47 protein-coding genes and 1 tRNA gene are annotated in these 54,299 nt (G+C 72.2%); 16 read left to right on the top strand and 32 right to left on the bottom strand.

Translation table 11 applies throughout. The features are described from left to right. Positions 1-224: 224 nt before the first annotated feature. Positions 225-1,853, bottom strand: coding sequence for a phosphoglucomutase (alpha-D-glucose-1,6-bisphosphate-dependent) (gene pgm / locus PZ894_RS06860; protein WP_275743749.1), 1,629 nt, complete (start codon positions 1,851-1,853; stop codon positions 225-227). A 136-nt stretch (positions 1,854-1,989) separates the two neighbouring features. Between pgm and PZ894_RS06855 the strand changes: the two genes are divergently transcribed. Further along, on the top strand, positions 1,990-2,676 hold the full coding sequence (locus tag PZ894_RS06855; protein ID WP_275743748.1) for a VC0807 family protein: 687 nt from the start codon (positions 1,990-1,992) through the stop codon (positions 2,674-2,676). A gap of 170 nt (positions 2,677-2,846) precedes the next feature. Here PZ894_RS06855 and PZ894_RS06850 read toward each other — a convergent pair whose 3' ends face one another. The 4 genes from PZ894_RS06850 to PZ894_RS06835 all read right to left on the bottom strand — a co-directional run bounded on the left by PZ894_RS06850 (position 2,847) and on the right by PZ894_RS06835 (position 5,970). Next, complete coding sequence (locus PZ894_RS06850) at positions 2,847-3,494, bottom strand: hypothetical protein (protein WP_275743747.1); 648 nt, start codon at positions 3,492-3,494, stop codon at positions 2,847-2,849. 82 nt (positions 3,495-3,576) lie between these two features. Further along, on the bottom strand, positions 3,577-4,515 hold the full coding sequence (locus PZ894_RS06845) for an oxidoreductase (protein ID WP_275743746.1): 939 nt from the start codon (positions 4,513-4,515) through the stop codon (positions 3,577-3,579). After that, positions 4,512-5,327 (bottom strand): maleylpyruvate isomerase family mycothiol-dependent enzyme, encoded by an 816-nt coding sequence (locus PZ894_RS06840; protein ID WP_275743745.1) that lies wholly within the window; start codon positions 5,325-5,327, stop codon positions 4,512-4,514. The genes PZ894_RS06845 and PZ894_RS06840 overlap by 4 nt, the downstream gene beginning before the upstream one ends. A 34-nt stretch (positions 5,328-5,361) precedes the next feature. Then, positions 5,362-5,970, bottom strand: a complete 609-nt coding sequence (locus PZ894_RS06835; protein WP_275743744.1) for a LysE/ArgO family amino acid transporter — start codon at positions 5,968-5,970, stop codon at positions 5,362-5,364. Positions 5,971-6,039: 69 nt separating this feature from the next. Between PZ894_RS06835 and PZ894_RS06830 the strand changes: the two genes are divergently transcribed. Then, positions 6,040-6,906 carry a LysR family transcriptional regulator ArgP gene (locus tag PZ894_RS06830; RefSeq protein WP_275743743.1) on the top strand — a complete coding sequence of 289 codons (867 nt, stop codon included), beginning with the start codon at positions 6,040-6,042 and terminating at the stop codon, positions 6,904-6,906. Here PZ894_RS06830 and PZ894_RS06825 read toward each other — a convergent pair. Continuing rightward, positions 6,857-7,810 (bottom strand): DMT family transporter, encoded by a 954-nt coding sequence (locus PZ894_RS06825; protein ID WP_275743742.1) that lies wholly within the window; start codon positions 7,808-7,810, stop codon positions 6,857-6,859. The genes PZ894_RS06830 and PZ894_RS06825 overlap by 50 nt on opposite strands. Between PZ894_RS06825 and PZ894_RS06820 the strand changes: the two genes are divergently transcribed. Then, positions 7,809-9,179: a PLP-dependent aminotransferase family protein gene (locus tag PZ894_RS06820; RefSeq protein WP_275743741.1), complete on the top strand. Its 1,371-nt coding sequence runs from the start codon at positions 7,809-7,811 to the stop codon at positions 9,177-9,179. The two genes, PZ894_RS06825 and PZ894_RS06820, sit on opposite strands and share 2 nt — an antisense overlap. Positions 9,180-9,252: 73 nt before the next feature. Here PZ894_RS06820 and PZ894_RS06815 read toward each other — a convergent pair whose 3' ends face one another. Further along, positions 9,253-11,124, bottom strand: a complete 1,872-nt coding sequence (locus PZ894_RS06815; protein ID WP_275743740.1) for an acyl-CoA dehydrogenase — start codon at positions 11,122-11,124, stop codon at positions 9,253-9,255. 198 nt (positions 11,125-11,322) lie between these two features. Here PZ894_RS06815 and PZ894_RS06810 point away from each other — a divergent pair, with 198 nt between their 5' ends. Continuing rightward, positions 11,323-11,781, top strand: a complete 459-nt coding sequence (locus PZ894_RS06810) for an Rrf2 family transcriptional regulator (protein ID WP_275743739.1) — start codon at positions 11,323-11,325, stop codon at positions 11,779-11,781. A gap of 32 nt (positions 11,782-11,813) precedes the next feature. After that, the gene (locus PZ894_RS06805; RefSeq protein WP_275743738.1) at positions 11,814-12,266 is read left to right on the top strand and encodes a nuclear transport factor 2 family protein; all 453 of its coding nucleotides are present in this window, start codon (positions 11,814-11,816) and stop codon (positions 12,264-12,266) included. Positions 12,267-12,366: 100 nt separating this feature from the next. Here PZ894_RS06805 and PZ894_RS06800 read toward each other — a convergent pair whose 3' ends face one another. The 5 genes from PZ894_RS06800 to PZ894_RS06780 all read right to left on the bottom strand — a co-directional run bounded on the left by PZ894_RS06800 (position 12,367) and on the right by PZ894_RS06780 (position 16,404). Beyond that, positions 12,367-12,999, bottom strand: coding sequence for a DUF2461 domain-containing protein (locus PZ894_RS06800; protein WP_275743737.1), 633 nt, complete (start codon positions 12,997-12,999; stop codon positions 12,367-12,369). 9 nt (positions 13,000-13,008) lie between these two features. After that, positions 13,009-14,058: a hypothetical protein gene (locus PZ894_RS06795; protein ID WP_275743736.1), complete on the bottom strand. Its 1,050-nt coding sequence runs from the start codon at positions 14,056-14,058 to the stop codon at positions 13,009-13,011. Next, complete coding sequence (locus PZ894_RS06790; protein ID WP_275743735.1) at positions 14,058-15,266, bottom strand: C39 family peptidase; 1,209 nt, start codon at positions 15,264-15,266, stop codon at positions 14,058-14,060. Before PZ894_RS06790 ends, PZ894_RS06795 begins: the two co-directional genes overlap by 1 nt. Positions 15,267-15,528: 262 nt before the next feature. Further along, positions 15,529-15,604 (bottom strand) — tRNA-Gly (locus PZ894_RS06785). 26 nt (positions 15,605-15,630) lie between these two features. Next, entirely contained in the window at positions 15,631-16,404 is a 774-nt protein-coding gene (locus PZ894_RS06780; protein ID WP_275743734.1) for an SGNH/GDSL hydrolase family protein, read from the bottom strand. A gap of 49 nt (positions 16,405-16,453) precedes the next feature. Between PZ894_RS06780 and dcd the strand changes: the two genes are divergently transcribed. Both dcd and PZ894_RS06770 read left to right on the top strand, forming a co-directional pair. Next, positions 16,454-17,029, top strand: coding sequence for a dCTP deaminase (gene dcd / locus PZ894_RS06775; RefSeq protein WP_275743733.1), 576 nt, complete (start codon positions 16,454-16,456; stop codon positions 17,027-17,029). A 30-nt stretch (positions 17,030-17,059) separates the two neighbouring features. Next, a complete protein-coding gene (locus tag PZ894_RS06770; protein ID WP_275743732.1) occupies positions 17,060-18,013 on the top strand; it encodes a siderophore-interacting protein in 954 nt (317 codons plus the stop codon). A gap of 3 nt (positions 18,014-18,016) precedes the next feature. Here PZ894_RS06770 and PZ894_RS06765 read toward each other — a convergent pair whose 3' ends face one another. The 3 genes from PZ894_RS06765 to PZ894_RS06755 form a co-directional block, all read right to left on the bottom strand. Further along, entirely contained in the window at positions 18,017-18,172 is a 156-nt protein-coding gene (locus tag PZ894_RS06765) for a hypothetical protein (protein WP_275743731.1), read from the bottom strand. 53 nt (positions 18,173-18,225) lie between these two features. Then, entirely contained in the window at positions 18,226-19,050 is an 825-nt protein-coding gene (locus PZ894_RS06760; RefSeq protein WP_275743730.1) for a DUF4097 family beta strand repeat-containing protein, read from the bottom strand. A 179-nt stretch (positions 19,051-19,229) separates the two neighbouring features. After that, a complete protein-coding gene (locus PZ894_RS06755) occupies positions 19,230-19,769 on the bottom strand; it encodes a pilus assembly protein HicB (RefSeq protein ID WP_275743729.1) in 540 nt (179 codons plus the stop codon). Between the two features lie 241 nt (positions 19,770-20,010). On the opposite strand from PZ894_RS06755, the gene PZ894_RS06750 reads away from it, so the two are divergent. Together PZ894_RS06750 and PZ894_RS06745 are read left to right on the top strand one after the other, a co-directional pair. After that, a complete protein-coding gene (locus PZ894_RS06750) occupies positions 20,011-21,741 on the top strand; it encodes a sodium:solute symporter family protein (RefSeq protein WP_275743750.1) in 1,731 nt (576 codons plus the stop codon). A gap of 10 nt (positions 21,742-21,751) precedes the next feature. Beyond that, complete coding sequence (locus PZ894_RS06745; RefSeq protein WP_275743728.1) at positions 21,752-22,036, top strand: hypothetical protein; 285 nt, start codon at positions 21,752-21,754, stop codon at positions 22,034-22,036. Here the strand turns inward: PZ894_RS06745 and PZ894_RS06740 are convergent. From PZ894_RS06740 to PZ894_RS06705, 8 genes are all read right to left on the bottom strand, one after another. Continuing rightward, a complete protein-coding gene (locus PZ894_RS06740; protein WP_275743727.1) occupies positions 22,021-22,977 on the bottom strand; it encodes a hypothetical protein in 957 nt (318 codons plus the stop codon). The two genes, PZ894_RS06745 and PZ894_RS06740, sit on opposite strands and share 16 nt — an antisense overlap. A gap of 65 nt (positions 22,978-23,042) precedes the next feature. Further along, entirely contained in the window at positions 23,043-26,120 is a 3,078-nt protein-coding gene (locus tag PZ894_RS06735; protein ID WP_275743726.1) for a (Fe-S)-binding protein, read from the bottom strand. A 133-nt stretch (positions 26,121-26,253) separates the two neighbouring features. Next, on the bottom strand, positions 26,254-28,668 hold the full coding sequence (locus PZ894_RS06730; RefSeq protein ID WP_275743725.1) for a hypothetical protein: 2,415 nt from the start codon (positions 28,666-28,668) through the stop codon (positions 26,254-26,256). 141 nt (positions 28,669-28,809) lie between these two features. Beyond that, complete coding sequence (locus tag PZ894_RS06725) at positions 28,810-31,092, bottom strand: GH116 family glycosyl-hydrolase (protein WP_275743724.1); 2,283 nt, start codon at positions 31,090-31,092, stop codon at positions 28,810-28,812. Beyond that, positions 31,089-32,189: a glycoside hydrolase family 172 protein gene (locus tag PZ894_RS06720; RefSeq protein ID WP_275743723.1), complete on the bottom strand. Its 1,101-nt coding sequence runs from the start codon at positions 32,187-32,189 to the stop codon at positions 31,089-31,091. The genes PZ894_RS06725 and PZ894_RS06720 overlap by 4 nt, the downstream gene beginning before the upstream one ends. Before the next feature lie 28 nt (positions 32,190-32,217). Then, the gene (locus PZ894_RS06715) at positions 32,218-33,855 is read right to left on the bottom strand and encodes a hypothetical protein (RefSeq protein WP_275743722.1); all 1,638 of its coding nucleotides are present in this window, start codon (positions 33,853-33,855) and stop codon (positions 32,218-32,220) included. After that, positions 33,852-35,333, bottom strand: a complete 1,482-nt coding sequence (locus PZ894_RS06710; protein ID WP_275743721.1) for an FGGY-family carbohydrate kinase — start codon at positions 35,331-35,333, stop codon at positions 33,852-33,854. Before PZ894_RS06710 ends, PZ894_RS06715 begins: the two co-directional genes overlap by 4 nt. A gap of 100 nt (positions 35,334-35,433) precedes the next feature. Further along, on the bottom strand, positions 35,434-36,435 hold the full coding sequence (locus tag PZ894_RS06705) for a LacI family DNA-binding transcriptional regulator (RefSeq protein ID WP_275743720.1): 1,002 nt from the start codon (positions 36,433-36,435) through the stop codon (positions 35,434-35,436). 417 nt (positions 36,436-36,852) lie between these two features. On the opposite strand from PZ894_RS06705, the gene PZ894_RS06700 reads away from it, so the two are divergent. From PZ894_RS06700 to PZ894_RS06685, 4 genes are all read left to right on the top strand, one after another. Next, positions 36,853-37,878 carry a DUF4185 domain-containing protein gene (locus PZ894_RS06700; protein ID WP_275743719.1) on the top strand — a complete coding sequence of 342 codons (1,026 nt, stop codon included), beginning with the start codon at positions 36,853-36,855 and terminating at the stop codon, positions 37,876-37,878. A 50-nt stretch (positions 37,879-37,928) separates the two neighbouring features. Continuing rightward, positions 37,929-39,266 carry an extracellular solute-binding protein gene (locus tag PZ894_RS06695; protein WP_275743718.1) on the top strand — a complete coding sequence of 446 codons (1,338 nt, stop codon included), beginning with the start codon at positions 37,929-37,931 and terminating at the stop codon, positions 39,264-39,266. 75 nt (positions 39,267-39,341) lie between these two features. Next, positions 39,342-40,322 carry a sugar ABC transporter permease gene (locus PZ894_RS06690; protein WP_275743717.1) on the top strand — a complete coding sequence of 327 codons (981 nt, stop codon included), beginning with the start codon at positions 39,342-39,344 and terminating at the stop codon, positions 40,320-40,322. Beyond that, positions 40,319-41,188 carry a carbohydrate ABC transporter permease gene (locus PZ894_RS06685; RefSeq protein WP_275743716.1) on the top strand — a complete coding sequence of 290 codons (870 nt, stop codon included), beginning with the start codon at positions 40,319-40,321 and terminating at the stop codon, positions 41,186-41,188. Before PZ894_RS06690 ends, PZ894_RS06685 begins: the two co-directional genes overlap by 4 nt. On the opposite strand, the gene PZ894_RS06680 is transcribed toward PZ894_RS06685, so the two are convergent. The 4 genes from PZ894_RS06680 to PZ894_RS06665 form a co-directional block, all read right to left on the bottom strand. Next, positions 41,181-41,948, bottom strand: a complete 768-nt coding sequence (locus PZ894_RS06680) for an IclR family transcriptional regulator (protein ID WP_275743715.1) — start codon at positions 41,946-41,948, stop codon at positions 41,181-41,183. The genes PZ894_RS06685 and PZ894_RS06680 overlap by 8 nt on opposite strands. A gap of 36 nt (positions 41,949-41,984) precedes the next feature. Next, positions 41,985-42,353 carry a hypothetical protein gene (locus tag PZ894_RS06675; RefSeq protein ID WP_275743714.1) on the bottom strand — a complete coding sequence of 123 codons (369 nt, stop codon included), beginning with the start codon at positions 42,351-42,353 and terminating at the stop codon, positions 41,985-41,987. Positions 42,354-42,446: 93 nt separating this feature from the next. After that, positions 42,447-43,670, bottom strand: a complete 1,224-nt coding sequence (locus PZ894_RS06670; protein WP_275743713.1) for an MFS transporter — start codon at positions 43,668-43,670, stop codon at positions 42,447-42,449. Positions 43,671-43,729: 59 nt separating this feature from the next. Next, a complete protein-coding gene (locus PZ894_RS06665) occupies positions 43,730-45,076 on the bottom strand; it encodes a choice-of-anchor P family protein (RefSeq protein WP_275743712.1) in 1,347 nt (448 codons plus the stop codon). Positions 45,077-45,296: 220 nt separating this feature from the next. Between PZ894_RS06665 and hutH the strand changes: the two genes are divergently transcribed. From hutH to hutU, 3 genes are all read left to right on the top strand, one after another. Continuing rightward, positions 45,297-46,871: a histidine ammonia-lyase gene (gene hutH, locus PZ894_RS06660; RefSeq protein ID WP_275743711.1), complete on the top strand. Its 1,575-nt coding sequence runs from the start codon at positions 45,297-45,299 to the stop codon at positions 46,869-46,871. Positions 46,872-46,978: 107 nt separating this feature from the next. After that, positions 46,979-48,586: a methyl-accepting chemotaxis protein gene (locus PZ894_RS06655; RefSeq protein ID WP_275743710.1), complete on the top strand. Its 1,608-nt coding sequence runs from the start codon at positions 46,979-46,981 to the stop codon at positions 48,584-48,586. A gap of 123 nt (positions 48,587-48,709) precedes the next feature. Continuing rightward, a complete protein-coding gene (hutU, locus tag PZ894_RS06650) occupies positions 48,710-50,395 on the top strand; it encodes a urocanate hydratase (protein ID WP_275743709.1) in 1,686 nt (561 codons plus the stop codon). On the opposite strand, the gene PZ894_RS06645 is transcribed toward hutU, so the two are convergent. The 5 genes from PZ894_RS06645 to PZ894_RS06625 all read right to left on the bottom strand — a co-directional run bounded on the left by PZ894_RS06645 (position 50,376) and on the right by PZ894_RS06625 (position 54,123). Continuing rightward, positions 50,376-51,482 (bottom strand): matrixin family metalloprotease, encoded by a 1,107-nt coding sequence (locus tag PZ894_RS06645; protein WP_275743708.1) that lies wholly within the window; start codon positions 51,480-51,482, stop codon positions 50,376-50,378. The genes hutU and PZ894_RS06645 overlap by 20 nt on opposite strands. A gap of 43 nt (positions 51,483-51,525) precedes the next feature. Further along, the gene (locus tag PZ894_RS06640) at positions 51,526-51,669 is read right to left on the bottom strand and encodes a hypothetical protein (protein WP_275743706.1); all 144 of its coding nucleotides are present in this window, start codon (positions 51,667-51,669) and stop codon (positions 51,526-51,528) included. 86 nt (positions 51,670-51,755) lie between these two features. Further along, a complete protein-coding gene (gene dtd, locus PZ894_RS06635; protein WP_275743704.1) occupies positions 51,756-52,193 on the bottom strand; it encodes a D-aminoacyl-tRNA deacylase in 438 nt (145 codons plus the stop codon). Next, positions 52,190-53,059 carry a CoA ester lyase gene (locus PZ894_RS06630; RefSeq protein ID WP_275743702.1) on the bottom strand — a complete coding sequence of 290 codons (870 nt, stop codon included), beginning with the start codon at positions 53,057-53,059 and terminating at the stop codon, positions 52,190-52,192. Before PZ894_RS06630 ends, dtd begins: the two co-directional genes overlap by 4 nt. Then, a complete protein-coding gene (locus PZ894_RS06625; protein WP_275743700.1) occupies positions 53,056-54,123 on the bottom strand; it encodes a CoA ester lyase in 1,068 nt (355 codons plus the stop codon). Before PZ894_RS06625 ends, PZ894_RS06630 begins: the two co-directional genes overlap by 4 nt. Between the last annotated feature and the right edge of the window lie 176 nt (positions 54,124-54,299).

Below are 54,299 nucleotides of genomic sequence, written 5' to 3'. Positions count from 1 at the left end.
ATTCGAACTACGACACGACCTACCTGCCCACCGGGAAGGTCCAGTTCCACCGCAGAACGTGACAGGCAGCGGCCGCCACATCGACCACTGAGCAGGAGAGTCCCTGGCGGGAGTGTGGCCTCTCGCTGCGCAGGTCCCGGCCGGGAGGACCGCTCGCGCCTGCGGGCCAACTCTCACCGCTGGTGGACCTCGCTCTGCGAGGACTTCGCGCCTCGACCGCTCACTCACCCCAGCGCCGCGCCCACGACCTCTCGCGCCTGCTCCTGCACCTCGGCGAGGTGGTCCGGGCCGCGGAACGACTCGGCGTAGATCTTGTAGACGTCCTCGGTGCCCGAGGGGCGGGCGGCGAACCACGCCGACTCGGTGGTCACCTTCAGGCCGCCGATCTTCGCGCCGTTGCCGGGCGCCTCGGTGAGCTTCGCGGTGATCTCCTCGCCGGCCAGCTCGGTCGCGGTGACGTCGTCGGGCGAGAGGGCGGCCAGGGCCGCCTTCTGCTCGCGGGAGGCGGGCGCGTCGATGCGGGCGTACGCCGGCTCGCCGTGCTGCTCGACGAGAGCGGCGTAGTGGTCGGAGGGCGACCGACCGGTGGTCGCGAGGATCTCGGAGGCGAGCAGGGCGAGGATGATGCCGTCCTTGTCGGTGGTCCAGACCGACCCGTCGCGGCGCAGGAACGACGCGCCGGCGGACTCCTCGCCGCCGAAGCCGAACGAGCCGTCGATCAGTCCGGGCACGAACCACTTGAAGCCGACCGGCACCTCGACGAGCTCCCGCCCGATCGATCGTGCGACGAGGTCGATCATCGAGGACGACACCAGCGTCTTGCCGATCCGGGCGGCGTCCGGCCAGTCCGGGCGCGCACCACCGAAGAGGTAGCCGATCGCCACGGCGAGGTAGTGGTTCGGGTTCATCAGCCCGGCGTCCGGGGTGACGATGCCGTGCCGGTCGGAGTCGGCGTCGTTGCCGGTCGCGAGGTCGAAGCGGTCCCGCTGCGCGATGAGCGAGGCCATGGCGGACGGCGACGAGCAGTCCATCCGGATCTTGCCGTCCCAGTCGAGCGTCATGAACCGCCAGGTCGGGTCGACGAGCGGGTTCACCACGGTCAGGTCGAGGCGGTGCCGCTCGGCGATCTCGCCCCAGTAGGCGACCGACGCGCCGCCCAGCGGGTCCGCGCCGATCCGGACGCCGGCCGTCCGGATCGCGTCGAGGTCGACGACGCTCGGCAGGTCGTCGACGTACGTCCCCAGGAAGTCGTACGCCGTGGCCGCGGCCCGCGCCCGGGCGAACGGCACCCGCCGCACCTCGGCCAGCCCGCCCCGGATCAGCTGGTTCGCCCGGTCGGCGATCGCCGACGTCGCATCGGAGTCCGCCGGCCCGCCGTGGGGTGGGTTGTACTTGAAGCCGCCGTCGGACGGCGGGTTGTGCGACGGGGTCACGACGATGCCGTCGGCCGTCCCGCCGCCGCGGTTGGCGCGGAGGATCGCGTGCGAGACCGCCGGGGTGGGGGTGTAGCCGTCGCGGTCGTCGACCAGCACGGTGACGTCGTTCGCCGCGAGCACCTCGAGCGCTGACGCCCAGGCCGGCTCCGAGAGCCCGTGGGTGTCCCGGCCGAGGAAGAGCGGCCCGTCGTACCCCTGCGACCTCCGGTGGTCCACGATCGCCTGGGTCGTCGCGAGGATGTGTGTCTCGTTGAAGGCCGTCCGCAGCGACGAGCCCCGGTGGCCGCTCGTGCCGAAGGCGACCTGCTGCGCGGGGTCGTCGGGATCGGGGACGCCCGTGTAGTACGCCGTCACCAGGTGGGCGACGTCGACGAGGTCGGAGGGCTCCGCGGGCTGGCCGGCTCGGGCGTCGTACATGCAGGCCATCATGCCGTGCCGAGACCCACCTCACTCCGGTCTGGAGGTGTGGGCCGGGCGGCCGGGGGACACCTCTCAGGTCATCGGGCACCTTCGCCGATGAATCCCCTGTCAACGTCGCCAGCCCAGGGCCGCCATGTCTCTTCTTGCCGCAGCACCCGCTCCGATCCCGCCGATCGCGGCGTCGATCCACCTGCCCGCGCCGCCCCGGCTCGGGGCCGTCGCCCGGCGCGCCGGGCTCAACCTGACGATCGGGTGCGTGGTGCCGGCGACGGTGTTCTACGCCGTCTTCCACGTGGCCGGCGTCTGGACCGCGATCGTCGCCACCCTCGGCTGGTCCTACGGCACGCTCGCGTGGCGGGCCCTGAGCGGACGGCGTACGCCGGGCCTGCTCGTGCTGACCACGGCGGTGCTGACCGGACGCACGGCCCTCGCCCTGCTCACCGACAGCGCGTTCCTCTACTTCCTGCAGCCGATCATCGTCGACGCCGTGATCGGCTCGGTCTTCCTGCTCTCGCTGCGCACCGGTCGGCCGCTGGTCGCCAGGCTCGCCGGCGACTTCTACCCCGTCGACGACGAACTCGCCGCGCGGCCGCGGATCCGGGCCCTCTTCCGCGGGCTCACGCTGCTGTGGGCGGCCCTGTGGCTGACCAAGGGCACCTTCGGCATCTGGCTGCTGCTCACCCAGCCGCTGGACGTGTTCATCCCGGTGAAGGCGGTGGTCGTCCTCGCCGTCAACGCCGGCGCCATGGTCACGACCATCGCGGCCGCGGCGTACGTCGGGCGGCGCGAGGGCCTGGTCCCGGCGCGGACGCGGCAGTAGCCGCCTCGAGGGGCTTCCCCGTCCCTGGAGGCAGCTACCGCGTGCCGGCCCCGCGTGTGTGACCCGATACAACGAGAGTTGCGTGCGGCACCCGGGGCCGACGCCCGCCCCGCACCTCCTGTGCCCGGACGACCGTCGACGGTGATGCTAGCGACTGCCGGCGCGCGGGATCAGCGCGACTCGCCGGGGTCGTCCTGTCGCCGCTGATCGTCCTGCCGGCGTCGGCGCCGGATCTCGGCGCGGGCGAGCACGTAGGCGAGCACCACGGGCCACACGTAGTGCGCCACGTCGAGCACCCGCTCGACCCATCCGGGCGGCGACCAGTCCGGCAGGTCGGGGAGATCGGGCAGGGGGAGCGAGGGCAGGTCGGGCCGCGGCAGCGAGGGCAGGTCGGGGGTCGGGATCGAGGGCAGCGGCAGCGAGAACGCGACCCGCGCGAGCAGCACGGTCAGCAGGATCGGGACGACGACCTTGGCGACCCCGCCGGCGGCCTGGACCAGGGCATACCGCTCCGGATGGTCCCGTACGGCCTGCTCGTGCCGGGCCGCCTTCGAGTCCGGCTCGGGCGTCAGGTCGATGCCGTCGTCGAGCGGCCCGTCGCCGCAGAGCAGCGTCGCGCGCCGCGGCGCGCCGAGCGTGGTGAACCGGACGAGGAGCCGCCCCGCGGGCGCCTCGAGCCGGATCTTCTCGTCGGCCGACCTCTTCTCGGCCGCGAGCTCGTCGTCGACGTACCAGCGGACCCGGCGGCGGAAGCCCTCCTCGGCCTCCACGCGGTGGGTGCGACCGTCGACGGTCGACGTCCAGGTCTGCGTGCTCACCGGTCCACGTTCGCCCACGGGCGGCGTCGCCCACATCGGTCGCGGGTCCACACCCGCATGACTTTGGTCGGAGCCGGGGCCGTCAGGGGTAGGTGATGCCGACGGTCTGCTCGCTGAGCTGCCAGAGCCGGCGCTGGGTGGTCTCGTCGTACGAGAGCCGGTTGCTGCTCGTGACCCGCGGGCGGCCGCCCCACTCCATGAAGCCGTCCGGTCCGACGTACGACGCGCCGGGCAGGTCGGCCGTCGCCGCCATCAGCGTCGGCCAGGCACCGCGCGCGGCGGTGTTGGGCGAGACCACCTTGATCGCGCCGTCGAGCACCGAGGCGATGCCGCCCGTCGAGCGGCCGTACTGACCGTTCGCGGCCAGGTGGGTCGACGCGAAGCCGGGGTGCGCCGCCAGCGCCTTGACCGGCAGCTCCGCGCGCCGCAGCCGCCGCTCGAGCTCGTAGGTGAAGAGGAGGTTGGAGAGCTTCGACTGGCCGTAGGCCGGCCAGCGCCGGTAGCGGCCGTGCGACGTGCGCGGGTCGTCGAGCGGCGCGGAGCGCGCGACGCGGTGCATCTGCGACGACACCGTCACGACCCGCGCGTGCTCCGACGCGATGAGCTGGGGCAGCAGCAGCCCGGTCAGCAGGAAGGGGCCGAAGTGGTTGGTCGCCATCTGCAGCTCGAGGCCGTCGGGGGTGCGGGAGTACGGCGTGCCCATCACGCCCGCGTTGTTGACCAGCACGTCGATCGGGCCCAGGCCGGCGACGGCCGCGGCCGCACGGCGCACCGAGGACAGGTCGGCCAGGTCGAGCTCGACCTGCTCCAGCGCCGCCCCGGGCGCCTCGTCGAGGATCGCCTGTCGGGTCTCCGCGACCCGGGCCGGGTTGCGGCCGGTGAGCACGACCCGCGCGCCGCGGCGGGCCAGCTCGAGGGACGTGAAGTGTCCGAGGCCGCCGACCGTCGTGCCGGTGACCAGGACCGTGCGATCGGTCAGCTCGGGGAGGTCGGCAGTGGTCCAGCGGTCGGCGCGGCTCACGGCGTGGTGGCCATCGCGTCGAGGATGCGCCGCGCGAGCTCCTCGTCGCCGACGACCTCCACCGTCCCGGGGTCGGGCAGGCAGCGCCCACCGGCCAGCCGGATGAAGGCCTCGCGCTCCATGCGCAGCAGGACGGCCGGCTCGGCGGGTAGGTCGGGCAGCCGCTCGCCCCGGCCCGACTCGTCGACCCCGAAGGCGAACGGCGAGCTGCCGTCGAGCTCGAGCACGACCGTCGTGCCCGCGGGCGCGCCGACGCGCTTCGCGACGACGTACCCGAGTGCCTCGGCGAGGTAGTCGGCCGTGTGCCGCGCGGCCGCCGAGTCCATGCCGCCCGGTCGGTCGACCGCGCGGCGGATGTCCTGCTCGTGCATCCAGACGTCGAGCGGGCGGTTGCGCAGGAGCGTCCGCCAGTCCCACGGCACCCCGCCGAAGATGGGCTCCGGCTTGGCAGCCGGGTCGGTCGGCGGGTCGGCCAGCAGCGCGGTGTGGCGAGCGGTCGCGGCCGAGCGGATCTCGTTGATGATCGCGTCGGGGCTCGCCTCGCGGCGGTTGACCACGCCGATCTCGGTGTAGAGCCCCATCATGCCGGTGACGTGCGGCGGCTCGCCGACGTCGGCGGACTCCTCGGGCTGCCCGGCGAGCCTGCTCTCGAGGTGGGCGATGTGCGACGCGACCGCCTTCACGTCCCAGCCGGGGAGGTCGGTGGGCGTCGCCCAGTCCGACTCGTCGAGCTCCTCCAGCAGCTCGGTGAAGTCGTTGATCGCCTGCCACCACACCTCGACGTACTCGCTCAGGAGCTGCTGGTCCGACATGCCCTGCACCCTAGTGGTCGTGCCCGACTCCGCCTCAGCCGATCGCGAGCGAGACGGCGATCGCCAGCATCGTGACCCCGATCAGCACGTCGAGGACCTGCCACGCGCGTGGCCGCGACAGCAGCCCGCTCGCCCGACGGGCGCCGAAGCCGAGCCCGCAGAACCACAGGGTGCTCCCGGCGCAAGCGCCGACCGCGAACCACCAGCGCCCGACCGAGCCCTCGTGGTTGGCGATCGAGCCGAGCAGCAGCACGGTGTCGAGGTAGACGTGCGGGTTGAGCCAGGTGAGCGCGAGCGCCCTGAGCGCCGCGCCCCGTCGCGACGTGCCGGCGCCGCCGTTGCCGTTCGCGTGCAGCGACTCGGACCCGCGCGCCCGCAGCAGCGAGCTCACGCCGTACCAGGTCAGGAAGGCGACGCCGAGCCATCGGATCAGGTCGATCGCCCATGGCGCTCGCTCGACGATCGTGCCGATGCCCGCGACGCCGGCGGTGATCAGCACCACGTCCGAGAGGGTGCAGATCGCGACGACCGGGCCGACGTGCTCGCGTGCGAGTCCCTGGCGCAGCACGAAGGCGTTCTGCGCGCCGATCGCCACGATGAGCGACAGGCCGGTCACCAGTCCGGCGAAGAGGGAGTCGAGCACGCGGCCACGCTAGGACGCGGTCACGATGAAGGCCAGCGAATGATTTTCAACAACCATTAGCATGGCTTCATGGACCTCGCGCCGTCCCAGCTCGCTGCCCTCGTCGCGATCGCCGACCACGGCACGTTCGAGGCCGCTGCCCGGGCGCTGCACGTGACGCCGTCCGCGATCAGCCAGCGCATCCGTGCCCTCGAGTCGCAGGTCGGCCGCGTGGTCGTGCAGCGCACCACGCCGTGCCGACCGACCGCCGAGGGCGAGGTGCTGCTCCGGCTGGCCCGGCAGACGCACCTCCTCCACGACGAGGTCCGTGACGCGCTCGCGCACGGGCACGCCTCCGTCGTCGACGTGCCGGTCGCCGTGAACGCCGACTCGCTCGCCACCTGGTTTCGCGGGACCCTCGCCGAGGTCGCCGGCTGGGGCGACGTCGCGCTGCGGTTGCACGTCGAGGACCAGGCGTTCTCCGCCGACCTGCTGCGCAGCGGCGGCGTCCTGGCCGCGGTCACCTCCGAGCCGGTCGCGGTGCAGGGCTGCTCGGTCGAGCACCTCGGGCGGCTGCGCTACGTGCCCGCGGCGACCCCCGAGGTCGCCGACCGATGGCGGCGCGGCCGCGGCCCCGACTGGGCGGCGATGCCGATGGTGGTGTTCAACGAGAAGGACGGCCTGCAGCACGACCTCCTCGCCGCGCGCGGGATCGCCGAGCCGCCCGTGGTCCATCGCGTGCCGACGTCGGCCGACTTCCTCGAGGCCGTGCGCCTCGGCCTCGGCTGGGGGATGATCCCGGTCCCCCAGCTGGACGACCGGCTGGTGCCGCTCGGCAGCCGCCTGCACGTCGACGTGCCCCTGCACTGGCAGCGCTGGCGTCTGGACTCGCCGGTGCTCGACCGGCTCACGGACGCCGTACGTCGCGCCGCCGGCGCCTCCCTGCGTCGAGCCTGACCCGCACGGCCGTGCCCGCACACGCGATCACGGCCGTGCCGCCCACGACGGTGGTCCAGGTGACCTGCTCGCCGAGAAGCAGGGCCGCCCAGCCGATCGTCAGCACCGGCTGCACCAGCTGCACCTGGCTCACCTGCGTCATCGGGCCGATCGCGAGCCCGTGGTACCAGGCGAAGAAGCCGAGGTACATGCTCACGACGGCGAGGTAGGCGAAGGCCGCCCACTCCCCCGCCCCGGCGTCCGGCGGCTGGTGGGCGGCGGCGACGGCGGTGCCCACCGCCATCGCCGGAGCCGCCAGCACGAGCGCCCACGACACCGTCTGCCACGGCCCCAGCTCGCGGGAGAGCAACCCGCCCTCGGCGTACCCGATGGCCGCGGCGAGCACCGCGCCGAAGAGCAGCAGGTCCGACCGGTGCAGGCCGCCGAGGCCGCCGCCCTGGAGCGCGGCGAAGACGACGGCGGCGACCGCGCCGCAGGCGGCGAGCACCCAGAACGCCGTCGGCGGCCGCTCGTGCCCGCGCAGCACGGCCATGACTGCCGTGGCCGCGGGCAGCAGCGCGATCACCACGGCGCCGTGCGTGGCCGACGCCGTGGTCAGCGCGAACGACGTCAGCACCGGGAAGCCGACCACCACGCCGGCGCCGACCACGGCCAGCCGCACCCACTGCCGGCCGCGCGGCCGGCCCTGGCGGGTCGCCGCGAGGGCGACGCCCGCGAGCGCGGCGGCGACCACCGCCCTGCCGCACCCGACGAAGAGCGGGTGCATCCCGTTGTCGACGGCGATGCGCGTGAAGGGCACCGTGAACGAGAAGGCCAGGACGCCGAGCAGGCCCCATCCGGGACCGCTCCGGGACGTCGGTAGCGGCGCCAGCCGGGGAAGAGTAGCGCTATCGTGCTGCTTCATGAACGACGATAGCAGTTCGCGGATCGTTGCGAGCCTGCACGCCTGGATCGCCGAGGCGCCGCCCGGGGCGCGGCTGCCCTCGACCCGCGCGCTCGTCGCCGAGCACGGCGTCAGCCCCGTCACCGTCCAGAAGGCGCTGCGCGCGCTCGCCACCCGGGGAGCCGTCGAGACCCGGCCCGGGGTGGGGACGTTCGTCCGCGAGATGAGCGCCCTGCGCCCGCACGACCACGGGTGGCAGACCGCGGCGCTGGGCGCCCAGCCGCGGCGCGGCCTGCGCCGCTCCGTCGCGCTGCGCACCGCCCCGAGCGACGCCGTCGCGCTGCACTCCGGCTACCCGGACCGCGAGCTGCTCCCGCACCGGCTGGTCCGCTCCGCCTACGCCAGGGCGGCGCGCCGCGACGCCGCGGTCACCCGCCCGCCGTCGGCGGGCCTGCCCGAGCTGCAGGCGTGGTTCGCGGCCGAGGTGGGCGCGGCCGCCAACGACGTGGTCGTCGTCCCGGGCAGCCAGAGCGGCCTCGCCACCGCGTTCCGGTCACTGGTCGGCGCGGGACGGCCGCTGGTGGTCGAGTCGCCGACCTACTGGGGTGCCATCCTCGCCGCCGCCCAGGTCGGGGTCGAGGTGGTGCCGGTGCCCAGCGGTCGCCACGGCCCGGACCCGGACGAGCTCGCCCGTGCCTTCGCACGCACCGGTGCGCGTGCGTTCTACGCCCAGCCCAGCTTCGCGAACCCGACCGGCGCCCGGTGGTCGCCGGACGTCGCGGAGCGGGTGCTCGACCTGGTCCGCGACCACGGCGCGTTCCTGATCGAGGACGACTGGGCGCACGACTTCGGGATCGACGCCGAGCCGGTCCCGCTCGCGGCACGGGACGGCAGCGGGCACGTCGTCCACCTGCGGTCGCTCACCAAGAGCGTGTCGCCGTCGGTGCGGGTCGCCGGCGTCGTCGTTCGCGGGCCCGCCCGCGAGCGGATCCTGGCCGACGTCGAGGCCGAGTCGATGTACGTCAGCGGACTGCTCCAGGCCGTCGCCCTCGACGTGGTGACACAGCCGTCGTGGCGCACGCACCTGCGGGCCCTGCGCCGCCAGCTCGGCGCCCGCCGCGACCTGCTCGCCGCCGCCGTGCGTGAGCACGTGCCGCAGGCGACCTTCGAGCTGCCCGCGGGCGGGCTCAACCTCTGGCTGCGGCTGCCCGACGGCACCGACGTACGCCGACTCGCGGGCGACTGCGAGGCCGAGGGCGTCGTGATCGCGCCCGGCGACGAGTGGTTCCCGGCCGAGCCCGCCGGCTGCTTCGTGCGCCTCAACTTCTCCGGCCCCGACCCCGGCTCGTTCGAGCGCGGCACCCAGGTCATCGGAGAGTCGCTGAGATGACGCCGACCCGCCCGAAATGAGCGAGCTCGCGAGCTCACCGTCCAACTACGTCGGGCGGGTCGGCGTCGGTCGCTCAGAAGGCGGACTCGTCGAGGTCCATGATCGAGAGGTCGGTCGACTCGACCAGGACTCGCTCGGCGGAGATCTTCGGCAGCACGTTCTGGGCGAAGAACTGCGCTGCGGCGACCTTGCCCTCGTAGAACGCCATGTCCTTGCCAGGGTCGCCACCGAGCTTCGCCAGCGCGACCTCGGCCTGGCGCAGCAGCAGCCACGAGCAGACGACGTCGCCGAGGACCATCAGCAGGCGGCTGGTGTTGAGGCCGACCTTGTAGATGTTGCGGACCTCGTCCTGGGCGGACATCAGGTCGTTGATCAGGTGGCCGACGATCCCCTGCGCGTCGTCGAGGGCCGTGGCCAGCAGCTCGCGCTCGAGCTTGAGGCGACCGTTGCCGGCCTCGCTGTCGACGAACTGCTTGATCTCGCCGGCCAGGTGACCGAGCGCGGCGCCCTGGTCCTTGACGATCTTGCGGAAGAAGAAGTCCTGACCCTGGATCGCGGTGGTGCCCTCGTAGAGCGTGTCGATCTTGGCGTCGCGGACGTACTGCTCGATCGGGTACTCCTGCAGGAAGCCGGAGCCGCCGAATGTCTGCAGCGACTCGGTGCCCAGCAGCACCCACGAGCGCTCCGAGCCGTAGCCCTTCACGATCGGCAGCAGCAGGTCGTTGACCTTCTCGGCCAGCTCGTCGCGCTCACCGCCCTCGGTCTTCACGCGGTGCTCGGCGAGCATCACCCGGTCCTGCCAGGTGGCGGTGTAGAGCACGAGCGCACGCATCGCCTCGGCGTACGACTTCTGCGTCATCAGCGAGCGGCGCACGTCGGGGTGGTGCGTGATCGTCACGCGCGGTGCGGTCTTGTCGGAGGACTGCGTGAGGTCGGCGCCCTGGACCCGCTCACTGGCGAACTCGAGCGCGTTGAGGTAGCCGGTCGAGAGCGTGGCGATGGCCTTGGTGCCGACCATCATGCGGGCGTTCTCGATCACCTGGAACATCTGCGCGATGCCGTTGTGCACCTCGCCGAGCAGGTAGCCGACCGCCGGCTCGCCGCCGCCGACGCCCGGGTCGCCGAAGGTCAGCTCGCAGGTGTTGGACACCTTGATGCCCATCTTGTGCTCGACGTTGGTGACGTAGGCGCCGTTGCGCTCGCCGAGCTCGCCGGTCTCCACGTCGAAGTGGTACTTCGGCACGATGAAGAGGGAGAGGCCCTTGGTGCCGGGGCCGCCCGCGCCCTCGACGCCGACCGGCCGGGCCAGCACCATGTGGATGATCTGGTCGGAGAGGTCGCCCTCGGCGGAGGTGATGAACCGCTTGACGCCCTCGATGTTCCAGGTGCCGTCGTCGTTCGGGGTCGCCCTGGTGCGGCCGGCGCCGACGTCGGAGCCGGCGTCGGGCTCGGTGAGCACCATCGTGGTGTTCCACCCCTTGTCGACGACCAGCTGGGCGATCCTGCGGTCGCGCTCGTTGCCGTTGCGCCACAGCACGCCCGCGAACATCGGGCCCGCGCCGTACATCCAGATGGCGGGGTTGGCGCCGAGCACCAGCTCGCCCATCGCCCAGCAGACGCTGGACGGCGCGGGCGTGCCGCCGAGCTCGGCGAACGTCGTGAGGCGCCAGTACTCGGCGTCCATCCAGGCCTGGTAGCTCTTCTTGAACGACTCGGGCAGGGGAGCGGTGTGGGTCTGCGGGTCGAAGACCGGTGGGTTGCGGTCGGCGTCCACGAACGACTCGGCGAGGTCCTCGCGGGCGAGCCGGTCGACCTCCGCGAGGATCGCGCGGGCGGTCTCGGTGTCGACCTCGGCGAACGGACCGGTGCCCAGCACCTGGTCGCGTCCGAGGACCTCGAACAGGTTGAACTCGATGTCGCGGATGTTGCTCTTGTAGTGGCTCACAGCCCCACCTTCAGCCTGGGATCTCCGAGAAAGCCTCGGACGGTACTCGTCGGTAACATCCATCCTACGTACCCGTCAGTAACCCGGCAACACCCCCTCCCGAACCTCGGTCCGACCGCGCCGGTGCGGGGCCGGTGGCCGCCCGGCGTACCGTCCAAGGTCGAGTGAACAAGTCGACACATCTGACACACTTGACCCATGCGAGTTTCCGCCAAGTCCGACTACGCCCTGCGCGCGCTGATCGAGATGGCCTCGCGTGTGGACGGGCGGGCCGTGAGCGCGGAGGAGCTCGGTCGGCGCCAGGAGATCCCGCACGGCTTCCTCCAGGCGATCCTCGCCGACCTGCGCCGGGCCGGCGTCGTGATGTCGCAGCGCGGCCAGTCGGGGGGGTGGCGCATGGGGCGGCCGGCGGCCGAGGTCTCGGTCGCCGACGTGATCCGTGCCGTCGACGGGCCGCTGGTGTCGGTCTACGGCCTGCGCCCCGAGGCGGTCACCTACAACGAGACCGCCGACGTCCTGCAGCACGTGTGGATCGCGGCGCGCGACTCGCTCCGCGACGTCTTCGAGCAGGTGTCGATCCAGCAGCTCGCCGACCGGCAGCTGCCCGACGCGGTCACCGCGCGCACCGCCCGCGAAGAGGCGTGGCAGCCACACTAGAACACGTTTCAATTCGGGCCTAGGATGCCGTCATGATCTCCTCCGACGCCATCACCTGGAACGCGCCGAACGACGACCACCCGGCGCGCGCCGCCTCGCAGCGCTCCTACTCCGCCGTGGCGAGGGGCGACCTCGCCGAGTGGCTCACGGTGTACGCCGAGGACGCGGTCATCGAGGACCCCGTCGGGCCGTCGATGTTCGACCCGGACGGCGCGGGCCATCGCGGGCACGAGGGCATCTCGGCGTTCTGGCAGAAGGCGATCGCGCCGATCGCGACGTTCGAGTTCGAGATCAACGACTCCTTCGCCAACCCGGGGAGCAACACCTGCGCCAACATCGGCCGGATCAGGACGTCGTTCCCCGACGGCAGTCACACGACCACCGACCTGATCATGGTCTACGTCGTGCACGACGACGGCCGGGTCGCGTCGATGAGGGCCTACTGGGAGCCCGACCGCACGATCGCGAGCTTCACCCAGGGTTGAATCGGGACTTCTCGACAGTCGAGTCCGGACTTTCGACACTCGAGTCGGGACCTGGTGACCGAAAGTCCCGACTCAACCGTCAGAACTCCCGACTCGACTCTCAGGCGCTCGCGTGGCGGGCGCACCACTCGACGAGCGGGCGCAGCGCGCGCCAGTCGGCGCGGACGAGGTCGAGCACTTCGGGAGTGTGGATGACGGGCTCGAAGCCGAGCGGGTGGCCGGCGGTCAGCGACCGGTGCCGGAGGAGCTCGATGCGCGGGTGGTCGGCGTCGTACCCGCGCGGGCTGGTCTTGAGGCGGTCGCCGCCGATCTCGAAGCCCTTCCTCCCCAGCGACCGGAGGATCTTCTCGAGCTCGGGGCCGAAGCGGTCGTGGGCGACGGCGTCCCGGAACGCCGCCAGTCGCGGGCCACTCGCCTCGTAGAAGCCGCCGCCGGTGCGCACACCGCGCGGGGAGAGCTCGACGTACCAGCCCGTCGACTCGCCGACCCGCACGAACGCGCCCTGGTGGGTCTTGTACGGCGTCTTGTCCTTGGCGAACCGCACGTCCCGGTACGGGCGGAACACCTTCGCGCCGCCGAACTCGGGCGCGAGCGCCTCGCAGAGCGCCTCCATCGGCCGGCGCACCGAGTCGGTGTAGACCGCCTTGTGCTTCTCCCAGAACGACTTGGTGTTGTCGACCTCGAGGTCGTCGTAGAAGTCGAGTCCCGCCACGGGGAAGCCGGTGAACGTCACCCTCCCAGCCTAGAGATCGGCGGTGACCTGCTCGTCGCCGGACGAGGCGCGTGCGGTGACGGTGATCGCGTCGCCGCCGCAGCGCGGCGGCTCGAGGAACGCCTGGCCCGCCGGCGACTCGTAGACGGCGGTGAGACCGTCGGAGACCGTCCAGCGCATCAGGGTCGCGGGATCGCCCTGCTGCTGCGGGTCGCGCACGAAGTACGCCGCGCCGGCGCACTCGACCAGGCTGCCGGCAACCCCGGGGCCGAGGTCGACGGACTCGTCGCCGGCGCGGGCATGGAGCTCGGCCCGCTCGATCTGCCGCTCGCGCGGGATCTCGGACCAGACGGCGCCGCCGTCGACCAGGACCCCCTCCCAGCCCTTGCACTCCGCGGCTCCGGGGAACGGCTCGGTGGCGCCGCCGTCGACCGTCACGACCGTGCGGCACGACGGCCGTCCGTCGTCGAACGTCAGCAGCGTGTCTCCCTCATCGGTCGCGTGCGCGGCGTTGAAGCCCTGACGGTCGGGCGCGCACCACGCGACCTCCGACTCCCGGGAGGCGAGGTCGACGTCGGCGAGGCAGTAGGCCCCGTCCCGGACGGTCGCGTGCAGGAGGCGGTCGTCGCCGAGCGCCCAGGTGCCGCCGTTGGTCGTGGGTACGTCGGACCGTCCGTCGAGCCGGAACGTCTCCCCGGACTCGAGGTCGGTGACCGTGGCCCGACCGGGCCGTTGCTCGGTCTCGTCCTGGAGCACGACGACCGCCCAGTCCTCGTCGAGCAGCGCGTCGCTCACCCGCCAGCCGGGGCCGGCGCCCTCGCCCGTCCCCGAGTCGGAGCCGGACAGCTCCCACGACCCGCCGTCGGCGGTCACGGTGAGCGTCCACTCGCCGTTGCGGGTGACCGGGTCGTCGACCGTGCCCGCGACGGGGCGCCAGTCGAGCGGTTCCGTGTCGCCGGTGGTCGCCGCCGGAGGCGGGGACGCCGCGTCGGGCTCGTCCGGAGGGGCGGGCTCGTCGTCCGACGCACACGCCGCGACGGAGACCAGCAGCGCGGCGGCCGCGGCGTACCGGACCCGCATCAGACCCCCACGTTGTGGAACGGATGGTCCTGGTTGGCGCGGTAGCTCTTGTAGGCCTGGCGCCACTGGACCCGGGCGATGTAGGGCTCGGAGGGGTCGAAGCGCTGCTGGTTCCAGGGCTCGAAGTAGCCGAGCAGCAGCGGGCGACGCCCGTGCTTGTCGTAGCCGCGGCCGACCTGGAAGTGCCCGGAGGCGTCGCCGGCGAGGTAGGGGTAGTACTCCCGGCGCAGCACGGGGTGCAGGACCACGGGTGCACGGTAGTCGTGGATGTGCCGCATCATCAGCAGCCGCCACTGCCGGAAGGACCAGTCGCTCACGTCGAGCGCGATGTACGGTCCGGCGCGTCGGCGGCGGTCGTAGCCGGTGTCGCGGTTGACCACCCGCACGATGTCGGTGATGGACGTGCCGTCGCGGGTGGTGCCGAGCCGGCGCGCCCAGTGGCGCTGGGTGCGCACCCGGTCCTGCCAGCCCCAGGCGATCGCCTGCATCGTGGCCGGGCCGCACCAGTACGTGCGGTTCTGCTCCCGGGCATGGCGCCAGCGCAGGATCTTCGACCGGCGCGGGTAGTCGGCGGCGGTCCTGCGGACCGTGGCCCGGGCGGTGTCGGTGGCGCGTGCCTCCGGGTGGCGGGCGCGGAACCCGCGGGGGAGCGGCGTGCCCTGGAGCTCGTGGCGGAGCAGCCAGACCTTCGCGACCGCCCGAGCGGCGGCGGTCAGCTCCGCGCGCTCGGCGGCGGCGCGCTCGGCGGGCGCCATCCGGGCGACGCGTGCGAGCGCGGCGGCCGCGTCGAGGTCGCCGGTCGTGGTCCTCGTCGCGCGGGCGCGGGCCGCCTCGCCGGCCGCTGCGGCGACGCGGGCGCGTACGTCGGCCTCGGTGTCGTCGGTCCACCCGACGCCCAGGCAGTAGCGCTGCCCGTCGAGGTCGGCGCAGCGCACCGCATCGGCCGCGGCGGCACCGGCCTTGGTGCCGGGGCGGCCGATCCTGCGCCCGGCCGCCACGACCCGATCGATCTCGGCGCGCATGGCGGGGGTGACCCGGGACGGACCTGCGGCGTTCGCGGGTCGCAGCCCGCGGTCCGGCGTACCGCGCTCCTCGCCCGACGGGCGCAGCGCGCCCTCGTCGTCGTCACCCCGGGGGATGAACGGGGTGAGCGCGAGCAGCACGGCCAGCGCGCCGATGCCGACGGCGATCCAGCGGGGGCGGGACATCGGGGACCTCGAGACCGGACGGGGAAGCGGGCGGTCGCTCCACTGTCACCGTGCGTCACTGGTCTGGTCAAGTTTCACATCAGTCACGGCAGCCCCGCGCGCAACCGGGGGCCAGGCGGGCGGCGGTGGATCCGGCTCGGTTCGCGGGCACCGAAACGGTGCCTATCCCACCGCCGCCCGGCCTGGTCGGCCGCGAGGCTCGAGCTCGCGACATCGATGTCGAACAGAGTGTCGCGCTCGTGGGCGCGACCTTGTCGGTGAGTGGAGCGGATGACGAGGCTCGAACTCGCGACATCGACCTTGGGAAGGTCGCGCTCTACCAACTGAGCTACATCCGCAGTGACCCCGAAGGGTCGGCCAGATACTAGTCGATGGGCGCGAGCGTGGGGCGCTTCGGGTCCAGCCCGTCACCGGAGGATCGGCCGGTCAGCCGCCGGTGGACCCAGGGCAGCGCCATCCCGCGCACCCAGGCGATGTTCTCGCGGCGCTGTTCGGACCTGCTAAGCGGCGGGCGGTCGGTGAGCGGCAGCGGCTCGAGGTCATGGGGTACGCCGAGGGTGTCGAGCACCTCGATCGCCATCCGCTGGTGGCCGGCCGGGCCGAGGTGCATCCGGTCGGGGTCCCAGTAGCGCCAGTCGCGGTACTCCCGCATGGTCCAGAAGTCGACGACGGTGGCGCCGTGCGCGCGGGCGCTGGTGCGCACCAGCTCGTTGTAGAGCGCGAACCGTCCGCGCAGCGGGCGGTAGATCGCCGAGCCGCCCGGGTCGAAGGCCGTGAAGACGACCAGCCGCGCGTCGGTGGCGGCGAGCCGGCCGAGCGCCGCGTCGTACCGCTCGACGATGCCGTCGAGGTCGACCTTCGGCCGCAGGATGTCGTTGGCGCCGGCGTAGATCGTGACCAGATCGGGCGCCAGCGCGATGGCCTGCTCGAGCTGCTCGTCGAGGATCGCGGGCAGCTTGCGGCCGCGGATCGCGAGGTTGGCGTAGCCGAACGCTCCCCCGGACGATGCAGCGTCGCGGCCGAGCACCTCGGCCGTCCGGTCCGCCCAGCCGCGCAGGCCGTTGGGGCGCGTGGGGTCGGGGTCGCCGACGCCCTCGGTGAAGGAGTCGCCGATCGCGACGTACCGCTGGAAGCTCACGGTCTCATTGTCCGGGTGGCCGCCGGGCGCCCACCGGTAGGGTGCCAGCGTGCTGCTGTCAGACCGCGACATCACGACCGAGATCGACGCGGGCCGGATCGCCCTCGACCCGTACGACGCCGGCATGCTGCAACCGTCGTCGATCGACGTGCGGCTGGACCGGTTCTTCCGGGTGTTCGAGAACCACAAGTACCCGCACATCGACCCCGCGGCCGACCAGTCCGACCTGACCCGGGTGGTGGAGCCGGAGGGTGACGAGCCGTTCATCCTCCACCCGGGCGAGTTCGTGCTCGGCTCGACGTACGAGGTCGTCACGCTGCCCGACGACATCGCCGCCCGGGTCGAGGGCAAGTCGTCGCTGGGGCGGCTCGGACTGCTGACGCACGCGACCGCCGGGTTCGTCGACCCGGGCTTCTCCGGCCACGTGACGCTGGAGCTCGCGAACGTCGCGACGCTCCCCATCAAGCTCTACCCGGGCATGAAGATCGGCCAGTTCTGCTTCTTCCGACTCTCGTCGCCGTCGGAGCACCCGTACGGTTCGGCGAAGTACGGCTCGCGCTACCAGGGCCAGCGGGGCCCGACGCCGTCGCGGTCGTTCCAGAACTTCCACCGGACCTCGATCTAGGATCCGTCGAGGTTAGGCTAACCTAACTTCGTGACCACCACTCAGAGCCCGCTGCCCATGATCCTCGACGAGATCGAGGTCGTCGGGGTGGATCGGCTCTCGCCGTCCTTCGTCCGGGTGGAGTTCGGCGGTCCCTGCCTCGAGCACTTCGGGGTCGACGACCAGCCCCTCTACGACCAGCGGATCAAGCTGGTCTTCCCCGGCGTGCCCGGGGGCCCGCCTCCGTCGTTCGCCGGGATGGACGAGTCCTGGTGGGACACCTGGCTCGCGCGGCCCGAGGAGGAGCGCGGCCACATGCGCACCTACACGGTGCGCGACATCGTGGGCACGGGCCCCGAGGCCCGGCTGGTCGTCGACATCGTGCTGCACGCCGACGACCACGGCGAGCCGGGTCCCGGCTGCGCCTGGGCGACCAGCGCGGCCGTCGGCGACCGGGTCGTGGTGCTGGGCCCGCGGCGCGGGGAGCAGTACGGCGGCATCGAGTTCGTCCCGGGTACGGCGGGCCGGCTGCTGCTGGTCGGCGACGAGACCGCGGTGCCGGCCGTCTGTGCGATCCTCTCCCAGCTGAGCTGGGACGCCGTCGGTGCGGCCTTCCTCGAGGTGCCGACCGCCGCCGACGTGCTGACCGTCCAGCATCCGGAGGGCGTTCGGGTCGTCTGGCTGCCGCGCGACGGTGCCGCCCACGGCGACCTGCTCCACCGGGCGGTGCTCGACCACCTGGGCGCCGCCACCGACGCCGCACCGGCCGTCGACGAGGTCGACCCCGATCTCTGGGAGACCCCGACGTACTCCTCCTCGGGTGAGGACGTCGACACCGCAACGGCGGTGGGCGGAAGTGACCTCGACGACCTCTACGCGTGGATCGCGGGCGAGTCGGGCGTGGTCACCGGACTGCGCCGGGCCCTGGTCAAGGACCTCGGGGTCGACCGCCGCCAGGTCGCCTTCATGGGTTACTGGCGCCGCGGCGTCGCGATGAGGTCCTGAGCCTCAGTTGTCGACGCGATCGGCCAGGCGACGCAGCCGCTGCGCGAGCAGGTGCCGGTGGGCGGTGGCGGGGATCTTCGGGGTGCTGGCGCGGGCGATGCGCTCGGCGAGCTGCTGGCGGTTGATCTCGGCGTCGAGCGTGCTGATGCCGTACTCCATGACGGTGCTCCTCTGCTGATCTGACTGCTGCTCGGTGGGGTTGGTGCGGGTCCTCACACCTCGGCGAGGACGATGTCGCCGCTGACCGTGCGGGCGCGGACCTCGACGTGGTCGGCACCGGCCTCGGGCTTGCCGGCGCCGGTGAGGTTGGAGCGGATGTCGCCGGTGACCGTCGAGATGTCGGTCCAGACCGGGACGCCTGCGGGCACGCCGATGCGGACGTCGCCGGAGGCGCCCTTGGCGCTGACCCGGCCGCGGTGGGCGCGGGAGACGACCATGTCCCCGGAACCCGTGGTGAGCGTGACGTCGTGGGACGCGTCGGCGACCTCGAGGTCGCCGGAACCGGTCTTGACGACGGTCTGCCCGCCGGCGCTGCCGACGCGCACGTCGCCGGATCCGGTCGAGATCGTGGTGACGTCGGCGGCGTCGTTGATGACGACGTCACCAGAGCCGCTCTTGACCTTGAGGGCCGCCTCCGCGGCGCCGACGCGGATGTCGCCGGAGCCGGTCTCGGCGAGCAGCGGTCCGGTCACGGTGTCGACCTGCATGTCGCCGGAGCCGCTCTTGACCTGGCCGGTGTCGATGGTCCCGTGCACGGCGATGTCGGCGCTGCCGGTGCGGATGACGGCGTTGCTGCCGGCGGGGATGGTGATGCGTACGTCGAGGCGCGAGTCGCCGCCGAAGAGGCCGCCGCGCTGCCGCGGGCCGACGACGCTGATCTGCCGGCCGTCCTGGCGCACCGCCACCTGGTCGGCGTCGCGTCCGGTGATCTCGACGTGCGTCTGCGTGGTCTCGGTCGCCGTGACGTCGACGCTGCCCTTGCCGATCTCGGTGAACAGCTCGACGGGCTCGGGGGTGTCGAAGTGGTGCTCGGTCATCGTGGTCTCCTGCACGAGGGTGTGGTCGTCCGCGGGGCCGGCGGCGCCGGTCCCGGGGTGGGGGTGATGGGTTGGTGTTCTCGGGCTACTGACTGGGCTTCGACACGCCGGTCGCGACTTCGTTCCTCGGTCGCGCGGCTCGCTCGACCACCATCAGCGGATCCGCTGGCGCGTCTCCGCTAGACCCAGCCGGACATGCGCTTGCCGGGTCGCTTGCCGCCGAACGGGTCGTTGCCGCCGACGAAGGGGATGCTCGAGAGGTCGATGTCGACGTTGATGGCGCCCTCGCCGCGGGTCGCGGTGCGGACGACGTTGACCAGCCAGGTGTTGAGGGAGTGGCCCGAGCGGGCGGCCAGCTCCTCGGCCTTGGTCTTGACCGACTCGGGGATGCGGAGCGTGATGCGGGCGACGCCGCCCTCCTCCTCGACCTCGTCCGCGCCCGGCGGGGCCGGCGGCGCGGGGGCTGCCGGCGGTGCCGGGGGCGCGTGCACCGCGAACTCGAGCTCCCGGCCGTTGAGGCGGACGTCGACGCCGCCCTCGGGGAGCTCGGCGGTGATCTCGGCGGCCGCCTGGGAGATCGCCTCCATCAGCGCGAGCCGGGCGGCCGGGTCGAGCGCGAACGCGAGTCGGTCGGTGACCTCCCGGGCCTCGGGACCGGCCGCGTCGGCGGCCGCGAGCAGGTCGCGCCGCAGGCTCTCGACGTACGGGGTGATGTCCATGTGCACCACCATGACACCACTCTGACGTCATGTCAAGGCAAGCGAGACGTCACATGGCGTCACGCGGCGTCATCCCGGCGTCATCCCGGCGTCAGCCCGGCGTCAGCCCGGCATCACCCGGTGCAGGTGAGGCGGATGTGGGGTTTGTCGCGGGAGGGTGCTGGGCACGGGTCCCGGTGGTCCATCCGGGTGCAAGCCGCCGGATCGGTGTAGGAAGGCACGCCGCATGTCGAGTCCGATCGTGATGGCCAGCACCATCATCGACGCGAAGTTCGTCGACTACCTGACGATCTTCATCTACTTCGCCGTGGTGCTCGGGATCGGACTGCTGGCTCGCCGGCAGATCTCCGACTCGCTGGACTTCTTCCTGTCGGGCCGGTCACTGCCCGCGTGGGTGACCGGGCTGGCCTTCATCTCGGCGAACCTCGGCGCGGTCGAGATCATGGGCATGTCCGCCAACGGCGCCCAGTTCGGCATCCCGACGGTCCACTACTTCTGGATCGGCGCGATCCCGGCGATGCTCTTCCTGGGCGTCGTGATGATGCCGTTCTACTACGGCTCGAAGGTCCGCTCGGTGCCGGAGTTCATGTTCCGCCGGTTCGGCACCGGTGCGCACCTCGTCAACGCGATCTCGTTCGCCGTCGCCCAGCTGCTGATCGCGGGCATCAACCTCTTCCTGCTCGGCAGCATCATCCACGCGCTCCTCGGGTGGCCGTTGTGGATCGCGCTGATCGTTGCCGCCGCCATCGTGCTCTCCTACATCACACTGGGCGGTCTCAGCGCGGCGATCTACAACGAGGTGTTGCAGTTCTTCGTGATCGTCGCCGGCCTGCTGCCCCTCACGCTGATCGGGCTGCACCGGGTCGGCGGCTGGGACGGCCTCAAGGACGGCATCACCGACGCCGCCGACGCCCACCCCGACACGATCGCCCCGACCGCCGACCAGCTGAACTCCTGGCCCGGCGCCGCGCTCACCGGCTTCTCCTCGGACTTCTGGTCGGTCGTCGGCATCGTCTTCGGTCTCGGCTTCGTGCTCTCGTTCGGCTACTGGACCACCAACTTCGTCGAGGTCCAGCGCGCGATGGCGTCGAACTCGATCTCGTCGGCGCGCAAGACGCCGATCATCGGCTCGTTCCCGAAGATGTTCGTCCCGTTCATCACGATCCTCCCCGGCATGATCGCCGCGGTGCTCGTCACCGAGATCGCCGACGTCAAGGCAGGGGAGAGCGTGGCGGGCGGTGCGTCCGGCGAGGGCGTGACCTACAACGACTCGCTGCTCTACCTGATGCGCGACGTGCTGCCCAACGGCCTGCTCGGCGTCGCGATCACCGGTCTGCTCGCCGCGTTCATGGCCGGCATGGCCGCGAACGTCTCGGCGTTCAACACCGTCTGGAGCTACGACCTGTGGCAGCGGTACGTCGTGAAGGAGCGCGACGACCAGTACTACCTGGTCGTCGGGCGGATCGCGACGGTCGCCGCGGTCATCATCGCGATCTTCACCGCCGGCCTGGCGTCGAACTACTCGAACGTCATGAACTACCTGCAGACGCTCTTCGGGTTCTTCAACGCGCCGCTCTTCGCCACGTTCATCGTCGGCATGTTCTGGAAGCGGATGACGCCGACCGCCGGCTGGGTCGGGCTGGTCTCCGGCACGCTCGCCGCCGTCTTCGTGGGAGTCGCCAGCGAGGACGCGCTCGGCTCGCTCAGCCAGGGCTGGATCGGCATCAGCGGGCAGGGCGCGTCGTTCGTGGCCGCGGGCGCGGCGTTCGTCGTCGACGTGGTGCTCAGCGTCGTGGTCTCCGCGGTCACCAGGCCGAAGCCGGTCGAGGAGCTGCGGGGGCTGGTCTACTCGGAGACGCCACGGGAGGACCTCGTGGATCCCGAGGAGGCGTCGCGCCCGTGGTACCAGCGCACGCTGCCGCTCGCCGGCATCGCCCTGGTCCTGGTCATCATCCTGAACGTGATCTTCTGAGGAGCCCGACATGCCTCGCACCCAGCACACCGCCGGCGCCTTCGACATCCGCAACATCATCGGTGGCCTGATCGGCCTCTACGGGATCATCCTCGTGCTCATGGGGCTCTTCGGCGACCAGGAGCTCGCCAAGACCGGCGACGTCAACGCCAACCTCTGGGCGGGCCTCGCGATGGTCGTCATCGCCGCGATCTTCCTCGGGTGGGCGTGGCTGCGGCCGGTCCGCGTGCCCGAGGAGCCGACCGAACAACGCGCCGAGCAGCCCGAGCGGCCGCCCGCTCAGGACGGCGGATAGACGGCGACGCCCTCGACCCGACCGGCACGGTCGCGGTAGAGCTCGACCCGCAGCGGACACCCTTCGCGGTCGGCCGACCGGATGAGCACGGCGATCGCGTCCGACGTGCCCGCCACCGCCGGCTCGGGTACGCCGCACCGGCCCAGCCCGTCGGTCGCGTCGACGACCCGGATCGCCGGCACGGCGTACGACAGCGGGTGCAGCCTGACGAGGGAGACGTCCTCGGCGGCGCGGGCGATCTCCTCGAGCACCCCGGTGCCGTCCCAGGTCTCGCGTACGGCGGCCTCGGCCGCGGTGAGCACCACTCGCCGGGTGTCGCCGGGGTAGACGAAGACGCGGCCGGCGTACGGCGGGGCGTCGCCGCGACCGAGCGCGAAGTCCAGCCACTGCCAGGCGAGCACCCGGTCGACGTAGTTGGCCAGGCAGGTGACATCCGCGGGGATCGCGGTGAAGACCGTGACCCGGTCGCCGCCCTCGTAGACCGTCCCGGGTGGTGGGTCGACGGCCACCACCCGGCCCTGCACCTCGCAGGACCGGAACGGCCGCAGCTCGACCTCGAGCCCGCGCTCGCTCAGGTAGCGCTCGGCGTCTGGACCGTCGAACCCGAACAGCGACGGCATCTGGTCGGTGCGCAGGCGGTCCTCCGGCGGCGCGTCGGGCCGGGTCAGTGCGACCGCGGCGCCGACCGCGACCAGGGCGGCGAGTACGGCCGCGGCGGCCGCCCAGCGCCGGCCCGCCGGCCGTGGCGATGGGCCGAGGACGGCGTCGCGGAGGGCCGCGCGCACCCAGGGGTCGGGGTCCTTCGCGCGCCGGATCCGCCGCTCCTGACCGACGAGGACGTCGTCCACCACGGTCGCGGCGCGCTCGGGAGGCACGCCGAGATCCTCGGCCTCACGCAGCAGCGAGTGCCAGCGCGCGTCGCGGTAGTCGCCGGCGTCCATGGCAGCTCCTGTTCGGAGCCGACGCTACGCCCTCCGGACGACCGGCGGTCTCGACCGGCAGCTGGTCAGAGGTCGAAGAGCGAGCCCGACTCGGGGATGTCCACGTCGGTCTTCGGCCGGTGCGCCTCGTTGCTGGGCTCCGGCTTCTCCGGCTTCTGCTGCGGCTCGTCCTCGGCGGCCTCGGTCGCGGCCTCGCTGAGCGCGACCGGGTCGGGACTGTCGCTGTCGATGGGTTCGGACTCGGCCGTCGGGGCCGTGTCGTCCGGCTCGACCTCGGGGGCCGGCGCGGGTGTCGGCTCGGGCGTCGCCTCGGGCGCGATGTCGAACAGGGAGCCGCCGGAGCCGAGGTCGGTCGCGGGCTCTGCGGCGGGCTTCTCCTCGGCCTGCGGTGCCGGCTCGGGCCTGGTCTTCGGCTCGGGCTCGGGCTCGGGCGCCGGCTCGGGCTCGGGCGCCGGCTCGGGCTCGGGCTCGAGGTCGAACAGCGAGCCGCCGGAGCCGAGGTCGGTCGCGGGCTCTGCGGCCGGCTTCTCCTCGGACTGCGGCTCCGGTTCCGGCTCAGGCTCGTCGCCCGCGAGGTCGAAGAGCGAGCCGCCGGTCGCGGGCTTCTCCTCGGCGGCGGGCTCCGCTGCCGGCTCCGCTGCCGGGGGAGGCTCGTCGCCGCCGAGGTCGAAGAGGGAGCCGCCGGACGCGGCCGGACTCGCCTCCTCGACGTCCTCGACGGGTGGCGTGTCCTCCGCCGCGGGCTCGGCCGCGGGGGCCGGCTCGTCGAACATCGAGCCGGCGTCGTCGAAGAGCGACGAGCCGCCGCTGGCCTTGGCGGCCGGCCCGGCGTCCGCGGTCTCGACGACCGTGTCGTCGGTGATCGTGGCGTCGCCCGCCTCCGGCTCCGCCTTGGTCTCGACGGCGGGGGCGGGGGCGGGGGCGGGGGGCGCAGCGGCGGTCGCGCCGGGCGCCGTCTTGGTCGCCATCTCGCCCTTGACCGACGCGAGCAGCATCTGCGCGACGTCGAGGACCTCGACCTCCTCGCGGGCCTCGCCCGCCGCCTGCTGGGCGGTGAGGCCGTCGGAGAGCATCACCCGGCAGAAGGGGCAGCCGACCGCGATCTGGTCGGCGCCGGTGCCGACGGCCTCCTTGGTGCGGTTGACGTTGATCCGCTCGCCGAGCCGTTCCTCCATCCACATCCGCGCGCCGCCCGCGCCGCAGCAGAAGGACCGCTCCGAGTTGCGCTCCATCTCGACGTACTCCGCCCCGGGCAGCACCTGGAGCAGCTCGCGCGGAGGTGAGTACACGCCGTTGTGGCGGCCGATGTAGCACGGGTCGTGGTAGGTGATCGACCGCTTGTGCGCGCCCGCGCCGTCGCTCACCGGGGTGAGCCTGCCCTCGCGCACCAGCCGGTTGAGCAGCTGGGTGTGGTGCACGACCTCGAGCTCGACGCCGAACTCCTGGTACTCGTTCTTGAGCGTGTTGAAGCAGTGGGCACAGGTCGAGACGACCTTCTTGACCCGGTGCTCCTTGAAGGTCTCGGCGTTCTGCTGCGCGAGGCCTTGGAAGACGAACTCGTTGCCCGCGCGCCGGGCGGGATCGCCGGTGCAGGTCTCGCCGTTGCCGAGCACGCCGAAGGAGACGCCGGCCAGGTCGAGCAGCTCGGCGACGGCGCGGGTGGTCTTCTTCGCGCGGTCCTCGTAGGCGCCGGCGCAGCCGACCCAGAAGAGCCAGTCGACCTCGTCGAGCGACTCGATGCCCCCCTGGTCGGCCGGGGCCCCGACCACCTTGACCTCGAACGGCAGGCCCTTGGCCCAGTCCATGCGCGCGGTCGCGGACATGTTCCACGGGTTGCCCTTGTTCTCCAGGCCCTTGAAGAGGCCGTTGAGCTCCGCGGGGAAGTTGGACTCGACCAGGATCTGGTAGCGGCGCATGTCGACGATGTGGTCGACGTGCTCGATGTCGACCGGGCACTGCTGCACGCAGGCGCCGCACGACGTGCACGACCACAGCACGTCCTCGTCGATCACGAAGTCGCCCTCGGTGGGGTTGTAGAACCAGTCGAGGACCTCGGGGCCCGCGCCCGCGGCCGCGTCGGCGTCGGTCTTGCCGACGAGTGCGCGCGGCTCGGCGTCGGCCGGCGCGCCGGCGTGGGCGTACGCCGCCTCGCGCATGCCCATCACGAGCAGCTTGGGCGACAGCGGCTTCTCGGTGTTCCAGGCGGGGCACTGCGACTGGCAGCGGCCGCACTCGGTGCAGGTCGTGAAGTCGAGGATGCCCTTCCAGCTGAAGTCGCCGATCGAGCCGGCGCCCAGCATCGCGTCCTCGTCGAGGTCGTCGATGTCGTCGAGCGAGACCGCCTTGCCGTTGGACGTTAGCGGCTTGAGGGCGCCCAGCGCCGGCCTGCCGGAGGACTCGCGCTTGAACCAGATGTTGAACCACGCAGTGAAGCGGTGCCAGGCGATGCCCATCGTCAGGTTGCGGGCGATGACGATGAGCCACACCATCGCGAGCGCGATCTTGAAGAGCGCGACGCCGTAGATGATGTTCTCGAGGCTGCCGGGGGCCGACGGGTAGAGCACGTCGCCGACCCAGGAGGCGATCGGATAGTGGTCGCGCCCGGCCTCCTCGTCGAGGCGCCACTCCGCCCCGCGCACGAAGAGGATCGCGCTGCCCTCGAGGAGGGCGGCGTACTCGACGAAGTAGGCCTGCCACTGCGTCGAGCCGAAGAAGCGGCTGTCGCGCCCGAGCCGCCGGGGGTGCCGCACCTGCCGGTAGACGATCAGCACGATGACGCCGACGGTGCTCAGCAGGCCGATGAGCTCGCTGAACCACTCGTAGGGGTACCAGTGGCCGACGATCGGCCAGGCGAAGTCCGGCCGGAAGAGCTGGACGTACGCCGCCGCGACCGCCGTGCTCAGGAAGAGGAACGCCGCGAAGACGAACCAGTGCATGACGCCGATCCACGTCCACTGGAGCATCCGCGTGTGACCGACGGTCTCCTTCAGCATCGTGAGCGTCCGCGCGAGCGGCTGGTCTGCGCGTCCGGTCGTCGGCTGGCCGATCCGGATCACGCCCAGCATCTTGCGGACCGCGGGCACCAGGACCGCGAGCGTGACCGCGGTGAGCCCAAGGCTGACGACGATGGCGAAGATCTGCATGGAGGCGGGACTCCCTCGGTGGCGGCAGTCGGGCGAGCGCCGTACCGGCGCCCGGTGGAGCCTATGCCCAGCGCTCCGCGGCGTCAGTCCCGGGCGGACGTGAGAAGGATCCTACCGGGAGGTAACTTCTGCGTCAGGTGCGGACCCCGGTGAGCTTCCCGCGCTTCGAGAACGAGACCGTCACCCTCACCTTCGGGTCGGTGCGGGTGCGGGCGCAGAAGGTGTACGACGAGCCGAGCCGCTCGTAGGGCTGCCCGACCGCGCGCATGACGGCCTTCGTCGACATCCCGCGGCGCAGGAGCGTCTCGACCCGGCCCACCTTCGTGCGCAGGCCGGGGTTGCGGCACGAGTCGGGCGCGATCCCCTCCGCCCGCTCCCAGGTCTGCAGGTAGGCCTCGGCGCCGCGAGCCATGTCGTCGCGGATCCGTTCGCCGTCGCCCGCCTGCTGCGACTCGGCGACCTTGGTGAGGTCCTCGATCCAGTCGGGGTAGAGGCCGTACTGCGCGACCCCGTCGACGTTGACGTCGTAGACCCGCTCGCCGGCCCGCTGCCGGTGCACGGTGACTCCGCCGAGGCCCTCGAAGGGATAGGTGACCGGGTTGGGCACGTCGGCGCCGCGCGGGTCGCCCTGCGCGCCGAGGCCGTTCATGTCCGCGCCGTACCCGATGCCCCAGTAGTAGCGGGGATCGGCCCACCCGACGTGCCGGCGCCACTTCTCGACGAACCCGGTCGAGTCGCCAGCGTACGGCGTGATGAAGCCGCCCTCCTCGTAGATCCGCGGGTACGCGTCGGGGGTCGCCCAGGAGTGGCTCGAGATGACGCCGTGGTAGCCGAGGTCGTCGATCTGGTCGAGCGCGGCCGCGCGGGCCTTGACGCTCATGTGGTCGGGGTCGAAGAGCATGTGCCGCTTCGCGAGCCCCTCGATCGTGTACTCGCCCAGCGTGGTCAGCCCCCGGGCGTTGCAGTGGTGCGGCCGGCCGTAGAGCGGGAGGGCGACGTGCAGCGACCCGAAGAGCTTGCCGATGGCGCCGAAGAGGGCGTCCTGCTGCTGGGCCGAGAAGTCCGGCAGCGCGACCTGGTCGCGGTCGTGGGACTCCCCGTCCGCGGGCTCGCAGTGCCGCATGTCCCAGAAAGACCCGGTCTCGAGGAAGTTCGCGACGTTCACGACGGTGCCGACCGCGCCGTTGTCGCCGGCGACGCCGGCCAGCGCGTTGTCGAACTTGTTGACCAGCTCCATCTGCCGCACGCCCATCGCCCGCACGGAGTCGAGCTGCTCGTCGATGTCGCCGATGTCGCACTGCGGGACGTCGAGCTTCATCGTGCAGCCGAAGGGCACGCTGGTCTCGATGCCCATCACCACCGCCATCTTCCCGGCGTTGATCACCCGCCGGGCCTGGAAGGGGTTGGTGACGATCCGGTAGAAGCCGCGGCCGGGCCCGCCGAACTGCGCGTCGATGTAGTCCTGCATCCGATACATGTCGTTCGCCTGCCGCCGGACCGACGCCATGTCGTCGCAGGCGGCGTACTCCGGGCTCTTCTTCAGCGGGTAGATCCGGCACAGCTGGTCGTTCTCGACGAGCAGGTTGACGAAGATGCGCTGGCCGCCGCGCCACGCGCGCTCGAGCCAGCGGTAGTAGGTGCCCTCGTGGGTCAGCGACTCCGGCGCGGGCCAGTCCTCGAACGTGGGCCAGCCGACCGGGTCGTGGTGCGGCTCGCCCGACAGCACCGACTCGAGCACGCCGCCGTACCCACCGGTGGTCGTGTGGTCCGGGCAGTCGACGAGCGCGTACGGCGCGCCGTACGCGTCCCATGGCTTGCCGCAGTGGGCCGCCCCGCCGAGGAACTCGAAGGCCATCCCGTGCGTGTGTGCGTCGACGTAGCCGCGCACCTCCTGGTACGGCGTGACGCCCGCGTGGGGACGACCGGAGACGTCGATCTGCGACTCCGGGTAGGCCGTGCAGCCGGTCGTGCGGGTGAGCCGGAAGCGGGCGACGCCGTCGATCGTCAGCGGCGAGCCGTCGTTGCTGAAGGTGTAGGCCGGGCCCGAGCGCCGTGCGGTCCACACCGTCGACGCGCCGGGCTTCGCGGCGCGGGCCCCGCCCGCCGTGACCAGCGCGCCGTCGGCGTCGTGGAGGAGGTAGTCGCCGAGGTCGGTGGGCTTGAAGTAGATCGGTTCGCCGGCCAGGTCGTAGCAGCCGTTGGCCATCGCGTAGCGATCCTGGGGGTGGCGGGCGCGTGCCCGCGTGACCGGCACGGACGTGAGCTCGGGGTCGGGGAGGGCGCGCTCCCGGTCGACGTACGACGCGCTCGCGAGCCGCTCGGCGGCGGTCGTGGGGTCCAGGGTGTCCTTACCGGTCTCGCCGGCGCGGGAGACGGCGTTCTTGTCCTGGTCGCGGACCGCGAGCGCGGACTGCGCGGCGCCGTACCGTGCCGACAGGCTCCCCTCGCGCAGGCCCGCGCCGCCGCCGAGGGAGACCGCGACGGCGAGCGCCGACACTCCCGCCACCGTCGCCCAGGCCAGCCGCCGGGCCGCACTCGTCTCGCGCACGCCGTCTCCTTCGCCTCGTCTGGAGAGCCCAACGAGCCGGGCGGGAGGGGGTGACGCGCGTGGTGGTCGCCGACCGTTGTTTCATCAAGGGATGAAGGCCGGACCCCGCTTCCCGCGACGAGCTCGGCGAGGGAAGCGCGGCTACGCCTGCATCCCTTGATGAGACGCCGCGGCCGCCCGGAAGGCCTCGACCAGCCCCCACGACGCCATCGAGCGCACGTAGTGGTGACCGCACTCGACCTCGTCGAACGGGTTGCGCCGGCGTCCGTCGTGGCGAGCCCGGACGTCGGCGACGATGCGCAGGGCCTCGTCGACCCGCCCGTCGAGGAGCAGGCCGATCGCCGCGGTGTACTCGACGCCGGTCCACACCTCGTCGCAGTAGGGGAAGGGGCGCGCCGGCCGGTCGCCGCGCGGGAACGTGCAGTTGAGCACGCCCGCCTCGTCGCCCAGCGCGTACGAGCGCCGCGGGTTGAGGTGCCCGTGCAAGGTGGCGCGGTGGTTGTGCTCGACGATGCTGTCGAGGGCCCGGCTCACGTGCTCGGGTCTCAGCCCGGTCGCGAGCCCGCCGAGCGCGGCCATCGTGTGTCCGACCAGCTGGTCGGCGGTGCAGCCCGCGCCGATCTGCAGGTCGGGGTCGACGAGGTCGTCGGACCCGACAGCCGGGTCGTCGCCCTCGTAGCGGATGCGCAGGCCCGCCGCGATCCGGTCCTCCGAGCCCGGCGGCACGACCTGCTGCTGGTAGTAGTCGCCGTTGAAGACGACCTCGTCGGTGCGCGCCGCACCGGACGCGAGCACGTCGGCGCAGGTGGCGGCGAACCCGTCGTCGCCGACGACACCGGCCAGCTCGACGCAGGCCGCGAGCGCGGCGAGGTACCACGACTGGTTCACCCCGCTCGGGCCGTAGTACTCGACGTCCATCGTGTTGTGCTGGCAGCCCTCCATCAGGCCGTCGCGGTCGGCGTCCCAGCCCAGCGGGATCCAGGCGAACTCCAGGGCGCGTCGCACGCCCGGCCACAGGCGAGCCAGCCGGTCGCCGTCCGGGTCGGCCCGCCAGGTGCGGTGCAGCCGGACGATCGCCCCCATCTGCCCGTCCGCGGCGGCCGTCGGCCACCGGGTGCCGCGCTCGGCCAGCGGCAGGTCGGCGCGGAAGCTCATCCGCCCGCGGGCGTCGAGGGAGTGGACGAACTCGACCTCGCGCATCGTCCACGCGAGCTCGGGGAAGAGCGACTCCAGCGCGTACTGGTAGTTCCAGACGTGCGTGCAGCTGCCGTGACAGCTGCCGGAGTCGTCGTCGGACCCCTCCCAGGCGAGGAACGTGCCGTCTGCGATCCGGAAGCAGACGGGAGACTTCAGGACGGCGAGGTTGGACAGCGCGGCGTCCTGGACGACGGTCGGCAGGTCGGACAGCGACTCGACGAACGCGACCGTCGCCGCCTCGAGGTCCGCGAGCCGGGGCAGGGCCTGCGCGGCGACGTCGGCCGCGTCGGCGTACCGCCCCGTGTAGTGGTTGGCGACCGGCACGTCGGGGTCGCCCCAGCCGTGGCGGTTCGGGAAGTGCCACGTGAGGAGGAAGCGGAACGACGCGCGCTCGGCGGGGGCGAGGGTGCGGGTGAGCACCAGCGAGCCGGTCGGCACCCGTCCCGGGTCGTGGGGCTCGTCGACCTGGCCGTCGGCGGCGAAGTCCTCCCAGAGGTCCAGCAGGTCGTCGCCCCACGACCGGCGCGCCCAGGCCGTGCGCAGGCTGGAGACGTCGCCGATCGCGGTGAGGGCGATGGTGCCGGTCGACTCGCCCACCGGGTCGAGCCCGCTGCCGCTGCCGAGGAGGGTGGTGGCCCCGTCGAGGCGGCGTACGTCGTAGCGGTTGCCGGCCGCGAGCTCCCACCGGCGATCCGGGCGCTGGGTGGCGCCGACGACGTGCTGGAGACTGCCGCACACCGAGACGGTCAGCGCCTGCTCGCCGGTGTTGGTCACGGTGGCGACGTACGACGCGAGCGGCAGCCCGCTCGCCCCGGCGTCGCCCGGCACCAGCGGGTTGAAGACCTGCAGGTCGGCCGTGACCGGCAGGTCGGGGTCGCTCAGCCGGACGGTGCCGAGCGGGTACGCCGCGTCGAACGTGCCGTGCCGGAACCGCGGCAGCCCCGCGAGCGGGACCGGGCTGCCGTGGGCGCCGTCCAGCTCGGTGTCGCCGAGCCCGGCCTCGAGGACCCGGGTCTCGCGCATCCCGTCGCCGGCCACGTGGACGGCGAAGAAGCTGGCCGGGTCGAAGCCCTTCGAGGGACGGTTGAAGAGCTCCCAGTCCACGAGCTGGCCGCGGCCGCCGAGGCCGACGCACCCGGTGCCGATCCCGCCGACGGGCATCCGGATGCGCGCGAGCGCCTCCTGCGGGTAGGTGCGGACCGCGGGCCAGGCCCGGATCGTGCTCACGTCAGCGGGTCCATCGGCTCCCCGGCGACCTCCAGGTCGTCGACGTGCGGGAACGCCGGGCGGGCCGCCGCCGGCCGGTCGAGGTAGAACAGCGCGACCGACGAGATGTCGTCGTGCAGCGGCCGGTAGCGGTGTGCCGACTTCCAGCCGAGCGCCTGGATGTCGACGGTCAGGTCGCGCTCGAAGTGGATCGGGTCGACGACGTGCCAGCGGTAGAGGCCGAACCGCTGCTGGGAGCGGTAGAGCCCGTCGGGGCGCAGCACCTGGGGCATGCCGAGGTAGGGCGTGTGGTACGCCGTGTAGCCCTGGCCGGGGACGTCGAAGTTCCACGCGCCGCCGAAGTAGTCCTCGGTGCCGGTGCCGCAGATGGTGGGGAAGCCCTCCTCGGCGTCGCCGTCGAGGTAGAACTTGATCTCGCCCTCGCCCCACCAGCCGGGGCTGTTCACGCCCCACGTCATGTAGGTGCCGACGTACTGACCCCTGCCCTCGACGGCGGTGAGAAGCGGGTGGGTCTCCTTGTCGGGCAGGGGGTTGGACCGGCGGTACTGCGCGTGCAGGTATCCCGACCCGGCGGCCTCCTCGGCGACGGTCGGACCGGTCTCGTAGGTCACCTGGTAGTAGACGGTGGCGACGCGGTCGACGAGGTTCTCGATCGTGAGCCGCGCGCCCTCGCGGAACGGCATCGGCCAGTAGGAGTTGAAGCCGCCGTTCGGGTTCGCCGCGATCATGTGCGAGGAGACCTGGGCGAACGTGCCCCACCCGTTGCAGAAGAAGTCGCCCAGCGGCACCTCGATCGCGGGCTCGTCCGACCCGTCCCAGTAGGCACGCAGCACCAGCGTGCGCCAGTTGTCGCGGTGGGTGGTCAGCCAGATGTGGGTGATCCGGCCGGGCTCGTCGATGCTCGCCATCTCGAACGTCGACAGTCCGGCGACGTCGACCGACGGCGAGATCTTCCAGCCGGGGCCGAGGTCGGCGGCGCACGCGGCGCCGGTGCCCTCGGTCGCGCGACCGCCACCGGCCTTGGCGCCGTCGAAGTTCTCCGGGCTGATCGACCGCGTCGAGACCGAGCGCAGGCGGGCGATGTCGGGGAGGTTCACAGGGATTCCTTCAGGTAGGCGGGGAGGCTCAGCCGAGGGTGACGTCGCCGCAGAGGTGGACGTGGACGCCGAGGGCGTCGAAGAGCGCGGCCTTGGCCGTGAGCGCCCTGTCGGCGGTCTCGGCGTCGGGCGCGTAGACGACGTTGGCGTGGTTGGCCTTGTGGCGCGCCATCAGCTGGTCGCGGCCGACCCCGTGCAGCACTGCGTGCATGATCGGCCACTCCGGGTTGGTGGCGTCGAGCCGGCGCCGGGTCTCCTCCTCCGGCAGCTCGACCACGGTGCCGCGACCCAGGTCCACGTGCAGCTCGCCGTCCATGATGAAGACGCGGGACCACACGATCTCGCCCGGCCTCGACACACCCGACAGGGTGCCGCCGCCGAGCGGGAAGAACATCGGCGGCTGCCGCATGCTCCACGACCGGTCGTAGCCACCGTTGTGGGAGGCGGGCACCGAGCCGGAGATCTCGAACACCCAGACGTACCGGCCGTCGTACTCGCCGCCCCAGCGGATGTCATGCAGGGTCGTGGAGGGGTCCATGCCCATCGCGGTCCACAGCCGGTGGGTGACCAGGGAGTCGACCGCGACGCCCTCGTCGACCTCGTTGAAGTGCGGCAGCGCGACCCCTGCGTACAGCTCGCGTGCGCCGTCGCGCGAGGTGACCGGCGGGCGGTGCGGATCGTTGAGCAGACCCTCGGCCAGGTCGGAGGCGGGTACGACGTCCTTGAGCCCCTGCTGGTACTGGATGCCTACCGCGTCGAGGCCGAAGTCGTCGGCGATCCGCAGCGCCGCGACGTACATCTTGAACTGGCTGTGGAGCTGGGCGTCGGTGAGCTCGCTGGCCTCGTCGGTGCCGGTGCGGAAGTCCAGCCCGGCCTCGTCCAGCCAGCGGCGTACGGCGTGCGCCTCCTCGTCGGAGACCCGGCCCATCTCCGCGACCAGCGCGCTCTGCGAGAGACGCTCCTTGTAGATGCCGAGCGGGTTGATCAGCTCGTCGTCGAAGATCGCGTTGTACATGCCCATGCAGCCCTCGTCGAAGACGCCGATGATCGCCTTCTCGTCCTGGAGCTGCGCGGCCAGCGCGCGGCCCAGGTCGGCCTCGGCGCCGGCTGGCAGTTCGGCGAGGTCGCGGACGTGGCCGAGGTCGTGTTCGATGCGGCCGGTCTCGAGCCACGTCGCCAGGCGTGCGGTCGCCCACTCGTCGGTGAAGTCCTCGCTCCACAGCGTCGAGTGCCCGACGCCCGCCTTGGTGAGGCTCGCGGTCAGGTTGAGCAGCCCGACGAGGCCCGGGAACTCGCCCGCCCAGTTCGCCACCACCAGGATCGGCCCGCGGTGGCCGCGCAGGCCCGCGAGCACGTGGTGGCTGTACTGCCAGACCGCCTCGACCACGATCAGCGGCGCGTCGGACGGCAGCGTCTTGAAGACCTCGAGACCGGCGCGCTGGCTGTCGATGAAGCCGTGGCCCTTCACCTCGTCGAAGGCGTGCCCACGCTGCACCTTCCAGCCCAGCCCGGCCAGCGCCGCCTCGAGGTCGGACTCGAGCCGATGCTGCGTCGGCCAGCAGGTGGTGTTCGCGCTCGGCCGCAGGTCCCCGCTGGCGATCGTGTAGACGGTGTCGGGCGCGGCGTCCGGCCGGACGATCGGTGCCGGCATGGCGTACTGGGTCATCGGTGCTCCTTCTGAAGGTCCGCGAGCGCGTGGGCGAGGTCGCGGGTCGAGGTGTAGAGGTCGCGGTAGCGGCCGTAGAGGTCGTCGTAGACCACGCGGTGGGCGGGGTCGGGCTCGACGGTCGCGCGGGGCGGGTTCCAGTCCCGGATGGAGACGTCGGAGACGGACTGGGCGGCGAGCAGCGCCCCGCCGTAGCTGGCGCCGACCGTCTGCTCCGGGACGACCTGGGTCAGCCCGGTGACGTCGCTGACCACCTGAGTCCACAGGCCGCCCTGGGTGCCGCCGCCGACGGCGACGACGCGGCGTACGTCGCCGCCCGCGGCCCGGATCGTCTCCACGTTGTGGCGGACGCCGAACGCGGTCGCCTCGAGCGCGGCCCGGTAGAGGTCGCCGCGGCCGTGGGACAGGGTCAGCCCCACCACCGCCCCGCGCGCGTCGGGATCCATGATCGGGGTCCGCTCGCCCGCGAAGTAGGGGAGCATCAGCAGCCCGTTGCTCCCCGGCGGGGACGCCTCGGCGAGGCGGACCAGCTCGGCGTAGCCGGTGCCGCCGAAGAGGTCGCGCAGCCAGCCGGTGATCGCGCCGGAGGTCGCCATGCCGCCGGCCAGCGAGCGGGTGCCGGGCAGCGCGCCGGTCGTGCCCCACAGCGACGGATGGGTGACCTTGTCGCGCACCGTGTTGATGAGGAAGAGCGTGGTGCCGTACATCAGCATCAGGTCGCCGACGTGGTGCGCGTCGACGCTGAGCGCCTCCGCCCACGCGTCGATCGTGCCCGTGATGACGGGGGTGCCCACCCGGAGCCCGGTCTGCTCGGCCGCGCGGGCGTGCACGACGCCGGCGACGTCGCCCGGCCAGCGCAGCTCGGGCAGCTCGAGATCGGGGCAGATGTCGTCGACCCACGGCTCGTACCAGCCGACCGCGTCGACGTCGTAGAGCGGCGTGCACTGGCTGGCGGAGTGCTGGTCGAGCACGTAGGCGCCGGTCAGCCGCTGCGCCAGCCACGAGCTCGGCATGTAGAGCCGACTGGCCCGGGCGAACACGTCGGGCTCCTCGTCGGCGACCCAGGCGACCTTGGCGCCGGCGGCCTGCGAGGACAGCGAGGAACCGCAGCGCTCGCGGATCTCGGCATCGCCGTACCGGTCCGTCAGCCCCGCGACCTGCGCGCCGGAGCGGGTGTCGACGCCGTACAGGATCGCCGGGCGCAGCGGTACGTCGTCGGCGTCGGTCAGCAGCACGCAGGGGCCCATCCCGCTGACGCCGACCGCCCGCACCTCCACGGCCCGGTCTGACAGCAGCTCGCGACTGATCGCGACGAACTCGTCCCACCAGACCTCGGCGTCCATCTCGACGTGGCCGGGCGCCGGACGGGACACCGTGTGCTCACGAGAGGCGGAGCCGAGGATCCGTCCGGACAGGTCGACCAGGACGCCCTTGCTGCTGGAGGTCCCGATGTCGACGCCGAGCACTGCGTCGGTCATGGCGAGGAGGGTGCCAGAAATCGTTTTCACGATCAAGGGCCCCGGTGGTGGGACTGCTCCGGAGCGAGGGACGAGGGCGCTCCTCGACCACCGAGGTGGCTCAGAGCCGCGAGGAGGACTCGCCGATCTTGAGCTCGGCGGGAAGCACGACGTCCCGGGCGGGGCCGTCGTCCCCGCCGACACGGGCGAGCAGGAGCTCGGCCGCACGCCGGCCGATCTCGTAGGTCGGCTGCTCGATCACGGTCAGGGTCGGGCGCAGCGTGCGGGCCCAGCTGATGCCGTCGAAGCTCGCGAACGCCAGGTCGCGGGGGATGTCGACCCCCTTCTCCTGGAGGGCCTGGAGCGCGCCGAGGGCCATCAGGTTGTTCGAGACCAGCAGCCCGTCGGGCCGCTTGCGGGAGGACAGCAGCTCGACGGTCGCCTCGTAGCCACCGTCGACGCGGAAGTCGGCGCGCTTGACGAGGTCGTCGTCGCTGCGCAGACCCGAGGCGCGCAGCGCGGCCCGGTAGCCGGCCAGGCGGCGCTGGCCGGTGCTGGTGACCGAGGGACCGGACACGAACGCGATCCGGCGGCAGCCCTGCGCCGCGAGGTGCTCGGTCGCCTGCCGGGCCGCGAGATGGTTGTTGATCGAGACGCTGTCCACGGCCCCGCCGGGGAGCTGCCGGTCGACGGTGACGAGCGGGATGCCGTGTCGAGCCAGCACCGACACGTCGGTGCGCCGCGACGACGCGGGGGAGAGCACCACGCCGGCCATCTGCTCCGCGGCCGCGACCTCGAGGTAGCGACGCTCCTTGGCGAGGTCCTCGTCGGCGTTGGCCAGGACGACGGAGTAGTTGACCGCCTGGGCGACGTCCTCGATGCCACGGACCATCGCCGTGAAGAAGGGGTTCGTGACGTCGGCGATGACCACGCCGAGCACCATCGTGGCGCGGGTCCGCAGGCTGCGGGCCAGCCCGTTAGGGCGGTAGCCGAGCTGGTCCACCGCGGCCTCGACGCGGATCCTCAGGTCCTCCGCGACCTCGACCTTGCCGTTGAGCACCCGGGAGACGGTGGCCGGTGAGACGCTGGCGGCGGCTGCGACGTCACGGATCGTGACAGCCACGTCGGACCTCCTTCTGCCGGGATGTTTGCGCCACCCTAGCCCCTCGAATGCCCCGAGGATCCCGGGAATCCACACCCGGCGGATCCATCGACGGCCGGTCCGCGCGGTTTCCGAGAAATCGGTTGCCCAACCCCCGGGACACCCACCGCCGAGCTCCGCGGGTCGGCGGTGGAACCGCGCGACCGAGTCCCCACGAGCATCGCGAGAAATCGATTCCTGGCCCCTCCTTGACAGCGTGTGACCGCTGCCACATACTCGCGCCAGTAATCGTTTTCTCGCGGTGGACGGAGTGTCGGCCCGATGCGGATCTCCATCGCCCGTGTGCGAACGGTGACCCTGGGCACCGGCGCCGCCGTCGTCATCGCCGCGATCGCCGGTTGCGCAGCAGACTCCGCAGCAGACTCCGGAGGGACAGCAATGACGGCACAGGCCACGCCGACGCGGACGCTGAGCGGCGTCTCCGACGTGACCGAGGTGTCGCGGCTGACCGGACCCGACTCACCGAACCACACCGACGCCTACGAGATCGCCGGCACCGACCTCGGCTCGATGTTCGAGGCGGGAGGCAAGACCTGGTTCGTCTTCGGTGACACCTTCGGCCAGCGCGAGCCGGGCCTGACCGGAGGCGGCGGCACCGAGTGGCGCTCCAACGCGCTGGCCTGGACCACCGACGAGGACCCGACCGACGGCATCACGCTCGAGGGCTTCGTCCTCGACGAGGCCGGACGGGCGGCCGAGCTCATCCCGTCGCAGAAGGTCGACCACGTCGAGATGACCGCGATCCCGACGTACGGGTTCGAGGCCAACGGCGCGATGTACCTCCAGTTCATGTCCGTCAACCACTGGGGCGACCCGGGCGTGTGGGACGCCAACCACGCCGGCCTCGCGAAGTCGACCGACGCCGGTCGCACCTGGACGGTCCTCGACGAGCCCCGCTGGCCCGGCGAGACCAACTTCGTCCAGGTCAGCGTCGCCGAGATCGACGATGAGCTGTTCTTCTGGTCGGTGCCCGCCGGCCGCTTCGGCGGCGTGCAGCTGATGAAGGTGCCCACGCGGGACGTCGAGGACCTCGACGCCTATCGCTACTTCGTCGGCACGGATGACGACGAGCCGCGATGGAGCGAGCGGATGGAGGACGCCGCGACGATCGTCGACGACACGGTCGGTGAGCTGTCGGTCGTCTGGAACGACTACCTCGACAGCTGGCTGATGAGCTACAGCGACGGCGCCGACGCCGGCACCGCGCTGCGGCAGGCGCCGACCCCGTGGGGTCCGTGGGGAGATCCCGTCACCCTTCTCTCGCAGAGCGACGTGCCCGGGCTCTACGCGCCCTACCTGAAGCAGGGCTACACCGCAGACCACGGCAGGACGATCTACTTCAGCCTGTCCAAGTGGGATCCGTACAACGTGTATTGGTACCGGGCCGACCTGGTCGCGAAGTGACCTGGGCACTTCTGACGAGCAACGCCGCACACCCCGACAAAGGAGATTCGATGTCCCTGCGTAGACGAAAGCTGTGGTCCGCCGCGGGCGCAGTCGTGGCTGCCTCCCTGGTCCTGAGCAGCTGTGGCGGGTCCGGTGGCGACAACGAGGAGTCCGACGGCAAGGCCCACGTGATCTTCTGGCAGCAGAAGTTCGAGGACTACCAGCAGGAGTGGTTCAAGCAGCACGTCGACGACTTCAACGCCTCACAGGACGAGGTCGAGGTCGAGTACGTCGTCGTACCCGCCGAGGCGTGGCAGCAGAAGCTGAAGGCCGCCCAGGCCGCCGGCAACCAGCCCGACGTGGCGACCACGAACTACGGTGGCATCCGTCCCGGCGCGGCGTCCGGACAGTTCATGCCGCTCGACGGCCTGCTCCCGGAGGACCGGTTCGCCGACATCAAGGACAACGTCAAGGAGTTCGTCACGGTCGACGACAAGCACTACGCGTACCCGATGCTCGTCGAGCCGTCGACCGTGCTCTACTACCGCACCGACCTCGCCAAGGCCGCCGGCCTGGACCCGGACAGCCCACCCACGACCTGGGACGAGCTCGTGAGCTGGGCGGAGGCGCTCACCGACGGCAAGACCAAGGGCATGACGATCGCCTCGACGCAGGGCGACCTCGCATGGTCGAGCTGGGGCCTCCAGCTCAACGCCTGCGGTGACTTCCCGCTCCGTGGCGACTGGTCCTCCGCCGACGCCACCGACCCGTGCTACGCCGATCTCATCGACCTCTACACCCGGCTCTACCAGGGCGGCTTCATGCCGGAGACGCCCAAGGTCGCCTACCCCGACGCCCTGCCGTACGGCGAGGGCGAGGTCGCGATGATGGCCAACGGCTCCTGGGCCATCGGCCAGCTCAAGAACGACTTCCCGGATCTGGTCGACAAGACCGCCGTGGCACCGTTCCCGAGCATCGACGGCGACGAGACCAAGCCGACCGCCACGCTCGGCGGGTGGACCCTGACGGTCGACGGCAAGGCCGACGACCCCGAGGCCGCCGCGGCGTTCATCGACTACCTGGTCGCGGGCGACCCGGAGATCATGGCCGACTTCTTCAAGATGAGCGGGCTGTCGAAGTACACCGTGCGCACCTCGGTCGACGAGGTCCTGGCCAACGACCCGAAGGCCAAGGAGGACCCGTTCATGCAGACCATCTCCGACCAGGTCGTGCCGTACGGCATGCCCGAGCCCGCCTACCCGATCGACATCTCCAACGCGATGGCCACCGCCATCGAGTCGGTCATGAAGGGCAGTGCCTCCGCGGAGGACGCCCTGGCGACGGCCAACGACGCCATGGACGAGATCATCGAGAAGCAGGGCCTCGCCGGCGCCGGCGAAGGCTGACAGGATCCCGGCCGGCGCCCGCTCGACCCGGGCGCCGGCCGGCCCCCACCATCCGACCACGAGGAGGCGAAGGCGATGACCACAGCGGACACGAGGGTGGCCGTCGAGGCAACGCCGCAGGCCCCGGGACCACGGGGTCGGGCGCGCCGACGTACGCCGCGTCCGAGCGCGACGCCCCGGCACCTCCAGTCCGACCTGACGGCCTACCTCATGATCGCGCCGATGGTGGTGCTGCTCGGGATCTTCGTGTTCTGGCCGCTGGTCTACTCGTTCTGGCTGAGCCTCCACTCGATCAACTTCTACCTGGGCAACGAGTGGGTCGGCACCCAGTTCTACCGCTACGTGCTCACCGACGAGCGCTTCTGGGACTCGATCAAGGTCGGCGTGACCTACGCGGTGATGGTCGTGCCGACCGGCATGGTGATCTCGCTGATCCTCGCGATGTTCATCAAGACGTTGCGGGGCCGGACGGCGTCGGTCATGAAGACGGTCGTCTACCTGCCCGCCGTGCTCTCCAGCGTGATCGCGGCGATCCTCTTCGCCTTCATGGGGCAGGACGCCGGCCTGATCAACGCGGCCATCGGGGTGGTCGGCATCGAGCCGATCGCGTGGCTGAACAGCCCGACCTTCGCGCTGCCCGCGGTCGCGCTCGCCGGCGTCTGGCTCGGCCTCGGCGTCAGCACGCTGATCCTGCTCTCGGCGTTGAACGAGATCCCCGAGAGCTACTACGAGTCGGCCGCGCTCGACGGGGCCAGCTTCCTCCAGCAGACCTGGTACATCACGATCCCGCTGCTGCGCAACGTCTTCCTCTTCCTGCTGGTCACCGGATTCACGCTGACCATCCAGGAGTTCCAGCTGCCCCTGATCATGACCAACGGCGGCCCCGTGGGAGCCACGAAGACGCCCAACCTCTTCATCTTCGACAGCTTCCGGGAGAACACGCCGTACTCGACGAGCTTCTCCCTCGCGGCGGCCCTCCTGCTGTTCCTCGTCCTCGGTGCGATCTCGCTGGTGATCTTCCGGCTGCTCCGCTCCGAGAAGGCCATCGACGCATGAGCTCCGACCAGCGCAGCGGCGCGGCACCGGGAAGGGTGAGCCAGATGCACGGCACGGTCGCGCAGCGGACGATCAAGGGCCTCTTCACCCTGCTGATCGCGATCGCGATCCTCTTCCCCGTCGCGTGGATGGCGATCGCCGCGTTCAAGAGCAAGACCGAAGTGCTGCGGTCGCCGTTCCAGTTCTTCCCCGACACGTGGGACCCCCAGAACTACGTCGACATGCTCCAGGACGACGAGTTCATGCGCGCGATGACCGTGACGTTCATCGGTGCGCTCGTCTTCACCGCGCTGAGCCTGCTGGTGAACTCGCTCGCCGCCTACGCCTTCGCCCGGCTGGACTTCAGGTTCAAGCGGTTCTGGTGGGTCTACTGCATCACGCCGATGTTCGTGCCGATGATGGCGATCCTGCTGACGTCGTTCATGGTCGTCACCAAGCTCGGCATGCTGAACACGATGGCGGTGCTGATCATCCCGGGCGTCGCGTCGTCGCTGCAGATGTTCTTCCTGCGCCAGTTCTACCTGGGCCACCCCGCTGCGATCGAGGAGGCGGCGCTGATCGACGGCGCCAACCGCTGGCAGATCTTCTGGACGATCTTCCTGCCGCAGTCGAAGGCGCCGTTCGTCGTCGTCGGGTGCGCGTCGTTCCTGGCCTACTGGAACGCCTACGTCTGGCCGGTGCTCACCATCACCGACCCGAACCTGACCCAGATCATGCAGGTCCTCGGCAACTTCCGGTCCGAGCGCGGCGTCGAGTGGGGCCTGCTCATGGCCGGCTCGGCCATCGCCACCCTGCCCACGATCATCCTGCTGCTGATCTTCCAGCGCTACATCGTCTCCGGCGTCCGGATGGCCGGCATCAAGTAGGTGGCCCGGTGGCCGGGCGGCCGCCGATCCGGCGCGTGAGGGCAGCGGCGGTGGCGCCCACGGCCTCGCTGAGCCCAGGAGGGTCCTCGGGGTCGGGGTAGGTCACCGCGACCGCTGCGACCGGATGCTGGTTGTGGTCGAGCACCGCCGCCGCGACGCTGGCGAGCCCCGGCGTCACCTCGCCGTGCTCGGTGGCGTGGCCGCGCTGCCGGGTGTCGCTGAGCACCCGGCGCAGCCCGCTCAAGGTGCGCGGTCCGACTCCGTGCCGATCCACGAAGTCGGAGGGCTGCGAGTAGAGCGCCCGCACCTGCGGTGCGGACAGGTCGGCGAGGATCGCCCGGCCGCTGGCCGTCAGGTGCGCGGGGAGCCGGACTCCGACATCGGTCACCAGCGGCGGCCGCCCCGGCGCGCGCTCCTCCACGACGTACAGCACCTCCCGGCCGTGCAGCACCGCGAGGTGCGCGGAGTGGCCGGTCCGGTCGACCAGGGCGGCGAGCGGGCGGCGGGCCAGGCGCTGGAGCGGCTCCTGCCGGGCGTAGCCGCTGCCGAGCTCGAACGCCGCGAGTCCCAGCCCGTAGCGGTGCTCGTCGGCGACGTGGACGACGAAACCCTCGTCGATCATCGCGTTCAGCAGGTGGTACGTCGTGCTGCGGGGCAGCTCGCAGGCGCGCATGATCCGGTCGAGCGGGACCGGGTCGGGCTGGCCGGCCAGGAAGCGCAGCACCCGCATCGCGCGGGTCGCGGCCGGCACCTGGCTCATGGCCGCAGGGTACGGCCTGGGCCGGGCCGGGCCGGGTCAGCCCTTGCGGTGCGTGCCCGTGCCGGGCTCGTAGTCGTCGGCCCGGTGGTCGACGTCGGGGTCGATGGCGTCCGCCTCGCGGATGGCGTCCTCCTGGCGCGCCTGCTCCATCTGCAGGCCGCGACGGGCCTCGGCCGCCTCCTGCTCCGCGCGCTCCGCCTCCGCCCGGGCGACCGCCGCCCGGCTCTCGGACGCGGCGGCATCCCGCTGCGAGTCCCGGATCGGCTCGACGTGGTCGGCGGCGCGGGAGCGCGCCTGGGTCGCGCGGTGGCGCTGGTGGCTGCGGCGGCGACGCGTGGTCAGGACCGCCGCGGCCGCGATCAGCAGCACGAGCACGACGGCGATGACGATGATGGTGGTGGTCATGACCCCTCCTCGGTGGTGTCCCCCGACCCAGGAACGCCGTACCCGCCCTGCCGTCCCGTACTCCTGCCCGGTCCGCGTCACGGCGCACGGGCCTCACGAGAGCGGTCGCTCCGCGCGCGTCGGCACCAGCGGTGCGGCGACGACGGGGAAGAGGGCGGCGACGGCGAAGGCCGCGGCGTACCCGAGGTGGCCGATCGCCAGCCCGGCCAGTGGCGGCACGGCGGAGGCGGCGAGGAACTGCGCGGTGTTCTGCATGCCGAGCGCCCGGCCGGACCAGTGCGGCCCGGCGCGTTCGGCGACCGCGGTGAACGCGAGGCCGTTGTCGGCGACCGTGACGAGCGTGGCGACGACGACCAGCAGCACGGCGACCGCCAGGTCGAGAGCAGCCGTGAGGCCGAGCAGCGCCATGCTGAGCGCCGCTGCGAGCGCCACCCAGCGCAGGGGGCGCATCCGGCTGCCGACGACGTCGGAGAGGTGGCCCACCGCGATCCTGCCGAGCGCGCCGGCCACCTGCGCGACCGCGACCAGCGCGCCCGCGGCGGCGGGGGACCAGCCCCGGTCCTGCACGAGCCAGACCAGCGCGAAGGACCACACCAGGAACTGCGGCACGACCAGCAGCACCGAGACGCCGTGGATGCGGGCGAGGTAGGAGTCGTCGCGGTAGGGGTTGCCGACCGCCGCGCCCTCGCGGCGTCCCGGCCGGGGCGGGTCGACCACGACCGCGGCGACGAGGAGCCCGGCCAGCGCGCAGGCGATGGTCGGCACCCACAGCGCTGCGTGCACGCCGTACGCGTCGGCGGTGACCGCGATCGAGAGTGCGGCGACACCGACTCCGACCGGCTGGGACATCTGGCGGATGCCCATCGCCAGCCCGCGCCGCTCGGGCGGGAACCAACCCACGACCACCCGCCCGCTCGCGGCGTTCGTGCTCGCCGCCGCGCCACCGGCGAGGAAGAGCGTGACGACGAGCAGCGCGAGTCCGCCGGACAGCGCGCTCGCGAGGCCGGCCAGCGCCGTGGCGCCGAGGCCGATCAGGAGCACGAAGCGCTCGCCGCGCCGGTCCGTCACCCATCCCCAGGCGACCAGCGTCAGCACCACGCCGACCGTCGGTGCGGCCGCGACCAGCCCGGCCTCCGCGAGCGTCATCCCCTCCCGCGAGTGCAGGGCCGGGATCAGGAACGCCGGACCGTGGATCATCACCGCGGCCGCGGCCTGCGCCAGGGTGCTCGCCGCGAGCATCAGCCACCGGCGCGCGGTGCCGACGGTGCGGACGGAACGGTCCGGTGCGGCCTGGCCCGGTCGTTGGCGCAGAGACACGCCCCCAGTCAACGCCGCGCCGGCCCGTGCGTCCGCCGCTGTCTTGCAGTGTGGCCCGGCTAGTTGCCGCTCCGGCCGATCCGTAGCCGCGCGGTCGCCAGGTCGAGCACGGCGCCGGTGCCGTCGAGCAGGGAGACCCGGAGCCCGACCACCTTCATCCCGGTCTTGAGCCTCTCGACGACCAGCGGCTCGAGCTTGGCGACTCCCGGGATCTCGAGCGGGCCCGTGTCGGGGAAGGTCATCCGCTCGCCGTTGACCGTCACCGCACCGAGCGACGAGCCGTCCCAGCTGCGCTTGATCTTCCTGCCCTTCCGCTCGACGGTCGCCTGGGCGACGATGCCCTCGATCTTCAGCGCCCCGCCGAGGTCGATGTCGGCGACCTTCGCCCGGGCGAAGCCCCAGGTCCCGTCGGTCTGGGTGCCCATGCCCTCGCTGGTCATCGCGCCGATCTTCACCTGGCCGGCGAGGTCGATGCCGGCCAGCGACGACTTCCGGACCTCGCCGCCGGTGCCCTGGCAGGGGACCCGCTGCACGGGGTTGCGGCCGAGGCTGACCAGGTCGCCGCCGAGCGAGCCGCTCACGCCGTACGCCGAGCCCGCGAAGACGCCCTTGCGGATGCCGCTGAAGATCTCGGTGCCCGCGTGCGCGACGCGCACCCGCGTATCGGTCGGGATGAGGTGCACCAGGAGGCCGTTGGCGTACGCCCGGGCCTTGTCCTTCTTCTCCCGCGTCCAGGTCGAGCCCAGCGAGATGGTCGCGACGTTCGGGATCGTGATCGGCTGCCCCGGCACAGGGAGCTTCAGCTCCTGCGGCTGTCCCTCGGGCGGTGTGAAGGTCAGGCCGCCGAGGTCGGTGTTGGTGTAGGCGTGGAAGCCGCTGGCGTCGTGCGACGCCTTCGCGGTGGTGGTGATCGCGGACAGGCTCAGCGTGCCGAGGGGCGAGTCGCTGAGCACGACCTCGCCGACGCTGTGCCGGGTGGTGACCGCCACCTCGTCGCCGGTCTGGCTGGTCCAGGTGCGCGTCTTCGTCGCGGAGACCGTGCCGAGGCCGGGGATCTCGACCGATGCCAGGTCGTTGCTGCGGTCGATGCCCGCCTTGTTGGTGCACCCGATGACCGCCAGGGCAGTGGCGCCGGCAGCGGCGGGGATCTGACCGCCCTTGACGTCGGTCGCGAAGCCGGAGCTGCGGAGCGCGAACTCGGTGGGAGTGCGACCGCGCCTGCGCTCGGTCGCGCTCACGTCGGTCGACCTGTCCGAGCCCGGGGCGGCACTCCGGCCGTCCTGGGCGGGACTCTCCTGCGCCGGTCGTCCCGCGTCGGCTGGACCGGCCAGCGCCATGGGGGCGACGAGGCCGAACGTCGCGGCGACGGCGGCGGTCAGGGCGGCACGGGGTCTGGGTCGTGGCATGAACATCCCTCCGGGTCAGCTCGTCCGGGATGCTCCCTCCCGGCCCGAGGTCGAGCGTCGACGTGTGATTGCCCCCGCTTCGCGGGGTACAACCCCGATAGGTAGAACGCGTTACTGTGAGCCGGGTCACGCCGGCCTGCGCCCGACGGTCTCGGATCCCAGACGCGCGCGTGCGCCGGCGCGCTGGTGACGCCCGGCACCGGCGGGGAGGATGGCGACCATGACCACCGGTGCGCCCCCTGCCCGCCCGCCCGTCGAGGTCGAGGTCGGCGTCGGCGCCGTCACGGTCGACGACCTGATCCGCGTCGCCCGGGAGGGCGCGTCGGTCCGGCTCGACGACGAGGCCCTGATCGCCGTCGATCACGCCCGGGCGGTGGTCGACGAGCTCGCCGAGGCGCCGATCCCGGCGTACGGCGTCTCGACCGGGTTCGGCGCGCTCGCGACCCGCCACATCCCGACGGAGATGCGCGCCCAGCTGCAGCGCTCCCTCGTGCGGTCGCACGCTGCCGGTTCCGGGGCCGAGGTCGAGCGCGAGGTGGTGCGGGCCCTCATGCTGCTGCGCCTCTCCACGCTGGCGACCGGCCACACCGGCGTACGCCGCGAGACCGCAGAGCTGCTCGCGGCGCTGCTGACCCACGGGATCACGCCGGTGGTGCGGGAGCACGGCTCGCTCGGCTGCTCGGGCGACCTGGCGCCGCTGTCGCACTGCGCGCTGGCGCTGATGGGCGAGGGCGAGGTGCGCGACAACTCCGGCACGCTCCTCCCCGCCGCGGAGGCGCTGGCCGCCGCCGGCCTCACGCCGGTCGAGCTGGCGGCCAAGGAGGGCCTGGCGCTGATCAACGGCACCGACGGCATGCTCGGGATGCTGGTGCTGGCGATCACCGACCTGCGCCGGCTGTTGCGCACCGCCGACGTGGCCGCGGCGATGTCGGTCGAGGCGCAGCTCGGCACCGACCGCGTGTTCGCCCCCGAGCTGCAGGCGCTTCGCCCGCACCCGGGCCAGGCCGACTCGGCCGCCAACCTGGTCGCGCTGCTCGCGGACTCCGGTGTCGTCGCGTCACACCGGGGTCCGGACTGCAACCGGGTGCAGGACGCGTACTCGCTGCGATGCTCGCCGCAGGTGCACGGCGCCGCGCGCGACACCGTCGAGCACGCGACGCTCGTGGCCGGGCGCGAGCTCGCCTCGGCCGTCGACAACCCGGTGGTGCTCGCGGCGGAGGGACGGGTGGAGAGCAACGGCAACTTCCACGGCGCTCCCATCGCCTACGTGCTCGACTTCCTCGCGATCGCCGCCGCAGACGTGGCGTCGATCAGCGAACGGCGTACCGACCGCTTCCTCGACAAGGCCCGCAACCACGGGCTGCCGCCGTTCCTCGCCGACGACCCCGGGGTCGACAGCGGACACATGATCGCGCAGTACACGCAGGCGGCCATCGTCTCCGAGATGAAGCGGCTCGCGGTGCCCGCGTCGGTCGACTCGATCCCCTCCAGCGCCATGCAGGAGGACCACGTGTCGATGGGCTGGTCGGCCGGCCGCAAGCTGCGTCGGGCGGTCGACGGCCTGACCCGGGTGGTCGCGATCGAGGTGCTCACGGCCGCGCGGGCGCTCGACCTGCGTGCGCCGCTCGAGCCGTCGCCGGCGACGGGCGCCGTGGTCGCGCTGCTGCGCTCCTCGGGCATCGCGGGACCCGGTCCCGACCGGCACCTCTCGCCGGAGATCGAGGCCGCGGTCGGCCTGGTCGACTCGGGCGACGTGCTGCGCGCCGCGGAGGGCGTGGTGGGCGAGCTCCGCTGAGCGCGTCTGGGCGGCACCGGGGAAGGCCACCCCTCAGGTCCGGACCGATCCGGTCGATGGACCGTTCTGTCCCGGGTCGAGAGGCGACCCGACCAGGAGGTATACCCGTGTCCAACCCCTCGCCCGTCTCCCTGGGCGCGCGCCTCGGCGGACTGTCGCTGCGGACTCGCCTGCTCGCCGGCTTCCTCGTGGTCTCGCTGGCCAGTGTCGTGATCGCCGGCTTCGCCCTGACCCGCATGAACAACATCAGCGACCGTGCCGAGGCCGTCTACGAGCGCGGCACCGTCCAGCTCGACGGGACCCGCAGCCTCGAGGTGCTGTGGTGGGAGTACGCCGCCCACGACGCCCGCACCGCGATCGAGAGCATCCCGGCGGACACGCTGGCCAAGGAGCAGAAGGCCGTCGCCGCGACCTCGCAGGAGCTGGTGGACCGGATCGCCGAGGTCCAGGGCATGGACCTCCCCGACGACGTCGCGGCCAACGTCGCGGCCTTCGCCTCCGCCGTCGACGGCAACAACGCCGTGCTCGACGAGCTGAAGAGCGGCCAGATCGCCCCCGCCGACGTGCCGGCCGCGATCGCCGAGATGGACGAGTACGCCGCCCAGGCCGAGGAGTCGATCACCGCCGCCAACGCCGCCGAGCAGGAGCAGGCCGCCGCCCAGGCGGCGTCGGCCCGCGACGCCTTCGAGTCGGCCCGGACCCTGACCATCGTCATCATCGTCGCCGGCCTGCTCCTCAGCGTCGGTCTTGGTGTCGTCACCGCCCGCGCCGTGGTCGGCCCGATCGACGCGACCCGAGCCGTGCTCGCCCGGGTCGCCGAGGGCGACCTGACCGTCCGGGTCGAGGACGCCGGCTCCCGCGAGATCACCGAGATGAACCGCTCCCTCAACGCGACCCTGGACGCCCTCAGCGCCGTCATGGTGCTGGTGCGCGACTTCGCCCAGCGCCTCGCGGGCTCGTCCTCCGAGCTGCGCGGCACCGCCGGTGCCATCGCCACGAACGTCGAGGGCGTCACCCGGCAGGCCGAGGTCGCCTCGACCTCCGCCGGCGACGTCTCGCGCAACGTCGGCACCGTCGCCTCCGGCTCGGAGCAGATGCAGTCGGCGATCCGCGAGATCGCGCAGAGCGCGAACGCCGCTGCCCAGGTGGCCGGCAATGCGGTCGGCATCGCCGCGACCACGACCGAGACGGTCGGCAAGCTCGGCACCTCGTCGCAGGAGATCGCGTCGGTCGTCAAGACGATCACCTCGATCGCCGAGCAGACCAACCTGCTGGCGCTGAACGCGACCATCGAGGCCGCTCGTGCCGGTGAGGCCGGCAAGGGCTTCGCGGTCGTGGCCGGCGAGGTCAAGGAGCTCGCGCAGGAGACCGCGCGGGCGACGGAGGACATCGCCCGCCGGGTCGAGGCCATCCAGGCCGACACCACCGGCGCCGTCGACGCCATCGGCCAGATCAGCACCGTCATCGCGGAGATCAACGACTTCCAGATGACGATCGCCTCCGCGGTCGAGGAGCAGACCGCCACCACCAACGAGATGAACCGCAACGTGCTCGAGGCGGCCAACGGCTCCGAGGGCATCGCGAGCAACGTCGCAGGCATCGCCGACGCCGCCGCCCAGACGCTCTCGGGCGTCACCGACGCGCAGCGGTCGGCGGGCGAGCTCGCCGACATGGGGGCGCAGCTGGAGGAGGCCGTCGGACGCTTCCGCGTCTGACGCAGACCCGGCTGCACGAGGCGCGGCCCCGTCCTCGGCGAGGACGGGGCCCGTCTCGTATGTGAGACGGCGTCGAGGGCGGGAGGGCTGGCGACGGCGCGGAGTACCTCGTTCACTGGTGGCATGCCGACGCCGAACCCACGCCTCCCCATCCACGCGCCCCACGGGTCCCAGCTCACCGCCCGGTCGTGGCAGACCGAGGCGCCCCTGCGGATGCTGATGAACAACCTCGACCCCGAGGTCGCCGAGCGTCCCGAGGACCTCGTCGTCTACGGCGGCACCGGCAAGGCGGCCCGCAGTTGGGAGGCGTACGACGCGCTCGTGCGCACGCTCACGACCCTCGCGGACGACGAGACGATGCTCGTGCAGTCCGGCAAGCCGGTCGGCGTGATGAAGACCCACGAGTGGGCGCCGCGGGTGCTGATCGCGAACTCCAACCTGGTCGGCGACTGGGCCAACTGGGAGGAGTTCCGCCGGCTCGAGGACCTCGGCCTGACGATGTACGGCCAGATGACCGCCGGGTCGTGGATCTACATCGGCACCCAGGGCATCCTCCAGGGCACGTTCGAGACGTTCGCGGCCGTCGCGGACAAGCGCTTCGAGGGGACGCTCGCCGGAACGATCACCGTCACCGCCGGCCTCGGCGGCATGGGCGGCGCGCAGCCGCTGGCCGTCACGATGAACGACGGCGTCGCGATCTGCATCGAGTGCGACCAGTCGCGCATCCAGCGCCGCATCGACCACCGCTACCTCGACGTCCAGGCGCCGTCCCTCGAGGAGGCCGTGGCGATGGCCGTCGAGGCCCGCGACGAGCGGCGGCCGCTCTCGATCGGCGTCCTCGGCAACGCCGCCGAGCTGTTGCCGCGTCTGCTCGAGCTCGACGCCCCGATCGACATCGTCACCGACCAGACCTCGGCGCACGACCCGCTCTTCTACCTGCCGGCCGGGGTGCCCTTCGAGGAGTGGGAGGCGCGTCGCACGGCCGACCCGGAGGGGTTCACCAAGGAGGCGCAGGCGTCCATGGCCGCGCACGTGCGCGCGATGGTCGAGCTCCAGGACAAGGGTGCCGAGGTCTTCGACTACGGCAACTCGATCCGCGACGAGGCGCGCAAGGGCGGCTACGACCGCGCGTTCGAGTTCCCGGGCTTCGTGCCGGCGTACATCCGGCCGCTCTTCTGCGAGGGCAAGGGCCCGTTCCGCTGGGCGGCGCTCTCGGGCGACCCCGCCGACATCGCCGCGACCGACCGGGCGATCCTCGAGCTCTTCCCTCCCGAGAAATCCAGGGAGTACGAGCGGCTGCGGAAGTGGATCACGATGGCCGGCGAGCGCGTGCACTTCCAGGGCCTGCCGGCGCGCATCTGCTGGCTCGGGTACGGCGAGCGCCACCGCGCGGGGCTCAGGTTCAACGAGATGGTCGCATCGGGCGAGCTGAAGGCGCCGATCGTCATCGGGCGCGACCACCTCGACTGCGGCTCGGTCGCGTCGCCCTACCGCGAGACCGAGGCGATGCTCGACGGCTCCGACGCCATCGCCGACTGGGCGCTGCTCAACGCGCTCGTCAACACCGCCTCCGGCGCGACCTGGGTCTCGATCCACCACGGTGGGGGGGTCGGCATGGGTCGTTCGATCCATGCCGGCCAGGTCTGCGTCGCCGACGGCACCGACCTCGCGGCGCAGAAGATCGAGCGCGTGCTCACCAACGACCCGGGCACGGGGGTGATCCGGCACGTCGACGCCGGCTACGACCGCGCCGTCGAGGTCGCGGCCGAGCGCGGCGTACGGGTCCCGGTCAGTCGGCCCGGACGGTGACCGGCGTCGGCTCGGGGATGGGCGCCGGGGCGACCCGCGCGGTCCGCGCGTGCCAGAACGCCTTCCGGACGCATCCGGCCGCGAGGCCGGACTTCTGCATCCCGGCGAGGTCGCCGGCGCTGTAGCGCGCCCGGAAGTAGCCGTCGGGGTCCGGGAGCCCGTTGGACGGGTACATGAGCTGGTCGGCGTGGTTGACGTGCCGGAGGCCGAAGGCGTGGCCGATCTCGTGGAGCAGCACCTGGCCGGCGGTGAAGGTGGGCCCGTCCCAGCCCTGGTACTGAGTGCCGTTGACCCACTGGTCGGTGTTGAGGGTGACGCCGGACGACTGGATCCGCCAGACCTTCTTGTGACCCTTCCGGGCGATGCCGGAGCGGCCCAGGAGCGGGCCGCCGAGCCCGCCGACCGTCGTGCCCTGGAACTCCTTGATCGCGGTGCTCGGAGCCCAGGCGATGACGAGGTCGATGCCGCGCTTGGGCTTGCCGCGCTTCTTGCGGAACGGCACGAAGTTGGTGGTGCCGGCGTACCGCACCTTGAGTCCGGTCGCCCAGGCCACCTGGTCCATCGCCAGCTTGGCGAGGTCGATGCCGGGCTGGCCGATGTCGGACGCGTTCACCTGGTAGCGGATCTTCTGGCAGGGGTCGAGCAGGTAGCGGTAGCCGCGGCTCTTGGTGAACCCGTGGGACGACGCCGCACCTCGCGGCGCCCACGACGGGCTGACATGGACCTTGGTCGACCGCTTGAACGGCTTCCGGCCGCCGGCGCGGACGCGGACCTTGTGCGTGCCGTACCACTTGAGCTTGCCGTCGACGTGGAACTTGCCGGACTTCTTGCTGTGCCCCCGGGCGAAGGTGCGCCAGCCGCCGGGGAACTTCGCCTGGAGCTGCAGCTTGCGCTTGCCGCCACGCAGCTTCCCCGACGCGGTGATCTTGACGGCGTCGGCGTCGGTGTAGCTGGTGTTGTGCCAGGTCACCTTCCTGCCGCGCTCGAGGGGGTCGGAGGCGGCCGCAGCGCCGGCGAGGGGCAGCGTCGTCAGGGTCGTGGCAATGAGGATCAGGCACGCGAGGCGGGCCACCCGGAGTCGGTTCACGCGCCGTGGATGCCCCGTCTCGCGCTCCCGGAAACCTGTGCGCTCAGAAGACCCGACGCCGGGTGCCGCCGATCGGCACGAGGTTGATCACCAGACCGACGATCGCGAGGATCGCGCCGATCGTGGTCAGGATCGGGATGCCGGCCAGCAGGCCGATGAGCAGCAGGATGACGCCGAGGACGATCATGTTCCCTCCCTTGTCGTGGTCCGGGCTGGACCACGACGGGCTGTACCCGTGGCCCTCGGGGGCCAAACCCGGCCGCCGGCGGGGGCTCAGCTCCGACCGGGACTCTCGAGGATCATCGTGATCGGCCCGTCGTTGACCGAGGCGATGCGCATGTCGGCGCCGAACACGCCGCGCTCGACGTGCGCGCCGAGCCCGGCGAGGGTGTCGCAGACCGCGTCGTAGAGCGGTGCGGACACGGGCCCGGGCGCCGCCGCCTGCCACGTGGGGCGGCGACCCTTCCGCGCGTCGCCGTACAGGGTGAACTGGCTGACGACGAGCACGGAAGCGCCGAGATCGGAAGCCGACTGCTCCTCGCGCATGATCCGCAGCTCCCAGACCTTGCGGGCCATCCAGGTGACGTCGGCGGGTCCGTCGTCGTGGGTGACGCCGAGGTAGACCAGCAGGCCCGGGCCGTCGATCGCGCCGACGGTCTCGCCGTCGACCGTGACGCTCGCCGCGAGGACGCGCTGGACGACCGCCCTCACCGGGTGCTCAGGGCCCGGATCGCGTCGTGGATGCTGAGGGTGCGGCGGGCGGACTCGACGTGGAGTTGCTCGACCATCTTGCCGTGGTGGGTGACGACGCCCGTGCCGGCGCCGTCCTCCCAGGCCCGGATCAGCCCGCGGGCGTCCTCGACGGCCCGCTCGGAGGGCGCGAACGCGCTGTTGGCGCCCTCGACCTGACCCGGGTGGATGAGCGTCTTGCCGTCGAAGCCGAGCTGTCGTCCCTGCTCGCACTCGTCGAGGAAGCCCTCGACGTCCTTCACGTCGTTGTAGACGCCGTCGAGGATCGCGATGCCCGCCGCGCGGGCGGCGAGCAGGGCTGTGTGCAGGCTGGGCAGGATCGGCGCGCGGCCGGGCACGTGCTCGGCGTACAGCTCCTTGACCAGGTCGTTGGTGCCGATCACGAAGCAGGTCAGCCGTTCGCTCGCGCGGGCGATCGCGAGCGCGTCGAGGATCGCCACCGGCGTCTCGATCATCGCCCAGAGCTTCGTGTGGTCGGGGGCGCCGGCCTTGTCCAGGGCGTCGACGAGCTGGTGCACCTCGGCGGCGCTGTTGACCTTCGGGACCACGACGGCGTCGGGACCGGCCTGGGCGATGGCGGCGAGGTCGGCGTCGTGCCACTCGGTGCCGAGGGCGTTGGCGCGGATGGTGACGGTACGACGGCCGTAGTCGCCGCTCGCTGCGGCCGTGCAGGCCGCCTCGCGGGCGCCCTCCTTGGCGTCGGGCGCGACGGCGTCCTCGAGGTCGAGGATGAGGCCGTCGCAGGCGATCGACCTGGCCTTCTCCAGTGCGCGCTCGTTGGAGCCGGGCATGTAGAGCACGCTGCGCAGGGGAGTGAACTCGCTCATGCCTCGATCCCTTCGTACGCCGCCTTCAGCTCGGGGTCGATCGCCGCCAGCTGCTCGGCGAGCTCGACCATCACCAGGCACTGCTTGAGGGAGGCATCGTCCTCCATCTTCCCGTCGAGCATCACCGCGCCGGTGCCGTCGCCCATGGCGGCGACCACGCGACGCGCGTGCACGACGTCCTCGACGCTGGGGGAGAAGACCTCGTGGGCGATGGCGATCTGCTTCGGGTGCAGGCTCCAGGCGCCGACGCAGCCGAGGAGGAAGGCGTTGCGGAACTGGTCCTCGCACGCGGTCGTGTCCGCGATGTCGCCGAACGGGCCGTAGTACGGGTAGATGCCGTGCATCGCGCAGGCGTCGACCATGCGGGCGATCGTGTAGTGCCAGAGGTCCTGCTGGTAGGTCGCCCGGCTCGCCGCCGCCCGGTCGGGGTCGGGGTCCTCGCGCACCAGGTAGCCGGGGTGTCCACCACCGACGCGGGTGGTCTTCATGCGGCGGTCGGCCGCGAGGTCGGCGGGGCCGAGGGAGAGGCCCTGCATGCGCGGGCTGGCGCCGCAGATCTCCTCGACGTTGGCGACGCCGCGTGCCGTCTCGAGGATCGCGTGCACGAGGATCGGTCGCTCCAGGCCGGCCTTCGCCTCGAGCTGGGCCAGCAGTCGGTCGACGTAGTGGATGTCCTCGGCGCCCTGCACCTTCGGCACCATGACCACGTCGAGCCGGTCGCCGATGGCGGGGACGAGGGTGGTGAGGTCATCGAGCACCCAGGGGCTGTCGAGCGCGTTGATCCGGGTCCACAGCTGCGTGGGCCCGAAGTCCGTGGTCTTCGCGATCTCGACCAGGCCCTCGCGGGCGGCGAGCTTGTTGTCGGCCTTGACGGCGTCCTCGAGGTTGCCGAGCAGCACGTCCACGGTGCCGACCATGTCCGGGATCTTCGCCGCCATCTTCGGGTTGCTCGGATCGAAGAAGTGGATCGCCCGGCTCGGTCGCGCGGGGATCTCGGTCAGCGGCGTCGGCGCCCCGACGGCGAGGGGCCGGAAGAAGTCCTTGGCGCTGCGGGATCCGCTCATCGCCGGAACGTAGCAGCGCAGCGTTACCGGCCGGTATGACGGATCTGACACGCGCCGGTCGGACGCCTCGAGGCACGGTGGTTGAGGAAGGCACGCAGAGTCACGGTGGTTGAGGAAGGCGCCCTGGCGCCTGTCTCGAAACCACCCCGAGGTCGTCGGGTACGTCGAGCCGCGCG

This window comes from Nocardioides sp. YIM 152315, assembly GCF_029210375.1.
Taxonomy (GTDB): Bacteria; Actinomycetota; Actinomycetes; order Propionibacteriales; family Nocardioidaceae; genus Nocardioides.
The sequence above is the reverse complement of the archived record's forward strand: the minus strand, read 5'-3'. Positions and strand labels throughout refer to the sequence as shown.

Excerpts from the sequence above, each read along its gene's own strand:
- PZ894_RS06840 (WP_275743745.1), bottom strand. The coding sequence starts at position 5,327 with ATGTCGGACCAGCAGCTCCTGAGCGAGTACGTCGAGGTGTGGTGGCAG.
- PZ894_RS06685 (WP_275743716.1), top strand. The coding sequence starts at position 40,319 with ATGAGCTCCGACCAGCGCAGCGGCGCGGCACCGGGAAGGGTGAGCCAG.
- PZ894_RS06745 (WP_275743728.1), top strand. The coding sequence starts at position 21,752 with ATGCCTCGCACCCAGCACACCGCCGGCGCCTTCGACATCCGCAACATC.
- hutH (WP_275743711.1), top strand. The coding sequence starts at position 45,297 with ATGACCACCGGTGCGCCCCCTGCCCGCCCGCCCGTCGAGGTCGAGGTC.
- PZ894_RS06680 (WP_275743715.1), bottom strand. The coding sequence starts at position 41,948 with ATGAGCCAGGTGCCGGCCGCGACCCGCGCGATGCGGGTGCTGCGCTTC.
- PZ894_RS06735 (WP_275743726.1), bottom strand. The coding sequence starts at position 26,120 with ATGCAGATCTTCGCCATCGTCGTCAGCCTTGGGCTCACCGCGGTCACG.
- PZ894_RS06810 (WP_275743739.1), top strand. The coding sequence starts at position 11,323 with ATGCGAGTTTCCGCCAAGTCCGACTACGCCCTGCGCGCGCTGATCGAG.
- PZ894_RS06630 (WP_275743702.1), bottom strand. The coding sequence starts at position 53,059 with ATGAGCGAGTTCACTCCCCTGCGCAGCGTGCTCTACATGCCCGGCTCC.
- PZ894_RS06755 (WP_275743729.1), bottom strand. The coding sequence starts at position 19,769 with ATGGACATCACCCCGTACGTCGAGAGCCTGCGGCGCGACCTGCTCGCG.
- PZ894_RS06765 (WP_275743731.1), bottom strand. The coding sequence starts at position 18,172 with ATGGAGTACGGCATCAGCACGCTCGACGCCGAGATCAACCGCCAGCAG.
- PZ894_RS06825 (WP_275743742.1), bottom strand. The coding sequence starts at position 7,810 with ATGAAGCAGCACGATAGCGCTACTCTTCCCCGGCTGGCGCCGCTACCG.
- PZ894_RS06625 (WP_275743700.1), bottom strand. The coding sequence starts at position 54,123 with ATGAGCGGATCCCGCAGCGCCAAGGACTTCTTCCGGCCCCTCGCCGTC.
- PZ894_RS06830 (WP_275743743.1), top strand. The coding sequence starts at position 6,040 with ATGGACCTCGCGCCGTCCCAGCTCGCTGCCCTCGTCGCGATCGCCGAC.
- PZ894_RS06855 (WP_275743748.1), top strand. The coding sequence starts at position 1,990 with ATGTCTCTTCTTGCCGCAGCACCCGCTCCGATCCCGCCGATCGCGGCG.
- PZ894_RS06760 (WP_275743730.1), bottom strand. The coding sequence starts at position 19,050 with ATGACCGAGCACCACTTCGACACCCCCGAGCCCGTCGAGCTGTTCACC.
- PZ894_RS06675 (WP_275743714.1), bottom strand. The coding sequence starts at position 42,353 with ATGACCACCACCATCATCGTCATCGCCGTCGTGCTCGTGCTGCTGATC.
- PZ894_RS06710 (WP_275743721.1), bottom strand. The coding sequence starts at position 35,333 with ATGACCGACGCAGTGCTCGGCGTCGACATCGGGACCTCCAGCAGCAAG.
- PZ894_RS06640 (WP_275743706.1), bottom strand. The coding sequence starts at position 51,669 with ATGATCGTCCTCGGCGTCATCCTGCTGCTCATCGGCCTGCTGGCCGGC.
- PZ894_RS06665 (WP_275743712.1), bottom strand. The coding sequence starts at position 45,076 with ATGCCACGACCCAGACCCCGTGCCGCCCTGACCGCCGCCGTCGCCGCG.
- PZ894_RS06690 (WP_275743717.1), top strand. The coding sequence starts at position 39,342 with ATGACCACAGCGGACACGAGGGTGGCCGTCGAGGCAACGCCGCAGGCC.
- PZ894_RS06695 (WP_275743718.1), top strand. The coding sequence starts at position 37,929 with ATGTCCCTGCGTAGACGAAAGCTGTGGTCCGCCGCGGGCGCAGTCGTG.
- PZ894_RS06700 (WP_275743719.1), top strand. The coding sequence starts at position 36,853 with ATGACGGCACAGGCCACGCCGACGCGGACGCTGAGCGGCGTCTCCGAC.
- PZ894_RS06805 (WP_275743738.1), top strand. The coding sequence starts at position 11,814 with ATGATCTCCTCCGACGCCATCACCTGGAACGCGCCGAACGACGACCAC.
- PZ894_RS06790 (WP_275743735.1), bottom strand. The coding sequence starts at position 15,266 with ATGTCCCGCCCCCGCTGGATCGCCGTCGGCATCGGCGCGCTGGCCGTG.
- hutU (WP_275743709.1), top strand. The coding sequence starts at position 48,710 with ATGCCGACGCCGAACCCACGCCTCCCCATCCACGCGCCCCACGGGTCC.
- PZ894_RS06715 (WP_275743722.1), bottom strand. The coding sequence starts at position 33,855 with ATGACCCAGTACGCCATGCCGGCACCGATCGTCCGGCCGGACGCCGCG.
- PZ894_RS06740 (WP_275743727.1), bottom strand. The coding sequence starts at position 22,977 with ATGGACGCCGGCGACTACCGCGACGCGCGCTGGCACTCGCTGCTGCGT.
- pgm (WP_275743749.1), bottom strand. The coding sequence starts at position 1,853 with ATGTACGACGCCCGAGCCGGCCAGCCCGCGGAGCCCTCCGACCTCGTC.
- PZ894_RS06795 (WP_275743736.1), bottom strand. The coding sequence starts at position 14,058 with ATGCGGGTCCGGTACGCCGCGGCCGCCGCGCTGCTGGTCTCCGTCGCG.
- PZ894_RS06820 (WP_275743741.1), top strand. The coding sequence starts at position 7,809 with ATGAACGACGATAGCAGTTCGCGGATCGTTGCGAGCCTGCACGCCTGG.